General features: G+C 34.8%; 52 protein-coding genes and 1 pseudogene (1 of these 53 running past the window's edge). 22 read left to right on the forward strand and 31 right to left on the reverse strand.

All coding sequences use genetic code 11. The annotated features are described in order from the left end of the window. The first annotated feature begins 18 nt into the window (after nt 1-18). Complete coding sequence (locus EKL97_RS05720; protein ID WP_231507363.1) at nt 19-114, forward strand: DUF4372 domain-containing protein; 96 nt, start codon at nt 19-21, stop codon at nt 112-114. Nucleotides 115-168: 54 nt separating this feature from the next. On the opposite strand, the gene EKL97_RS05725 is transcribed toward EKL97_RS05720, so the two are convergent. After that, entirely contained in the window at nt 169-519 is a 351-nt protein-coding gene (locus EKL97_RS05725; RefSeq protein WP_126568435.1) for a hypothetical protein, read from the reverse strand. Between the two features lie 532 nt (nt 520-1,051). Here EKL97_RS05725 and EKL97_RS05730 point away from each other — a divergent pair. The 4 genes from EKL97_RS05730 to EKL97_RS05745 all read left to right on the forward strand — a co-directional run bounded on the left by EKL97_RS05730 (nt 1,052) and on the right by EKL97_RS05745 (nt 6,637). Continuing rightward, complete coding sequence (locus tag EKL97_RS05730) at nt 1,052-3,211, forward strand: TonB-dependent receptor (protein ID WP_126568436.1); 2,160 nt, start codon at nt 1,052-1,054, stop codon at nt 3,209-3,211. Nucleotides 3,212-3,825: 614 nt separating this feature from the next. Beyond that, the gene (rlmD, locus tag EKL97_RS05735) at nt 3,826-5,241 is read left to right on the forward strand and encodes a 23S rRNA (uracil(1939)-C(5))-methyltransferase RlmD (RefSeq protein ID WP_126463077.1); all 1,416 of its coding nucleotides are present in this window, start codon (nt 3,826-3,828) and stop codon (nt 5,239-5,241) included. 81 nt (nt 5,242-5,322) lie between these two features. Further along, the gene (locus EKL97_RS05740; RefSeq protein WP_126568438.1) at nt 5,323-5,844 is read left to right on the forward strand and encodes a DUF6452 family protein; all 522 of its coding nucleotides are present in this window, start codon (nt 5,323-5,325) and stop codon (nt 5,842-5,844) included. Further along, nucleotides 5,816-6,637 carry a DUF6048 family protein gene (locus EKL97_RS05745; protein ID WP_126568439.1) on the forward strand — a complete coding sequence of 274 codons (822 nt, stop codon included), beginning with the start codon at nt 5,816-5,818 and terminating at the stop codon, nt 6,635-6,637. The genes EKL97_RS05740 and EKL97_RS05745 overlap by 29 nt, the downstream gene beginning before the upstream one ends. A 98-nt stretch (nt 6,638-6,735) precedes the next feature. Here the strand turns inward: EKL97_RS05745 and EKL97_RS05750 are convergent, their stop codons facing one another. Together EKL97_RS05750 and EKL97_RS05755 are read right to left on the reverse strand one after the other, a co-directional pair. Further along, on the reverse strand, nt 6,736-6,972 hold the full coding sequence (locus EKL97_RS05750; RefSeq protein WP_126463073.1) for a hypothetical protein: 237 nt from the start codon (nt 6,970-6,972) through the stop codon (nt 6,736-6,738). A gap of 56 nt (nt 6,973-7,028) precedes the next feature. After that, nucleotides 7,029-8,204 (reverse strand): class I SAM-dependent RNA methyltransferase, encoded by a 1,176-nt coding sequence (locus EKL97_RS05755; RefSeq protein ID WP_126568441.1) that lies wholly within the window; start codon nt 8,202-8,204, stop codon nt 7,029-7,031. A 95-nt stretch (nt 8,205-8,299) separates the two neighbouring features. Here EKL97_RS05755 and EKL97_RS05760 point away from each other — a divergent pair, with 95 nt between their 5' ends. The 7 genes from EKL97_RS05760 (at nt 8,300) to EKL97_RS05790 (ending at nt 12,989) form a co-directional block, all read left to right on the forward strand. After that, on the forward strand, nt 8,300-9,064 hold the full coding sequence (locus tag EKL97_RS05760) for a class I SAM-dependent DNA methyltransferase (RefSeq protein WP_126463070.1): 765 nt from the start codon (nt 8,300-8,302) through the stop codon (nt 9,062-9,064). An 88-nt stretch (nt 9,065-9,152) separates the two neighbouring features. Further along, nucleotides 9,153-9,821 (forward strand): ZIP family metal transporter, encoded by a 669-nt coding sequence (locus EKL97_RS05765; RefSeq protein ID WP_126463068.1) that lies wholly within the window; start codon nt 9,153-9,155, stop codon nt 9,819-9,821. A gap of 155 nt (nt 9,822-9,976) precedes the next feature. After that, nucleotides 9,977-10,789, forward strand: a complete 813-nt coding sequence (murQ, locus tag EKL97_RS05770; protein ID WP_126463066.1) for an N-acetylmuramic acid 6-phosphate etherase — start codon at nt 9,977-9,979, stop codon at nt 10,787-10,789. A gap of 56 nt (nt 10,790-10,845) precedes the next feature. Then, nucleotides 10,846-11,067, forward strand: a complete 222-nt coding sequence (locus EKL97_RS05775; RefSeq protein ID WP_126452587.1) for a DUF6095 family protein — start codon at nt 10,846-10,848, stop codon at nt 11,065-11,067. After that, complete coding sequence (locus EKL97_RS05780; protein WP_126463062.1) at nt 11,067-11,639, forward strand: pentapeptide repeat-containing protein; 573 nt, start codon at nt 11,067-11,069, stop codon at nt 11,637-11,639. The genes EKL97_RS05775 and EKL97_RS05780 overlap by 1 nt, the downstream gene beginning before the upstream one ends. A gap of 171 nt (nt 11,640-11,810) precedes the next feature. Beyond that, entirely contained in the window at nt 11,811-12,185 is a 375-nt protein-coding gene (locus EKL97_RS05785) for a DNA topoisomerase IV (RefSeq protein WP_126553543.1), read from the forward strand. 33 nt (nt 12,186-12,218) lie between these two features. Beyond that, nucleotides 12,219-12,989: a TerC family protein gene (locus EKL97_RS05790; protein WP_126463058.1), complete on the forward strand. Its 771-nt coding sequence runs from the start codon at nt 12,219-12,221 to the stop codon at nt 12,987-12,989. A gap of 40 nt (nt 12,990-13,029) precedes the next feature. Here the strand turns inward: EKL97_RS05790 and EKL97_RS05795 are convergent, their stop codons facing one another. From EKL97_RS05795 to ychF, 7 genes are all read right to left on the reverse strand, one after another. After that, a complete protein-coding gene (locus tag EKL97_RS05795) occupies nt 13,030-15,720 on the reverse strand; it encodes a DNA gyrase/topoisomerase IV subunit A (protein WP_126463056.1) in 2,691 nt (896 codons plus the stop codon). Continuing rightward, nucleotides 15,720-15,893: a PDDEXK nuclease domain-containing protein gene (locus EKL97_RS15805; protein WP_233588556.1), complete on the reverse strand. Its 174-nt coding sequence runs from the start codon at nt 15,891-15,893 to the stop codon at nt 15,720-15,722. The genes EKL97_RS05795 and EKL97_RS15805 overlap by 1 nt, the downstream gene beginning before the upstream one ends. Before the next feature lie 77 nt (nt 15,894-15,970). After that, complete coding sequence (locus EKL97_RS15810; RefSeq protein ID WP_126568442.1) at nt 15,971-16,420, reverse strand: DUF1016 N-terminal domain-containing protein; 450 nt, start codon at nt 16,418-16,420, stop codon at nt 15,971-15,973. Nucleotides 16,421-16,470: 50 nt separating this feature from the next. Continuing rightward, nucleotides 16,471-16,656, reverse strand: coding sequence for a hypothetical protein (locus EKL97_RS05810; RefSeq protein WP_126553547.1), 186 nt, complete (start codon nt 16,654-16,656; stop codon nt 16,471-16,473). An 11-nt stretch (nt 16,657-16,667) separates the two neighbouring features. Further along, nucleotides 16,668-18,530 (reverse strand): DNA topoisomerase IV subunit B, encoded by a 1,863-nt coding sequence (locus EKL97_RS05815; RefSeq protein WP_126463051.1) that lies wholly within the window; start codon nt 18,528-18,530, stop codon nt 16,668-16,670. Between the two features lie 156 nt (nt 18,531-18,686). Then, nucleotides 18,687-19,208 (reverse strand): NADPH-dependent FMN reductase, encoded by a 522-nt coding sequence (locus tag EKL97_RS05820; RefSeq protein ID WP_126568443.1) that lies wholly within the window; start codon nt 19,206-19,208, stop codon nt 18,687-18,689. A 370-nt stretch (nt 19,209-19,578) separates the two neighbouring features. Continuing rightward, the gene (gene ychF, locus EKL97_RS05825) at nt 19,579-20,673 is read right to left on the reverse strand and encodes a redox-regulated ATPase YchF (protein WP_126463046.1); all 1,095 of its coding nucleotides are present in this window, start codon (nt 20,671-20,673) and stop codon (nt 19,579-19,581) included. 297 nt (nt 20,674-20,970) lie between these two features. On the opposite strand from ychF, the gene EKL97_RS05830 reads away from it, so the two are divergent. Continuing rightward, a complete protein-coding gene (locus tag EKL97_RS05830) occupies nt 20,971-23,622 on the forward strand; it encodes a TonB-dependent receptor (RefSeq protein ID WP_126568444.1) in 2,652 nt (883 codons plus the stop codon). Nucleotides 23,623-24,186: 564 nt separating this feature from the next. On the opposite strand, the gene trpA is transcribed toward EKL97_RS05830, so the two are convergent. The 15 genes from trpA to EKL97_RS05905 form a co-directional block, all read right to left on the reverse strand. Beyond that, nucleotides 24,187-24,948, reverse strand: coding sequence for a tryptophan synthase subunit alpha (gene trpA, locus EKL97_RS05835; RefSeq protein WP_126553553.1), 762 nt, complete (start codon nt 24,946-24,948; stop codon nt 24,187-24,189). 60 nt (nt 24,949-25,008) lie between these two features. Then, nucleotides 25,009-25,329: a gamma-glutamylcyclotransferase family protein gene (locus EKL97_RS05840; protein WP_126463040.1), complete on the reverse strand. Its 321-nt coding sequence runs from the start codon at nt 25,327-25,329 to the stop codon at nt 25,009-25,011. 258 nt (nt 25,330-25,587) lie between these two features. Then, nucleotides 25,588-26,769 carry a tryptophan synthase subunit beta gene (gene trpB, locus EKL97_RS05845; RefSeq protein ID WP_126568445.1) on the reverse strand — a complete coding sequence of 394 codons (1,182 nt, stop codon included), beginning with the start codon at nt 26,767-26,769 and terminating at the stop codon, nt 25,588-25,590. Nucleotides 26,770-26,773: 4 nt separating this feature from the next. Then, nucleotides 26,774-27,475, reverse strand: coding sequence for a phosphoribosylanthranilate isomerase (locus tag EKL97_RS05850; protein WP_410503678.1), 702 nt, complete (start codon nt 27,473-27,475; stop codon nt 26,774-26,776). A 57-nt stretch (nt 27,476-27,532) separates the two neighbouring features. Beyond that, a complete protein-coding gene (gene trpC, locus EKL97_RS05855) occupies nt 27,533-28,312 on the reverse strand; it encodes an indole-3-glycerol phosphate synthase TrpC (RefSeq protein ID WP_126568446.1) in 780 nt (259 codons plus the stop codon). An 87-nt stretch (nt 28,313-28,399) separates the two neighbouring features. Continuing rightward, nucleotides 28,400-29,392, reverse strand: coding sequence for an anthranilate phosphoribosyltransferase (trpD, locus tag EKL97_RS05860; RefSeq protein WP_126568447.1), 993 nt, complete (start codon nt 29,390-29,392; stop codon nt 28,400-28,402). A gap of 73 nt (nt 29,393-29,465) precedes the next feature. Beyond that, nucleotides 29,466-30,032 carry an anthranilate synthase component II gene (locus tag EKL97_RS05865; RefSeq protein WP_126553559.1) on the reverse strand — a complete coding sequence of 189 codons (567 nt, stop codon included), beginning with the start codon at nt 30,030-30,032 and terminating at the stop codon, nt 29,466-29,468. Between the two features lie 154 nt (nt 30,033-30,186). Then, nucleotides 30,187-31,587, reverse strand: coding sequence for an anthranilate synthase component I family protein (locus tag EKL97_RS05870; RefSeq protein ID WP_126463030.1), 1,401 nt, complete (start codon nt 31,585-31,587; stop codon nt 30,187-30,189). A gap of 360 nt (nt 31,588-31,947) precedes the next feature. Further along, nucleotides 31,948-32,517, reverse strand: coding sequence for a YceI family protein (locus tag EKL97_RS05875; protein WP_126568448.1), 570 nt, complete (start codon nt 32,515-32,517; stop codon nt 31,948-31,950). A 35-nt stretch (nt 32,518-32,552) separates the two neighbouring features. Next, nucleotides 32,553-33,185, reverse strand: coding sequence for an NAD(P)H-dependent oxidoreductase (locus tag EKL97_RS05880; RefSeq protein WP_126553562.1), 633 nt, complete (start codon nt 33,183-33,185; stop codon nt 32,553-32,555). A gap of 14 nt (nt 33,186-33,199) precedes the next feature. Beyond that, nucleotides 33,200-33,655: a MarR family winged helix-turn-helix transcriptional regulator gene (locus tag EKL97_RS05885; RefSeq protein ID WP_126463024.1), complete on the reverse strand. Its 456-nt coding sequence runs from the start codon at nt 33,653-33,655 to the stop codon at nt 33,200-33,202. A gap of 213 nt (nt 33,656-33,868) precedes the next feature. Further along, the gene (locus EKL97_RS05890) at nt 33,869-34,705 is read right to left on the reverse strand and encodes a methyltransferase domain-containing protein (protein ID WP_126568449.1); all 837 of its coding nucleotides are present in this window, start codon (nt 34,703-34,705) and stop codon (nt 33,869-33,871) included. Between the two features lie 59 nt (nt 34,706-34,764). Continuing rightward, on the reverse strand, nt 34,765-36,180 hold the full coding sequence (locus EKL97_RS05895; protein ID WP_126568450.1) for an MBL fold metallo-hydrolase: 1,416 nt from the start codon (nt 36,178-36,180) through the stop codon (nt 34,765-34,767). An 80-nt stretch (nt 36,181-36,260) separates the two neighbouring features. Beyond that, a complete protein-coding gene (locus EKL97_RS05900; protein WP_126463018.1) occupies nt 36,261-37,049 on the reverse strand; it encodes a sulfite exporter TauE/SafE family protein in 789 nt (262 codons plus the stop codon). A gap of 68 nt (nt 37,050-37,117) precedes the next feature. Then, nucleotides 37,118-37,744: a Crp/Fnr family transcriptional regulator gene (locus tag EKL97_RS05905; protein WP_126463016.1), complete on the reverse strand. Its 627-nt coding sequence runs from the start codon at nt 37,742-37,744 to the stop codon at nt 37,118-37,120. Nucleotides 37,745-38,015: 271 nt separating this feature from the next. On the opposite strand from EKL97_RS05905, the gene EKL97_RS05910 reads away from it, so the two are divergent. From EKL97_RS05910 to EKL97_RS05920, 3 genes are all read left to right on the forward strand, one after another. Next, on the forward strand, nt 38,016-38,327 hold the full coding sequence (locus EKL97_RS05910; RefSeq protein ID WP_126463014.1) for a rhodanese-like domain-containing protein: 312 nt from the start codon (nt 38,016-38,018) through the stop codon (nt 38,325-38,327). 233 nt (nt 38,328-38,560) lie between these two features. Further along, nucleotides 38,561-40,141, forward strand: coding sequence for an NADP-dependent glyceraldehyde-3-phosphate dehydrogenase (locus tag EKL97_RS05915; protein WP_126463012.1), 1,581 nt, complete (start codon nt 38,561-38,563; stop codon nt 40,139-40,141). A 245-nt stretch (nt 40,142-40,386) separates the two neighbouring features. Next, nucleotides 40,387-40,872, forward strand: a complete 486-nt coding sequence (locus EKL97_RS05920) for a hypothetical protein (protein ID WP_126564211.1) — start codon at nt 40,387-40,389, stop codon at nt 40,870-40,872. A gap of 117 nt (nt 40,873-40,989) precedes the next feature. On the opposite strand, the gene EKL97_RS05925 is transcribed toward EKL97_RS05920, so the two are convergent. The 4 genes from EKL97_RS05925 to EKL97_RS05940 form a co-directional block, all read right to left on the reverse strand. After that, a complete protein-coding gene (locus EKL97_RS05925; RefSeq protein ID WP_126568451.1) occupies nt 40,990-41,670 on the reverse strand; it encodes a haloacid dehalogenase type II in 681 nt (226 codons plus the stop codon). A 221-nt stretch (nt 41,671-41,891) separates the two neighbouring features. Next, a complete protein-coding gene (locus tag EKL97_RS05930) occupies nt 41,892-42,470 on the reverse strand; it encodes a cytochrome b/b6 domain-containing protein (RefSeq protein WP_126553575.1) in 579 nt (192 codons plus the stop codon). Between the two features lie 181 nt (nt 42,471-42,651). Next, nucleotides 42,652-43,089: an acyl-CoA thioesterase gene (locus EKL97_RS05935; protein ID WP_126463004.1), complete on the reverse strand. Its 438-nt coding sequence runs from the start codon at nt 43,087-43,089 to the stop codon at nt 42,652-42,654. A gap of 239 nt (nt 43,090-43,328) precedes the next feature. Continuing rightward, nucleotides 43,329-43,505 carry a histone H1 gene (locus tag EKL97_RS05940; protein ID WP_126452532.1) on the reverse strand — a complete coding sequence of 59 codons (177 nt, stop codon included), beginning with the start codon at nt 43,503-43,505 and terminating at the stop codon, nt 43,329-43,331. 381 nt (nt 43,506-43,886) lie between these two features. On the opposite strand from EKL97_RS05940, the gene dnaK reads away from it, so the two are divergent. Continuing rightward, a complete protein-coding gene (dnaK, locus tag EKL97_RS05945; RefSeq protein WP_126452530.1) occupies nt 43,887-45,773 on the forward strand; it encodes a molecular chaperone DnaK in 1,887 nt (628 codons plus the stop codon). A 44-nt stretch (nt 45,774-45,817) separates the two neighbouring features. Here dnaK and EKL97_RS16080 read toward each other — a convergent pair whose 3' ends face one another. Then, nucleotides 45,818-46,246 carry a Brp/Blh family beta-carotene 15,15'-dioxygenase gene (locus EKL97_RS16080; protein ID WP_126568452.1) on the reverse strand — a complete coding sequence of 143 codons (429 nt, stop codon included), beginning with the start codon at nt 46,244-46,246 and terminating at the stop codon, nt 45,818-45,820. A gap of 160 nt (nt 46,247-46,406) precedes the next feature. On the opposite strand from EKL97_RS16080, the pseudogene EKL97_RS05955 reads away from it, so the two are divergent. Then, nucleotides 46,407-46,609 (forward strand): annotated as a pseudogene (locus EKL97_RS05955) (rhodopsin); the annotation flags it as partial. 172 nt (nt 46,610-46,781) lie between these two features. Here the strand turns inward: EKL97_RS05955 and EKL97_RS05960 are convergent. Beyond that, on the reverse strand, nt 46,782-49,343 hold the full coding sequence (locus EKL97_RS05960; protein WP_126568453.1) for a zinc-dependent metalloprotease: 2,562 nt from the start codon (nt 49,341-49,343) through the stop codon (nt 46,782-46,784). 330 nt (nt 49,344-49,673) lie between these two features. Here EKL97_RS05960 and corA point away from each other — a divergent pair, with 330 nt between their 5' ends. From corA to EKL97_RS05980, 4 genes are all read left to right on the forward strand, one after another. After that, nucleotides 49,674-50,744: a magnesium/cobalt transporter CorA gene (corA, locus tag EKL97_RS05965; protein WP_126562956.1), complete on the forward strand. Its 1,071-nt coding sequence runs from the start codon at nt 49,674-49,676 to the stop codon at nt 50,742-50,744. A 383-nt stretch (nt 50,745-51,127) separates the two neighbouring features. Next, nucleotides 51,128-53,872 carry a histidine kinase gene (locus EKL97_RS05970; protein WP_126562458.1) on the forward strand — a complete coding sequence of 915 codons (2,745 nt, stop codon included), beginning with the start codon at nt 51,128-51,130 and terminating at the stop codon, nt 53,870-53,872. Nucleotides 53,873-54,111: 239 nt separating this feature from the next. Next, nucleotides 54,112-57,120: a SusC/RagA family TonB-linked outer membrane protein gene (locus EKL97_RS05975; RefSeq protein ID WP_126568454.1), complete on the forward strand. Its 3,009-nt coding sequence runs from the start codon at nt 54,112-54,114 to the stop codon at nt 57,118-57,120. A gap of 4 nt (nt 57,121-57,124) precedes the next feature. Then, nucleotides 57,125-57,671 carry the start of a RagB/SusD family nutrient uptake outer membrane protein gene (locus tag EKL97_RS05980; RefSeq protein ID WP_126462995.1) on the forward strand. It continues 908 nt past the right edge of the window, so the window shows 547 of its 1,455 coding nt (coding positions 1-547); the start codon lies at nt 57,125-57,127; the stop codon falls past the right edge of the window.

Consider the following 57,671-nt stretch of genomic DNA (forward strand, 5'->3'; position numbering starts at 1 on the left):
TCTTTAATAGATGATTCAATGATTCAGAAAGCTGTTAAAAAGCATGATTCCGATAGGTATGTCAAGCATTTCAAATGGAAGGATCATTTGTTTAGTATGGTTTTTGTTGTTTAGAAAAGTGTAATTCTTTGAGTGAAGTTGTCGGAGCAAAAGTTTAATTTAATATTGTTAAACAATTTTAGGAGGTTGCCAGAAGTCAGCTGCGAATTGAGAAGTAAAAACTGATTGGTAAGTAAAATTTTGGTTAGTTGAAATTTCAGGTTTAGATATTTCAGCAAGTTGATTTGTAGAACATTGCAACACACAAGAACTGCAAACTTGAAAAGGATTACAAGATTTTCCCGAACGGTCGTCTTTTTGTTTTTGTTGGCTGGATGATTTTTCGTTGTCAGCAATCGGTTTGGATTGTCTGTCACAACAAGTTTGTTCATTGTTATTTTGCAATGAAATCAGATCTATTGCTGGCTTAATAGGGAGGAATAAAATTATTGTTGCTAATATGAGTGTTGAAAATTTCATTGCTTTGCAAATATATGACGTTTATATATTAGTTGTGTGAAATGATTCGAAACCGTATAAAAAATAGATAAACCGACAAAAGAGTACATCAATCCCAAAAAAACAAAATTATTGTTTGTACATTTGCAACGATGAAAGGATACATTAAAATAGTACTTCTAATTCTGATATCGTGTTGCTATATCAACACCGTATTTGAATTTTCGGATACCGAGGAGAAGGCTAATTTTGAAAATGAAAGTCACGCCTATATTCAACAATTTAGTAACATAACCCTTGTAAACAGCGTAACGCAAAGTATTCCAAATTGCGACATTAATTATGATGCGCCAATTCAATGCTATTTAAGTGTAATTCTACCTGCATCAAAATGCAATTCATTCTACAAAAGCCCTTTCTTTTCAAAACCGGATAGGCTTTTTATCCTATATTCTTCTTACTTGATTTGATGATTTTTTGATTTGACTTTTTTTGGCAATTGCTACGCAGTTGCCAGTTTTACTATTTCAGAACAATTCTATTTAAATCAAAAATGAAAAAAATAATATTCATTCTTTTGCTATTTCCATTTTTAGCAACAGCCCAAAACACTTTTAAAGCCATTATCAAAGATGAAAAAACAAAAGAAGCCCTTGATAGCGTTTCTGTATTCTTAAATGGAACTCAAAACGGCTCAACTTCTGACGAAAAAGGATTTGTAGTTCTTGAAAACATCCCCAACGGTAAACAAACCATTGTGTTCAGTTCTTTTGGTTACCGAAAAATTGAAAGAAATATTTTATTTCCTCAAAATGAAACCATTGAAATATTTCTTGAACCAACATCGGAAGAATTAGAAGAAGTTAAAGTTACCTCAACAAGAAGTAGCCGAACAATAAAAAACACTCCGACTCGAATCGAAGCGATTGTAGCGGGCGAATTAGAAGAAAAATCTTCAATGCAACCCGGAAATATCAAAATGTTACTTACCGAAAGTACAGGAATTCAAACCCAACAAACTTCCCAAGTCTCGGGAAGTGCAAGTATTCGCATTCAAGGATTAGACGGAAAATATACGCAACTTTTACAAGACGGATTTCCTTTGTACTCGGGTTTTGCAAGTGGCTTGAGTATTTTACAGATTCCGCCACTCAATTTAAAGCGTGTAGAAGTTATCAAGGGTTCAACATCGACCCTTTACGGGGGTGGAGCAATTGCGGGATTAATAAACCTGATTACAAAAGAGCCTACTGATAAAAGAGAAATTTCATTTTTGGCGAACGTAAATCAAACACAAGCGTTAGATTTAAGCGGTTTTTATGCTGATAAACACAAAAAATCAGGACTTACAATGTATGTTTCGAGCAATTCTCAAAATGCTTATGATGTGAATCATGACGGATTTTCTGATATTCCAAAATTTGACAGATATACCATAAGTCCAAAATTTTTCTATTATCCAAACGAAAAAACAACATTTAGTTTAGGTGTAAATGCAGGATTTGAAAAACGAATTGGAGGAGATATGCAAGTGATTGATAACAAATCAGATGCTACGCATACGTTCTTTGAGCGAAATAACAGTAATCGATATTCGACACAAGCAAAATTTGAAAAAACATTTGACAATAAAAATATATTGACAATTAAAAATAGCGTTGGATATTTTAACCGAAAAATAGAAAAACAAACTTATAATTTTGAAGGGCAACAAGTAGCTACTTTTACAGAAGCCAATTATTTAATCCCTAACGAAAAATCAGAATGGAATTTGGGAGCGAATTTAGTTTCGGATAATTTTAAACAAATGAATTTAGTGGCTGACAAGTTAGACTATTACAATGCTGCCTTTGGTGTTTTTGCTCAAAACAATCTGAACATAACCGAAAAATTCATTTTGGAAAGCGGATTGCGTTTAGACATTACAAACAGAAGCAATGTTTTTGTTTTGCCTCGTCTGTCATTATTATATAAAATCAACGAAAAATTATCTTCACGATTTGGCGGTGGTTTAGGTTACAAATCACCTACCATTTTCTCGGAAGAAACCGAAGAAAAATCATTTCAAAATATAAATTCACTTGACTTTTCAAAAGTAAATCCTGAAAAATCGTATGGATTAAATGCTGATATTAATTACAAAACTACCATTTTTGATGAAGTAAGTTTTGCCATTAATCAAATGTTTTTTTACACCATTATCAAAAATCCGTTGGTTCTTAATCCAGTTCCCCTGACGGTAAATTATGCCTTTGAAAATGCCAACGGAAATATAGAAACCAAAGGTTTTGAAACAAACGTAAAGCTTCGTTTTGAGGATATTTCTTGTTACATTGGCTACACTTACATTGACGCTCAGAAAAATTTTGATAATAATTCAACCATAAATCCATTAACGGCAAAACATCGAATAAACGCAAACGTAATGTATGAATGGGAAGAAAAATTGCGAATTGCTTACGAGGTTTTTTATGTTGGAAATCAGTATTTGACAAACAACGAAAAAGTTAGGGATTATTGGGTTATGGGAGTTTCAGGAGAATACAAATTCAAGTATTTTAGTTTATTTTTGAACCTTGAGAACTTTTTGGACAGTCGACAATCGAGAAATGAAAACATGTATTCTGGGACAATTCAAAACCCACAATTTAGGGAAGTTTACACGCCAACAGACGGATTTATTTTAAACGGTGGAATAAAAATTAAGCTGTAAAAAACCAAATGAAAACAAAATTAATCACACGAACCGTCTGGATATTACCCCTGATGACTCTGATATGTCGGTAACGATAGCGGAGATTTGCAATCTGTGCCCGAAAACTGAATCAAGTAAAATAAAAAAGCCACTTCATTACGGAATGGCTTTTGGTTTTTATAGCGTTGATACATTTTTAGCAAAAAAGTCTTTGAATTTTTTATTGATGAACATCTTTTCAATGAGTTTAAAGATGGTTTGTTTGTCATCTTCTTCGAGTTGCTGGATTGAATATTTTAGCTTGATGGATTAATAATTAAAGATGCGTAAGTTGGTTTTTTAGGAAAGAGCATTAAAATCAACATCGTGTATTTTTTGAATAGTAACTTTTTGCAAAACTAACGGAGGGTTATTTTGAAAAAAATCTACAAAATCAATTTTTACTACCCACCTAAATAAGTACATTTATGTTGAAAAAGAGAACCCAAAATTTATCTTAATCAACAGTAATAAGTGCCAAAAAATTGAAGTTATTATCTAAAACAGAATGTTACGCCAATAAAAAACACTTCTTATTAAAAATAGTTGCTAATTTGAATTTATAAAACCAATCAAACGCTTATTTTTGCGCTATGGCAAAGAAAAATACAGACAAAGTTGTCTTTCATCAAATAAAAGTCCTTGATGCTGGTGCAAAAGGTGTTTCGGTAGCAAAGGCTCCCGATGGTAAAGTAGTTTTTATCCCGAATGTGGTTCCGGGTGACGTGGTTGATGTGCAAACTTTTAAGAAGCGCAAGGCGTATTACGAGGGAAAAGCAGTTCATTTTCATGAATATTCGGAGCATCGTGTTGCACCTATTTGCGAGCATTTTGGTGTTTGTGGCGGTTGTAAATGGCAGAATATGAAATACAGCCAACAATTGCATTACAAACAAAACGAAGTGAAAAATCATTTGCAACGCATTGGAAAAATAGAACTTCCTGAATTTGAGTCAATTCTTGGTTCGGAAAAGCAATTTTTTTACAGAAACAAAATGGAATTTTCATTTTCGAACAGCCGTTGGTTGACCGAAGCGGAAATTGGCAGCACCGAAGATCTAGGAAATAGAAACGCACTTGGTTTTCATATTCCGAAAATGTGGGATAAAATTCTGGACATCAACAAATGTCATTTGCAAGAAGATCCATCGAATGCCATTAGAAACGAAGTAAGAGACTTTGCCAATGCGCATGGACTGACTTTTTTTAATCCAAGAGCACATGAAGGTTTGCTTAGAACGCTGATGTTGCGAACCGCTTCTACAGGTGAAATCATGGTTTTGATCCAGTTTTTCGAAAACGATAAAACCAACAGAGAATTACTTCTGGATCATCTTCACAAGAAATTCCCACAAATCACTTCGCTGCAATACGTTATCAATAATAAAGCCAACGATACTTTATACGATACGGATATAAAATTATATAAAGGAAGAGATTACATCTTGGAAGAAATGGAAGGATTGAAATTCAGTATTAACGCCAAATCTTTTTATCAAACCAACTCTGACCAAGCCTATGAATTGTATAAAATAACGCGCGATTTTGCCGGACTTACCGGAAACGAAATCGTGTATGATTTATACACCGGAACTGGAACAATTGCACAGTTTGTATCTAAGAATGCCAAAAAAGTTATTGGAGTTGAAAGTGTTCCTGAAGCCATTAAAGATGCCAAATTAAATGCGGAACGCAATGAAATTACTAATTGTGAGTTCTTTGTAGGTGATATGAAAGTGGTTTTCAACGATAGTTTTATAGCACAAAATGGACACCCTGATGTGATTATTACTGATCCGCCAAGAGACGGAATGCATAAAGACGTAATTGAACAAATCATGAAGATTGCGCCTGATAAAGTAGTTTATGTCAGTTGTAATTCGGCAACACAAGCGCGTGATTTGGCGTTGATGGATGAGAAATACAAAGTGACCCGGGTACGTCCTGTGGATATGTTTCCACAAACACATCATGTAGAGAATGTTGTACTTTTAGAAAGAAGAAAATAGTGGTCAGTTTGCAGTTTTTAGTATTCAGAACTTAAATTACGGAACACTAAAAACGGCACACTGAACACTGAATAGTATTATATGAAAAAAACATTTTTATTGTTATTGTTTTTCGTTTTCGCTTTTTCCAGTTGTGAGAAAGATGATATTTGTGATGCAAATACCCAAACTACACCAAGATTAGTGATAGAGTTTTATGATTTTTCAAATCCTTCTGTTCTAAAAAATGTAACAAATCTAAAAGTAGTTGGTGAAGGAATGACGGATGGAATTGTTTTTAATGGTCTCCAAACTACCAGTGCAAATAAGATTTCGATTCCATTGAAAACAGCCAAAACTAGCACCAGTTATAGTTTTACGCTGAACTCTGGAAATCCTAATTCGGCATTGGTTGATAAAGATAATATACAATTTAAGTATACTACACAGGAACTTTTTGTCTCCAGAGCCTGTGGCTACAAAACAATATTCACATTGGATCCAACAAATCCATATACCCATACTGATGCAACAACGGCAAATCAAAAATGGATACAATTTATATCGGTTGAAAGAAGTAACATCGAAAATGAAAATGAAATACACATTAAGATCTTTTTTTAGTTTTGGTCTCCTGTTGTCGTTGACTTTGATGCAAGCGCAAGAGAAAACACCTGTGAAAGATAGCACGAAAACTACCCAAACAGATGAAATCATTCCCGAAACTCCATTGCAGCGGGTTGGAATCAATACGGAACCAAAAAATAACGATTCGATTCCCATAAAAACAGATCGCTATGGGATACGTGTAGGAGTTGATTTATTCAAACTGACGCGAGCTTTGTATGACCAAAATTATAAGGGAATTGAATTTGTAGCCGACTATAGGTTGACTAAAAAATATTTTTTAGCGGCCGAAATTGGTAATGAAAATAAAACTACAGATGATGATCGCGTCAATTTTACCACCAAAGGTTCCTACATAAAAGCCGGTTTTGATTATAATGCTTATGAAAACTGGCTGGATATGGAAAATGTGATTTCTATAGGAATGCGCTACGGTTTTAGCACATTTAATCAGGAATTAAACAGCTATCGCATCTACAATGCAAACCCTTATTTTGGTGAAGTCCCGGAAATTGTATCCGGCAAAAAGTTCAATGGACTATCCGCCAGCTGGATTGAAGTGGTGGCTGGAATAAAAGCTAAAGTATTTGACAACGTATTTATGGGATTCAGCCTTCGATTGAACCGATTAGTAACCAATAAAGAACCGGAAAATTTTTCCAACTTATATATTCCTGGATTCAACAGAACTTATGATGGCAGTTTTGGAGTAGGATTCAATTATACAGTGACGTATTTTGTCCCTATTTATAAGAAAAAAGTAGCACCTTTTGCAGTCCCAAAAAAGTAGATAAAATATAACCGCCAATTTGCTAATTTTTAGTTTTATAAGAATTAGAGATTTAGCGGTCACTATTTTAAAGTAGAATATATTAAGATTTCTAAGCGCTATCCTATTTCCTTAATTCCTTTCATCAAAATCCACTTCATGAATAATTTCTCTCCGTCTTTGGTTTTTATCGCATGGAATTTTGGTGATAAAAGTGTTCCTATGACAAATGCAGTTAACGGAATCCATAATCCGGTTAAATTCGTGTAATGTTCCACTACATATCTCGCAGAAATAAATAAAATCGCAAAACATCCCAATTGATATAAGAATGCTCGTATTTGTAATTTAGTCATTTTTTAAGTTTTAAAATTTTAAATTCAAAGGTCGAAAGTAAAAACAGAATACTAGTTTATTCAGCATTATCAGTTGTTACCTGAAACTTTGTTCTTTTACTGCCTTCATACATTTCGTATTTTACTAAACGGGCTTCTAAGCCGGCATTGAAAAGTTTAATTTTTCTGGAAGGTTTTAGACCTACATATTTCAAAGCTTCCAAGTTTGCTGTAATCATCCAAGCATTCGTGCCAGGGTAGTTTTTCTTTAAAGTATCGCCAATGTTTTTGTAGAATTCTTCCATGTGAATATCCAATCGCTCATCATACGGCGGATTGAAAACAATATGAAGTTTCCCTTCGGAAGACTTCTCGGTATCAAAAAAGTTTTGTTCCTCGATAGAAATATACTCCTCCAGATTGGTATTCTTGATATTGTCTTTGGCTTTTTGAACGGCACTTGGTGCTTTATCATAGCCTTTTATGCTGTAATGAAACTCCCTAACGCGTTTTAATAAACTGTCTGAAATACTATCAAACAAATCATTGTCCCAATCGTTCCATTTTTCGAAAGCAAATTCCTTACGGTTGATATTTGCCGGAATATTACAGGCAATCATTGCTGCTTCAGCCAGAAATGTTCCGGAACCACACATTGGATCTAAAAAATCCGTTTGACCGTCCCAACCAGAAAGCAGTAGAATTCCTGCAGCCAAAACCTCGTTTATAGGAGCAATATTGGTAGCAGTTCTATATCCACGTTGGTTCAACGGATTACCTGATGTATCCAGTGCTACTGAAACCTGGTCTTTATCAATATGAATATTGATTCTCAAATCAGGATGTACTTTATCAATGCTAGGTCGTTGCCCAGTTCTCTCTCTGAACTGATCCACAATTGCATCTTTACATTTTTGAGAAACAAATTCCGTGTGGTTAAAATATTCTGAATGCACGGTGGTATCAATCACAAAAGTCTGATTAGCACCAATCAATTTAGACCAATTGACTCCCGAAATTCCTTTGTATAAAGCCTGTTCATTATTAGCCTTGAAAAAATAAATTGGCTTTAGGATTTTCAAAGCCGTGCGCAAAGATAAATTCGCTTTGTACATGAACCCTTTATCGCCTTTAAAACTTACCATTCTCACACCTTGCTCTACGTTTTGTGCACCAAGGATTTGCAATTCTTTTGCTAATATTTCTTCAAAACCAAAAAAGGTTTTGGCAATCATTTTATAATTATTTTCCATTTGCGCCCTTTACCCCTCAAAGGGGAAATTGTTATCGTTATATTCGGCAAAAATACACTAAATTTGCATCAATCGAATTAATTGAAAAAGAATAAATGTCTGCAGCACAAAATCCGCCAACTGAAAACCAACTGAAATCAACTGAAAACTGGTATACTTCCTGGTTTGACACTCCGTATTATCACATTCTGTACAAAGACCGAAACTATAGAGAAGCACAGATTTTCATGGATAATTTGACGCATTATCTCAACTTGCCTGAAAAAGCTAATGTATTGGATTTAGCCTGTGGCAAAGGCAGACACTCTATTTATTTGAATCAATTAGGTTTTACGGTTTTGGGTGCGGATTTATCAGAAAACAGCATTGCCGAAGCTACTAAAAATGCAAATGAAACCCTTCATTTCAAAGTACATGATATGCGGGAACCTTTTGATGAAAAATACGATGCCATTTTTAATTTATTTACTAGTTTTGGTTATTTCGAAAATGACCAAGATAACCTGACTACGCTAATCGCAATCAAAGAAAGCCTATCGGAATATGGATTTGCTGTGATTGACTTTATGAACGTCACCCAAGTTATCGAAACACTGGTTCCCGAAGAAACTAAAACGGTCGAAGGAATCGATTTTCACATGAACCGTTATCTGAAAGAAGGATATCTGTATAAAGAAATTAAATTTGAAGACAAAGGACAAAAGTTTCACTTTACCGAAAAAGTTAAAGCATTAAACCTAAAAGATTTTGAGATGTTAATGGAAGAAGCCGGTATTTATTTGTTAGATATTTTTGGCGATTACAAATTAAAAAAATTCCATAAAACAGATAGTGAACGACTAATCATGATTTTCAAATAGTTGTTGGGTTAATTGGTTAATCGTTTATAAGGTTAATCAAAAAAATAAACCGGAAGAAGATCAACAAATAAACGATTCAACAAAGAATATGAATTACCTTTTACCTTTACTTTCCGTACTTATAGGATATAGTATCGCCTTGGTTTTAAAACCAAAAAATAAAACCAATCTAAAATTACTATTGGCCTTTAGTGGTTCGTTTCTGCTTTCCTTGACCGTAATGCATTTGTTGCCAGAAGTTTATGAAAGTGTAAATCCAACTATCGGACTCTTTATTATGCTTGGAATATTGTTCCAAATTATATTGGAATTTTTCTCAAAAGGTGCTGAGCACGGACACGTACACGGATATGAAACCATGACCCAAATCCCGTGGTTATTGTTTATCAGTCTTTGCATTCATGCCTTTCTGGAAGGATTCCCGGTAAGCCATCATCATGATTTAGCGGTAGGAATTGCCATTCATCATTTGCCTATAGCCATTATTTTGACTACTTTTTTCATCAATTCAAACCTGAATAAAAAGGCTATCTTTTTCTTCATGATCACTTTTGCAGTCATGACGCCGTTGGGAACTGTTCTGTCGGATTATTTGCCCATATTAAACGATTATTATACTGAAATCACAGCCATTGTAATTGGGATATTATTCCATATCTCTTCCACCATTATTTTTGAAAGTAGTGAAGGACACAAGTTTAACATCGCCAAAGTTTCCATGATCGTGATAGGAATTGCGCTGGCGTATTTTATATAATTTTACAATTTGGGCGTGACCGCAAGGGTCGGGCTATATGTTGCAATCTTTTTTATTCCGCTGTCGCTACATAAAAAAGGATTTCCACTTCTATCCCTCACGCAAGAAATAAATGTACGGGCACCTCGCGAGTTGTCCCTTCAAAAAAAATAAATATGGAATTCAAAAAAACCACCGAGCAATCCTCAAAATACGATCATTTAGAAAAAATGTCGGTTCAGGAATTGCTTTCTAATATCAATCAGGAAGACAAAACCGTTCCGCTTGCCGTAGAAAAAGCCTTGCCACAAATAGAAACTTTAGTGACTGAAATTGTTACCAAAATGAAACTCGGCGGACGATTATTCTACATTGGCGCAGGAACATCCGGTCGTATCGGGATTCTTGATGCATCGGAATGTCCACCAACTTTTGGAGTTCCTTTCAATTTAGTAATCGGGATTATTGCTGGTGGAGATACCGCAATCCGCAAAGCCGTAGAAAATGCCGAAGACAACACAACTCAGGCTTGGATAGACTTAAAAGCTTTCGAGGTAAATGAAGATGATGTAGTTATAGGAATAGCAGCTTCCGGAACAACACCTTATGTTATTGGAGGATTGCAAACTTGCAACGAAAATAATATTACTACAGGAAGTATTTCTTGCAATGCAGGAAGTCCGCTTTCGCAAACTGCAAAATTCCCTATAGAAGTAGTTGTTGGGCCCGAATTTGTAACTGGAAGTTCCCGTATGAAAGCAGGTACGGCACAGAAACTGGTACTCAACATGATCTCAACAGCCACTATGATTCAGCTGGGAAAAGTAAAAGGCAACAAAATGGTCGACATGCAACTGAGCAACAGCAAACTCATAGATCGTGGCATAAAAATGATACTGGGAGAAATTTCTGTTTCCTATAAAGAAGCTGCCGAATTATTAAAAAAACACGGAAGTGTGCGAAAAGCAGTTGATAATTACAAAAAGTAACACTTGTTTTTCAACATATCGATTACCTTTGAAGAGTAAACCTATAAACAAGAAAAATGGCAACCAACAAAGAACTTTTATCTAAAGGAATTAAATATTTGGCAGGTGCTTTGCCTTTGCTGTTTATTGGTCCAATTGTCATTACTAATGCTTTTATGAATCAACACAATGTTTGGCACTATTTAGTTTTAGCGATAGGTATCATTGCCTGCATCAGTGCAATGTTTTTGATGTATTTGGGACTAAAAACAATTATGAAAAGTTTATTTAACGACTAATGGAAAACCTAATTCACGTTCAAAAAACATTCGAAAAAATTATTTACGTCGATAAAAAAGTGAATAACAGAGAATTTGAGGATTGCGTTTTTAGAAACTGCGATTTATCCAATAGTGATTTTTCTTATAGTAGTTTCATGGATTGCGAGTTTATTGATTGCAATCTTGCGATGACTAAATTATCAGGAGCAAGCTTAAAAGGGATACAATTCAAAAACTGTAAATTACTTGGAATTCAATTTGAAGAATGTGATGATTTCTTGTTTAATGTCAGTTTTCAGGAATGTGTTTTGGATTATTCTTCGTTTGCCAATAAAAAAATGCCAAAGACAAAATTCATTTCCTGTTCGTTAAGAGAAGTAGGTTTTGTTGGGACCAATCTTACGAGTTCCGTTTTTGACAATAGCAATCTGGATGGTGCTGTTTTTAATAATACGCAATTAGCTGGAGCCGATTTTTCAAAAGCAACTGATTTTAAAATTGATCCCGAATTCAATCCGATGAAAAAAGCAAAATTTTCGACACAAGGGATTATTGGTCTTTTGGATAAATACGATATTAAAATACAATAATCTACTACCCCAGATGGAAGTGGAAACCCCGAAAGGCTTAAAGCTACTTTTTCATGGATAAAAAGAGCGACTAAAGGAAGCTCCTTTTTTGTCAATAGAAAAAAAGATTTTAGACTTAGGAGTTGCAACGCACAGCTGGATTAGGTACTAAAAAAATTAAATAATTTTAAAATGAAAAAAATAATATTCCTTCTTCCAATGCTATTGCTTTTGTCTTGTTATGATAAAGAGCGCAACTGCAAAGATTTTAAAACCGGAAAATTCAAATTTGAATATGACGTAGACGGTGTTACGAAAACGGCTTTTTTTGAGCGCAACGACAGTATTGAAATTGAGACTTTTGAAGGAAAAACGGATACAGCTTCCATTCGTTGGATCAGTGATTGCGAATATGTACTGCAAAAACTGCATCCTAAAAACATGGCTGAAGAAAAAGCTATTGGTATGAAAATTTTGACTACATCAAAAAAATCGTATACCTTTGAGTTTGGAATGGTTGGTTCTGATGCCAAACAAAGAGGAACAGTAACAAAGATTTCGGATTAAATATTTTAAATCAAACAATTATAACTACATAAAATGGAAGTATTTTTAAATCCTGATGCTTGGGTAGCACTGTTAACATTGACGTTTCTAGAAATCATACTGGGTATTGATAATATCATCTTTATCTCGATTGTTACAGGAAAATTACCCGTTGAAAAACGAAAAAAAGCGACGCAAATTGGTTTGTTTCTAGCCATGTTCATGCGAATTGCGCTGTTATTTGGGATTACACTTCTTATTGCAATGAAAGAACCGTGGTTTAGTGTGGATTGGGGTTGGTTCTCTGCTCATTTTAACGGGCAAGCGATGATATTATTGGCCGGTGGTATATTTCTGATTTACAAAAGTACCAAGGAAATTCACGAAAAAGTAGACCATAAAGGAGAAGAAGAAAAAAATTTAAAAACTTCGGCGGCAAAATCATTTGCTAACGTTATTGTCCAGATTTTGTTGATTGACCTTATTTTCTCCGTAGACAGTATTTTGACTGCTGTAGGCATGACTAACGGACTGGAAGGTGCATTGTATATTATGATTACGGCTGTTTTAATTTCTGTTGGGGTTATGATGCTGTTTGCGGTGCCGGTTGGAACGTTTGTAAACAACAATCCATCTATACAGATTTTAGGTTTGGCATTTTTAATTCTGATTGGTTTTATGCTGATCACGGAGAGTATGCACTTATCCGAAGCAGTATTGGTAGGCCAATCTGTAGGAGTGGTTCCTAAAGCTTATTTGTATTTTGCAATTGCCTTTTCATTGGCTGTCGAGTTTCTAAACATGAAAATGAGAAAGAAAAAATAATTATTTATAAAAAAAAATGCTCCAAATCGGAGCATTTTTTTTATTCTAAACTTAATATTATCTGACCGTCATCATCGCGCTGTATGCCTGAATCGTCAGCATTAGTTTCCCCTTTTACTTCCAATTCTTCCGCAATAATTTCCTCCGGTGCTTCATAAGGCAAAGAGTCCAGCAGGTTTACTTGTTTTAACTTATCAGCGGTTAATTGATTCCCTAGTGCTTTAAATCCTTTGAGTGCAATAAACGACTCTATATCTACAGTTATATTTTCTTTTTGAACGCCTTTCACTTTTGTGAAAACTAATTCAGCTACTGGACGATACTCTGTTGATACAATTTCAAGATGTGAATTAGCATGTTCTGTAATAAAACTTTCCTCTTTGTTTTCGGTTTCCACCAAAAAGCGTTTGATGTAGTAACGTTCTTTTTCACCATCATAATAAATGGCTGAAATTGGTTTTTTTGGAATCCATTTTTCTAAAACGATCATATCTTCATCGAAATGTGTAGATAATTCTGGTGTAATTACCTTTACTTTTCCGGATTGCGAAAGGATCAAAATTTTATCATTAGGTCTAAATTCGCCTAACAGTTCTCCTCTTCCATCCACATTAAGTCTTTGTACGGTTTCATCAAACCATACTTTTCGAGGCAATAATGTTGAAATTCCTTTTTCTTTTAATTCAATTTTCTTGATTGGATATTTAGTGACTAAATTTCCTTTCGAACCTCTTCCTTTTATAGCTAAACTCGCAAAATCAATGTCGAATTTTAGTTTTTTGACAGTTCCCACCTGACGCAACATAATGGTAATTACTTCTGCCTCTCCGTTTGGATTACAGGAGAAATACACCACTTGTGATCCTGTACTTTCATTCGTCAGATCATACGCTTTGTCTCTAGTCACACCTGAAACATTGAATCGTTTTATATAAGAAGGTCCTGATTTTCCGTCACGGTAAATCGTATTGTAAATGGTCCGTTTATCACTTTTGTCAAAAATGGCAATATGAATGATATCTTTTCCCACAAAGGTTTTCGCATCTACCTTGGTAATTATCATTTTTCCGTCACGCAGAAAAACAATTACATCGTCAATATCAGAACAGTCTGTAACATATTCGTCTTTTTTTAAACTCGTTCCTACAAAACCTTCTTCTCTGTTTACGTACAATTTAGTATTTCTAAGGACTACCTTCGTGGCTTCGATATCATCAAAAACACGAAGCTCAGTTTGGCGTTCTCTCCCTTTACCATATTTCTCTTTTAATCGTGTGAAATAGGCTATAGCAAAATCAATCAGATGTTCTAAATCGTGTTTCACTTGTTCAATATCTCCTTCCAGCGCTTGAATTTTATCTTGAGCCTTGTTGCTGTCAAATTTAGAAATTCGCATGATTCGGATGTCCAATAAACGCAGAATATCGTCTTCGGTAACGGCGCGCTTCAGGTGTTTAATGTAGGGTTTCAGTCCATCATCTACCGCTTTAATGACGCCTTCCTTAGTGGTCTGTTCTTCAATATCACGATAAATTTTATTTTCGATAAATATACGTTCCAAAGAAAGAAAATGCCATTGCTCCTCTAATTCACTCAACTGGATTTCGAGTTCGCTTTTCAGTAATTGGACCGTTCTGTTGGTCGAAATTTTCAACATCGCAGAGACTCCAATAAACAGCGGTTTGTTGTCTTCAATCACACAGCCTAATGGTGCCACCGAAGTTTCACAGGCCGTAAAGGCAAACAATGCATCAATGGTTTTATCAGGAGAAACACCCGGAAAAAGATGAATTAATATTTCGACCTCAGCAGCGGTGTTATCTTCAATTTTCTTGATTTTGATTTTCCCTTTTTCATTGGCTTTCAAAATACTGTCAATCAAAGTCGTCGTATTGGTCGAAAACGGAATCTGGGTAATTACCAAAGTATTTTTATCTAGCTGACTAATTCTGGCTCGCACACGGATACGTCCACCACGCAATCCATCGTTATAATTGGATACATCTGCAATTCCCTGTGTCAAGAAATCAGGATATAAAGTAAACGGTTTTCCCTTTAATATTTTTATCGATGAATCGATTAATTCATTAAAATTATGAGGCAATACTTTCGTAGAAAGACCTACTGCGATTCCCTCGGCTCCGGAAGCTAATAATAATGGGAATTTAACTGGCAGGTTATTGGGTTCTGCCCGTCTTCCGTCATAGGACACACCCCAATCGGTAATTTTTGGAGAGTACAACACTTCTAAAGCAAATTTAGACAAACGTGCTTCAATGTAACGCGAAGCCGCAGCACCATCTCCTGTTAGGATATTTCCCCAGTTACCTTGACAATCAATCAGTAATTCTTTTTGCCCTATTTGCACCATCGCATCACCGATACTCTGATCTCCGTGAGGATGATATTGCATGGTGTGCCCAACAACATTGGCCACTTTATTGTAACGACCATCATCCAGCTCCTTCAAAGAGTGCATGATACGGCGTTGCACCGGTTTAAAACCATCTTCAATAGCCGGTACGGCACGCTCTAATATTACATACGAGGCATAATCCAGAAACCAATCCTTATACATTCCCGTAACTTTGGTAATGGTATCGTTGCCGTCTTCTTGATTGTCGTAAAAATGCTGGCCTTTCGAGGTTTTTTCTTCAGATTGATTTTCATTAATCGAATTATCTTCTTCCTGACCTTCTGGTAATATGTTATCGTCTTCTTCGTCTTTCATTATCTTGATTCCGAAATTAATTGTATTAAATCTTCTCTGCTTAGCAGAATTGTTTTGTATTTGCTAGCAAAAATTTGCTCATTCTTTTCAGGTAAAGGATATTCTAAAACCAAATCACTTTTGTTTTGGCACAGTACAATTCCTATGGTTTTATTTTCATCTTCAAAACGCATTTCTCGGTCATCTTAATTGACATACATTTGCATTTGTCACAAATCTTGGTGTTTTAATTCTCCTATTTTTAAATCAATCAGTATAAAACATTTAAGAATCCTGAAATTTTTTGATAATTTAATTTATTTAAATCTACAGACACTGTCTGCGCTTTTTGAGATTTGAATTCCGCAGTCAGTGATTGCGAATTTCGAATTTCTAAAATCCGGGTCAATGAATCGGATTTTGAATAAGTTATGTAAAATTGTTTTATTTGTTCTAAATTCCGAATCGAAAACCCTTTTCCAAACTGAATAGTCAACTGTTCAGAAAGTCCTTTTAGTAGTTGCTTTCCGCATTCAGCTCGTTCTTTTCCGCTTTGCTCTTCTTCAACAATCATTCTTCCCATTTCAAAATAGGTGTAAACCATTGTTGAATTTACGGTACGTAAAACCTGTTGACGGGTATTTTGCAACAGCGCGACCACTTGAGAAAATAAAATTTTATTTTGAGAATTATTTGGAATTGTATTTTCTTCGTCTTTCATTAAATATATTCTATTGAATAGTAGTTAATTATATTTTTTGTCTTAAAATGCTAAAACGAATATTTTTCTTTACAAATATGCTCTTCTTTTGTGACACTATTTCCATTTTTATCCAACTCTTTTTTTACAACTGTTTCACATTCCTTGTGATCATTGCTCTTTATAATAAAAAAAGTAGCTGAAAAACTGATCACAAATAGTAGGGCAATAAGAATAAGTATTCTTTTTGTAGGCATTTTATAATTATTTAAATTTTCTCAATCACATCTAATTCCACCTTCAAATTCTTGATGATAAATTCCTGTCTGTCCGGCGTATTCTTGCCCATATAGAACGACAATAATTGCTCAATCGAAGTGTTTTTATCCATCATAATGGGTTCTAAACGAATGCTTTCGCCTATGAAATTTTTGAACTCATCCGGTGAAATTTCACCTAGTCCTTTGAATCGGGTAATTTCTGGTTTTGGTTTTAATTTTTCAATAGCATTTCTTCGTTCCTCATCAGAGTAACAATAAATGGTTTCTTTCTTGTTTCTAACCCTGAAAAGTGGCGTTTGCAAAATGTATAAATGCCCTTCTTTTATCAATTCAGGGAAAAACTGCAGGAAAAAAGTAATCAATAACAAGCGAATATGCATTCCATCAACATCCGCATCTGTAGCAATTACGATGTTGTTATACCGCAATTTTTCTAAGCCATCTTCAATATCCAGTGCCGCTTGCAGCAAATTGAACTCTTCATTTTCATATACAATTTTCTTGCTCATTCCATAGGAATTCAAAGGCTTACCACGCAAACTAAAAACGGCTTGCGTATTTACATTGCGCGATTTAGTAATGGATCCGGATGCAGAATCTCCCTCGGTAATAAAAAGCGTGCTTTCCAGATTTTTAGGGTTTTTAGTATCTGGGAGATGCGCCCTACAATCTCTTAATTTTTTATTGTGCAGATTTGCTTTTTTGGCACGATCTGTCGCTAATTTTCGTATTCCGGACAATTCTTTGCGCTCTCTTTCGGCTTGAATAATTTTTCGTAATAATGCTTCTGCGGTTGGTGGATTTTTATGCAAGTAATTGTCCAATTTGGTTTTCACAAAATCGTTTACAAAAGTACGCACGGAAGGCATTCCCGGTTCGGATCCCATGTCAGTTGAACCCAATTTAGTTTTGGTTTGCGACTCAAAAACCGGCTCCATTACTTTGATGCTGATCGCTGTAACGATTGATTTTCGAACATCAGAAGCTTCAAAACTCTTGTTGTAAAACTCCCTGATGGTTTTAACAATTGCTTCCCGGTAGGCTGCTAAATGTGTTCCGCCTTGAGTCGTGTTTTGTCCGTTTACAAACGAATGGTATTCTTCGCTGTATTGGGTTTTGCTGTGCGTCAAAGCAATTTCGATGTCCTCACCCTTCAAGTGAATGATAGGATATTCTAAATCCTCAGCATGAATAGTTTCTTCTAATAAATCTTTCAGACCATTTTCTGAAAAATATTTTTCACCGTTGAAAAGAATTGTCAAACCATTGTTTAAGTAACAATAATTTTTGAGCATTTTGATTACATATTCATATCGATATTTATAATTTTTGAAAATTGCTTCATCTGGAATAAAAGTAACTTTGGTTCCTTTTCGCTTGGTGGTTTCGATAATATCTTCTTCGAGAACAAGGTTTCCTGCTGAGAATTCTGCTGCTTTTTGTTTTTCATCCCTAACGGACTCTACTCTAAAATAATTGGACAACGCATTGACTGCTTTTGTCCCTACTCCGTTCAGACCAACTGATTTTTTAAACGCAAGTGAATCATATTTTCCGCCGGTATTCATTTTGGAAACTACATCAATCACTTTTCCCAAAGGAATTCCACGTCCATAATCCCTGACCGTAACGGTTTTATCTTTGATAGTGACCTCGATTGTTTTTCCAGCACCCATAACAAATTCATCGATACAGTTATCGAGTACTTCTTTCAGCAGAATATAAATTCCGTCATCTGAAGAGGAGCCGTCGCCTAATTTTCCGATGTACATTCCGGGACGCATGCGAATATGTTCTTTCCAGTCGAGTGACCGAATGTTGTCTTCGGTATATTGATTTTGATCGGACATTGTAGGTTTTGTGGATTTGGTGCTAATGTAGTGTAATTCGATAAAATTTAAAACAGGAAGTCATCAAAGTTATTAAGAATGATATTGACAACCGATTTAGAATTAACGATTTTAGATTGCAGATTTCAAATTGAAATTGATTTTTGATATTCGAATTTAAAAAATCTTGATAATCTCTTTCAACTGATTGTCTAATTCAGCATTAGAAATCTTATTATTTATCACATCAAAATTAGTCTCAAAACTAGGCAATGAAAAAGTCGCTTTTATGTTTCCGCCATAAAAGGGGAAAGCGTTATTTGCAATTCCCAAAACGCTTGCTCCGCCTCTGGCTCCGGGAGAAGTAGCCATCAATAACATGCGTTTTTCCTGAAAAACCTTCGCATTTATTCTGGTACACCAGTCAAAAACATTTTTGAAAGCGGCAGAATAATTTCCATTATTTTCCGCCATGGATACCACTAGAATATCAGCAGTAGTAATTTTAGCCAGAAATGATTTTGCTAATTCATGCTGACCAATTTCTTTTTCTATATCGACGGTAAATATCGGCATTTGGAAATCATTTAAATCCAGCACCTCAACTACTGCATTTTCAAAAAGATTCGCTGCGTAAGTCGCTAATTTTTTGTTGATCGAGTTTTTGCTGGGGCTTGCGCCAAAAGCGATTATTTTCATGATACTTTATTTTGACTAAAAGTACTAAAAATTGGTTCAGCTCCAAAATAATTAGCCACAGATTGACCCATTTTGAAAACAAAGATGAAACTATGAAATATGATATTTGCAAAATCAATTTTACCCCAGAGTGAAATGGAAAGCATTTTTCTGATCAATCTCATTTTTTTCTTGACAAAAAGAGTAACCAGCGGAAGCTCCTTTTTTTGTCTTAGAAAAAAGAGATTGTTGGGGAAATATTACTTCACTAAACTTTTATTTTAATTGGAGTTCAGTGAACTTCGTTTGAAGTGGAAAGCTGGATTGGGGACAAAAAAGTCGAAAGCTAATACTAACTTTCGACTTTATGACTTTGGATATTATGACTTATTTACACGTTGAATCTAAAATGCATCACATCACCATCTTTTACGATGTATTCTTTTCCTTCTACTTTGAATTTCCCGGCTTCTTTACATTTAGCTTCGGAACCGTAATGAACAAAATCTTCGTATGCAATCACTTCGGCGCGGATAAATCCTTTTTCGAAATCAGTGTGAATTACTCCTGCAGCTTGTGGCGCAGTTGCCCCAACATCTATAGTCCAAGCACGAACTTCTTTGACACCTGCTGTAAAGTAAGTTTGTTGCTTCAATAATTTATAAGCTGCACGTATCAAGACTGAGGCTCCGGGTTCGCTTAAACCCATATCTTCCAGAAAAACCTGACGCTCTTCGTAGCTTTCTAATTCGGTAATATCAGCTTCAGCACCAACCGAAAGAATAATTACTTCCGCATCTTCATCTTTGACCAATTCCCGAACCTGATCCACATATTTGTTTCCATTTACTGCTGAGTTTTCATCAACATTACATACGTATAAAACTGGTTTTGCTGTAATTAACTGAAACGCTTCCATCAAAACCTCTTCATCATTGTTTTGAGGAATTACTATTCTAGCTGATTTTGCCTGAAGCAATGTTTCTCTGATTCGGTCTAAAAGAGCTTTTTCGGTTTGTGCTTCTTTATTTCCCGTTTTAGCGGCACGATTTACTTTTTCTAAGCGTTTTTCAACATTCTCCAAATCCTTCAATTGCAGCTCGATGTCTATGGTTTCTTTGTCGCGGATAGGATTTACATTTCCGTCAACGTGAACAATGTTATCGTTATCAAAACAACGCAAAACATGGATGATCGCATTACATTCTCTAATGTTTCCAAGGAATTGATTTCCTAAACCTTCCCCTTTACTAGCTCCTTTTACTAATCCTGCAATATCAACGATATCGACAGTTGCCATTTGCACGCGTTCTGGTTTTACTAATTCTTCCAGTTTTTCCATTCTGGAATCCGGAACATTTACAACACCTATATTGGGTTCGATGGTGCAAAAAGGAAAGTTGGCACTTTGCGCTTTTGCATTGGATAAACAATTGAATAATGTTGATTTTCCAACATTTGGTAATCCTACAATTCCTGCTTTCATATGTAGATAATATTTATTTTTAATGGAGTATAGTATCGTCACTTTTGCTGTTTTTGAACAGATTTCATCACGATTTTGTAATGCTTTTTTTGAATGACACGCTAAACGTAAAATTTAGTAGCTACCGCTAAAAGTATGCAAAGATAAGATTTTAAAAATGTTTAAATAAGTAAAATTTCAGATTAAACGTATCTGAAATATTTTTTATAAAAAAACGAAAAATTTACTAATATTTTGTTAAAAAAAATTATATTGCGATCGATTTAAAACCAAACCAAAAATCAAACAAAACTTATTATGAGAAAATTTGCATTATTATTATTATTTCTATTAAACATCTCGTTTCTTTTTGCACAAAAAGAAGTCTCGGGTGTTGTAAAAGAGAACACCGGCAATGCTTTGCCTGGTGTAAACATTGTTGAAAAGGGAACTCAAAATGGGGTTTCTACTGATATGAATGGAGCATACAAGATAAAAGTTAAAGACGGGGCTACTTTAGTTTTTAGCTATGTAGGTTTTGCTAAATTAGAAAAAGCAGTTACAAGTGCTATGCTGAATGTTGTCTTATCAGAAGAAGGCGGACAAAATCTAAACGAAGTTGTAGTTACTGGAAGCAGAACTGCGCCAAGAAGTAATACCACATCAGCATTACCTATTGATGTTATTTCTGCAAAGGATTTAGCCTCAACAGGGCAAGCTTCTTTTGACAAAGCTTTACAATACAAGATTCCATCGTTCAACACCGTTCAGACTCCGGTAAATGATGCAACTTCATTATTAGATCCTTATGAGATTAGAAACATGGGACCGAGTAGAACGTTAATCCTTATCAACGGGAAACGTAAAAATTTAAGTTCTTTACTTTATGTACAAACCTCTCCGGGACGTGGTGAAACAGGTGCTGACATCTCTGCTATTCCTACTGATGCAATCGAAAGAGTGGAAATACTTCGTGATGGTGCATCGGCTCAATACGGTTCTGATGCAATTGCTGGGGTAATGAATATTATCTTAAAAAAAGGAACACGTGACGGATCAGTAACAGTAAGAAGTGGAATGACTTCTGCTGGTGACGGCGAAATGCTAGGTGTAAGTTTAAATAATGGAACAACGGTAGGAGAAAAAGGATTTATAAATTATACTATTGATTTTTCGAAAGTTAATTTATCTAACAGACCAGGGACTGTAGATGCCGCTGGTGAAGCAGCAGATTTTGGGGCTTCTCTATCAGACGTTCAGGCATTTTTAGCTAAAAAACCAGATGCAGGGAATATTAATGGTTCACCTGAAACTGCTGCTGCAAAATTCTTAGTAAATGGTGGAAGTGAATTAAGCGAAACATCTCAATTGTATTACAATGCCGCTTATGTTTACAAAAAAGTAAATTCATTTGCTAACTACAGAACTCCATATTGGAGAACATTAGCATCTGCACCTTATTTGAAAGACTTATTTGGTGACGGTACTGCAGCTTCTTACCAAGGATATGTTCCTACTTTTGAAGGGGATTTAAATGACTATAACGGAACATTAGGTTACAAATCAACTAAAAATGACTGGAATACTGACGCGAGTATTACTGTAGGTGGTAACACCCAATCATATTCTGTAAACAACTCACAGAATAGATCTAACATTGTAGATGGAAATGGTGCTCAAGTTTACAGAGAAAACAGCCCAATATCATTCAAACCAGGAGGGACTGCTTTCAATCATATTGTAGGAAACTTAGATGTCTCTAAAATATTATCTGACAAAGTTAGTATTGGTTTTGGATCTGAGATGAGAACAGAAACTTTCGAAGTAATTGAAGGGGATAAAGCATCTTGGGACGGAATTGGAGCTGACTCATTTGCAGGTAATCGACCTGAAAATTCAGGATCATGGAATCGTTATAATTTAGGAGCTTATTTTGACCTTGCTTATGATGTGACCAAAGATTTCTTAATCAATGGTACTGTTCGTTATGAAGATTATAGCGATTTCGGTGGTGCAACAGTTTGGAAATTAAGTTCTAGATATAAATTTTTAGATGACAAAATTACATTAAGAGGGTCTATTTCTACTGGATTTAGAGCACCTACATTACACCAAATTTACACGCAAAAATCACAATACTCATTCGTTGCGGGACAAGGAATTCAAGTTAGTGGAATTATAAATAACGTTTCACCACAAGCACGTAAATTAGGAATTGATCCGCTAGATGCTGAGAAATCAACAAATATCACTATCGGAATTGGAGCAAAACCAACGAAAAATTTTAATTTCACATTAGATTACTATAACATTAAAGTAGAAGATAGAATTGTTTTAGGAGACAGACAGGATACTGAATTTGGTAATGTAGCTTGGTTTGAGAATTCATTTGACTCTAGAACTTCAGGTTTAGATGTAGTTTCTAATTACAATAACATTATATTAGGATCTGGTAAACTTGGATTCAATTTATCTGGAAACGTAACTTTTCAAAATGAGCGAATTTCTCCAGTTGCTAGTAATAACTTTGGAGCAACGTTAGATGCATTAACGTTTACTTCAAGACCAAATACAAAATGGATCTTAGGAGCGAATTACGAAGTTGGAAAATTTGGTTTCTCCCTTAATAACACTTACTTTGGGAAATCTATTTTCAAACAAGATGGTATGGACGCTAACTTAAGAACTGAATTTACTCCAAAAATCGTTACTGATTTAGGTATTAATTTCACAGCGACTGATAAATTAACATTATCTTTAAACGTGAATAACTTATTAAACGTGCTTCCTGAATGGAATTTCAAAGCAGAAAACGCTGCAGGAAGAGCTATTTTAAACGATCCAGCTCAAGTAAAAAATCAGTCTAATTTGGTTACTTTCAACCAACGTTACTCTCAAATGACGTATGATGGGTATCACTTTAGCCAATTAGGAACAATGTTTAATTTATCATTAAACTATAAATTCTAATTTAAGTATTTAATTAATTATAAAGGGCTGTCAATCGACAGCCCTTTTTGGTACTAATAATTAATAGAACAAAGGATTATTTTTGTTTTATTAAATTGATTTTTAGGTATTTAATTCACGATTATGTAGTTGCACGATAGCTCAAAAAAATCAATTTTAGAGCCTCTCATCAAGTGCAAAATATTTTTTTGTCTGCTCCTTAAAAAGAGGTAGTTCCACAGGTTTCTCCTTTTTGAAATATAAACAAAAAAGGCTACTCATGTATCCGATTTAGAAAGATTAGAGAAACTATTTTCTTTGATAATCATTGCTTTTGTATGGTGTTATAAAATTTGTGACTATTTAGATGAAAACATCCAAATAATAATAAAAAAACATGGAAGAAGAGCAGTAAACGTTTTTAAATATGGATTTGATTACTTGTCAAAATTTATTTTAACAGGATTTAAGTTTTTAGAAAACAATCTGTTTTACTTTTTGTCATGTACTTAACTAAATGATCCTAAAAAAAACGGCGTTTAAAGGAACTGTAAACGCCGTTTGATTTTATATAAAAGAAATTAGTTATCGAATTGCGTTTATATATTCCTCGATTTTACCGGTACCATTTTCAGTTAAATGCTGAATGAAAGCGCTTCCTATAATTGCTCCTTTGGCAAATTGAGTGGCTTGATTAAAGGTTTCCTTGTTATTGATGCCAAAACCTATTACTTGAGGGTTTTTCAGATTCATCTTGGCAATGCGTTTGAAATAGTCTTCTTGAACGCTTCCAAAACCGGATTGTGATCCCGTAACGCTCGCGGAACTTACCATGTAAATAAATGCATCAGATACACTGTCAATAAAGTTGATGCGCTCGTCAGAAGTTTGTGGTGTAATTAAGAATATATTTTTCAATCCGTATTTCTCGAAAGTTAATTTATATTCATCTGCATATACGTCAACGGGAAGATCGGGAATGATTAACCCGTCAATGCCAATCTCCGCGCATTTCTGGCAGAAATTCTCGATTCCGTATTGTAACATTGGGTTGAAATACCCCATAATCACTAAAGGAATAGATACTGTTTTACGAATGTCTTTTAATTGGTCAAACAAAACTTGTGTCGTCATTCCGTTGTGCAATGCTTGTGTGGAACTGGCTTGAATCGTTGGTCCATCAGCCAATGGATCACTGAACGGCAATCCTATTTCAATCATATCCACCCCGCTTTTTTCTAAATCCTGGATGATTTGTACGGTATCGTTAAGGTTGGGATATCCTGCGGAGAAATAGATGGAAAGGATCTTCTTAGTGTCTTGTAGTTTTTGATTTATTCGGTTCATTGTCGTATTTTTTTATTCTATTTTAGGATCTTTTTTACCTTGGAGTTTTAATTGGAATGTTTAGATAGCGGCGCTGTACGCCCAAGCTTTTTGGTCGGATTGCAAATGCACTTCAACACGTTTGTAATGCAATCCTTCGTACAAATCCGTTTGGCGAAGTTCTTGTGAAGAAACGGAATACACCATTCCGTTGATGGTGTCTTCCGGTTTTTGGGTTTCTGTAATAATGGGGTAGTGCACTAATCCAAATTCTTCTTCAATTTGGATTTCTTTTATGATGTAACCAATTAGTGTTTGAGGAGTTCCCTCAAGAATACGCCCAAAAAGATCTTTTTGTATGTCCACATTTTGTAAGCTGCTGTAAGCGAATAATTTTTCCATAGTTTCTATTTTTAAAATATGAATTGAACGTCATTTTTATGTTGTTTGGTTTGCGTTAAGGATTACTTCACTAAACTCTTATTTTTTATTGGAGTTCAGTGAACTTCGTTTGCAGTGAAAATCCTTTTTCGTCTCGTTTTTTAACGAGATAAAAAAGAGTGCAACGAAAATCCTGACCTCGCAGTAACGTTAGTGGAAGCGAGGGAACGCCCCGAAATAATTTCGGGATAAACCCTAAAAAAATGAGGGTCAAATCAACTATAATTTAAAATAATCAATATAAGTATTCAAATCCTTATCGCCACGACCGGAAAGATTGATGACAACAATATCATCTGCTTTGAATTTCATTTGGTCGAGAACGGCAAAGGCATGCGCACTTTCGATAGCGGGGATCAGTCCTTCCATTTGGGATAATTTTAACCCCCATTGCATGGCTTGATTATCCGTTATGGAGATGAATTGTGCTCTGCCAGTAGCGAATAAATTAGCGTGCATAGGACCTACGCCTGGATAATCCAATCCTGCCGAGATGGAATATGGCTCGGTGATTTGACCATCAGGAGTTTGCATCAACAGGGTTTTACTACCGTGAATAACGCCTACTTTCCCTAATGCCGATGTAGCAGCACTTTCGCCTGAATCGACTCCTAATCCTGCTGCTTCGACCGCAATAATAGTCACGTCTTCATTATCCAGAAAATGATAATAGGCTCCGGCAGCATTGCTACCACCACCTACACAGGCAATCACATAGTCAGGGTTTTCACGACCTTCTTTTTCCAATAATTGTTCTTTAATTTCCTTAGAAATAACACTTTGGAAACGCGCCACCATATCCGGATAAGGGTGTGGTCCTACGACGGATCCAATGATATAATAGGTGTCTACAGGATTGTTAATCCAGTCGCGAATGGCTTCGTTTGTGGCATCTTTTAAGGTTTTTGATCCTGAAAGCGCCGGACGCACTTCGGCACCCAACATTTTCATACGAGCTACATTTGGCGCTTGACGTTTGATGTCAATTTCACCCATATACACGATGCATTCCAGTCCCATTAACGCACAAACAGTTGCTGTTGCTACGCCATGTTGCCCGGCACCGGTTTCGGCAATGATACGTTTTTTACCCAAACGTTTGGCTAATAAAATTTGTCCAATGGTGTTGTTCACTTTATGCGCGCCAGTATGACATAAATCTTCTCTTTTTAGGTAGATTTTAGTGTTGTATTGTTCTGATAACCGTTTTGCAAAATAAAGAGGCGTAGGGCGACCAACATACTCTTTAAGCAAGGCATCAAATTCAGCCTGAAATTCAGGCTCAGCTGTAATTTTTAAATAATTTTGACGTAATTCTTCCACATTTGGATATAACATTTCAGGAATGAAGGCGCCTCCAAATTCTCCGTAATAGCCTTTTTCGTTAACGTTGTATGACATAGTTTTATTTTTTTATTTTATTATCTGTAGAGACGTACTGCAGTGCGTCTTTACACAATTGTATGTTTTTTAAACCGGGTTCTATCTCAAATTTACTGTTTACATCAATGGCGTAAAGCGGTAAATTGGTTTTCGAAATTTCATTTATAGCGCCCATTTCATCAATTCCGATTCCACCACTCAAGAAAAACGGTTTGCTTGAGGGATACTTTTCTAATACTTTCCAATTGAATGTGGTTCCGTTGCCTCCGGGTAATTTTCCTTTGGTATCAAAAAGAAAATAATCACAAACGGTTTCAAACGGTTTTAGTTCCTCAAAATCAAAAGAATCATCAACAGAGAATACTTTTATAATATCAATTTTACGATCAATTTTATTTTTTAATTCCTGGCAAAAGGCAACGGATTCGTGACCGTGCAATTGAATGGCCTGCAAATCGTGTTTATTGGTTTTCGCCAAAATAACTTCGGTCCTTTCATTGACAAAAACGCCTACTTTTTTAATTGATTTTGGTAAATTTGGAATCACACCATCAAAATATCGAGCCGATTTCTCCCAGAATATAAATCCCATATAATCGGGTAGGAACGACCCTATTTCGATTATATTATCGGGATATTTCATGCCGCAAATTTTTATCCCCACCCCAGCCCACCTCGAAGGGGAGGGAGCCGAAGCGTCTTGATGGTCTGTTTGTTTTTTCATTTCCAGTTTTTTTTTTAATTCAATCCTTTTAGAGTTTTGAACCTTAACAGGGTTGTTTTATAGTTGGCTGATAAATTCGGTTGCAGCTTTACCTGCATTATCAGTTTTCATAAAGTTTTCTCCAATCAGGAATCCTTTATATCCGAATGGTTTTAATTCCTTAATCGCTTCAACTGATGAAATCCCACTTTCGGAAATTTTTACAAAATCATTTGGGATTTGTGCTGCTAATTGCTTGCTGAAATCCAAACTCACTTCGAATGTTTTTAGATTGCGATTGTTTACACCAATCATATCTAAGGTAGGCATAATCGATTTTTTCAGTTCCTCTTGATTGTGTACCTCCAGTAAAACTTCTAGTCCTAAACTTTTGGCAAATTCAGACAAGGATTTGATTTCTTCTCTGGTTAAAATTGCTGCGATAAGTAGAATTAAATCGGCTCCGTATGCTTTGGCTTCCAATATTTGATAGTCATCAACAATGAATTCTTTTCTCAATAATGGTATATTTACTGTGGCTCTTGCCAAAAGTAAATCGTCTAAAGAACCACCAAAATATTTTCCATCTGTCAATACTGAAATTCCGCAAGCCCCAGCATTTTCATAGCCTTTGGTTACTTCTTCAACAGTAAAACTATAATTTATTGCTGCTTTGGAAGGCGAACGGCGTTTGTGCTCCGCAATAATTCCGGATGTACTGTTTCGTAAATTATCACTCAAAGAAATAGTTTTTTTTTCAAAGAAAACGGAAGCTTCCAATTGTGAAACAGGTATGATAGATTTCTTGAGAATGACTTCTCTTTTTTTGTCAACTATGATTTTATCTAAAATATTCATTTATTTTTTTGTTTAAAGTTTTCTTTGTTCAAGGTTTAAAGTTGTTCGAAATGCAAACAACTTTAAACCTTGAACTTCAAACTATTTTTATTTACTTAAATCTTTCAATTTGTTCAAAGCTACAAGTCCTTTACCGGATAATAAACTTTCTTTCGCTATTTGAAATCCTTCTAAAGGAGAACATTTTGTAACAGTCGCAATTGCCATGGCCGCATTGGCACAAATCACATTATTTTGTGCTTCAGTTCCTTTTCCGGAAATGATGTCAGTAAACATTTGAGCAGATTGCTCTATAGTTTTCCCTCCTTCGATTTCGCTTTGCAGCAAAAGGCGAACACCAAAATCTTCCGGATTTATCATGCCTTCCATGGAGCTGGTAATCGTTTTTGTAGGTCCCGTCAAGGACACTTCATCATAGCCGTCAAGCGAATGCAGGATGGTAAAGTTCACATCAGTATTTTGATATAAATACGCATACATTCTGGCCATTTCTAAATTGAAAACACCAACCAATTGATTTTTTGGGAACGATGGATTTACCATTGGTCCTAACATATTGAAAAAAGTTTTTACCCCTAATTCTTTTCGAATAGGTCCCACATTTTTCATAGCGGGGTGAAATAAGGGCGCATGTAATATACAAATCCCTGCTTTATCGATGCATTTTTCCAGAAAATCAGCATCGTTGCTGAATTTGATTCCTAGTTTTTCCATAACATTACTCGAGCCAGAAATAGAGGATACTCCGTAATTACCATGTTTAGCTACTCTTATTCCGGCTCCGGCAACTACAAAAGAAGCCAGAGTTGAAATATTGAATGTGTCTTTCCCGTCACCACCAGTGCCACATAAATCAATGGTATTGTAGGCGGATAAATCCACACGAATGCACAGTTCTAATAATGCTTCACGAAAACCGGCTAACTCTTCAATGCTGATGCTTCGCATCATATACACGGTAAGGAAAGCAGCTATCTGACTGGTGTTGTAACTTCCGTAGGAGATATTAACTAATACGTTTTTTGCTTCTTCTTTCGAAAGCATTTCGTGGTTGATTAATCGGTTTAATATATTTTTCATTTTTATATATGTCTTAAAGTTGAAAGTCTTAAAGTCTTAAAGTCTTTCGACTTTGTGATATTTGACTTTATGACTAATTTTTAACCCAATTCTCCAATATCTTTTTCCCATTTGGAGTCAACACACTTTCGGGATGAAATTGTACACCACGGACATCGTATGTTTTGTGGCGCAATGACATTACCTGCCCGTTTTCATCAAAGGAAGTTGCCTCTAGAATATCCGGTAAATTGGCATTAACTACCCAGGAATGGTACCGCCCTACTTCAAATTCCTTTCCTAACCCTTCAAATAAAAGCTCATCATCAACAACAGTTTTTACATTAGTGGCCACACCGTGGTAGACTTTTTCTAAATTAGAAAGTGACCCACCGTAGACTTCACCTATTGCTTGTTGGCCTAAACATACCCCAAAAATACTTTTTGTAGGGCCATATTTTTGAATCACTGCTTTGAGTAACCCCGCTTCATCCGGAATTCCGGGTCCCGGCGAAAGAAGAATTTTATCGAAAACGGCAATTTCATCAATATCAAATTCATCGTTTCTATAAACGGTTACTTCGCAATCTAAATCTTCCAGATAATGCACTAAATTGTAAGTGAAACTATCGTAATTATCTATAACTAGTATTTTTTTCATTTTCCTCCCCCAACCCCTCCGAAGGAGGGGAGTACCTATTGGGGTAAATAGGTTTTTTAATTGTTATTTTTATTTACAACTTCATAAGTTGCTAATTTTTTTACATTTGGCTCCCTTTCCTTCCCTTCCCTTCGAGGAGGGTTGGGGAGGGGATTTATATTGTTTCTGCTAAATCCAAAGCGGCATTTAAGGCCCTCAATTTATTATATACTTCCTGCATTTCGCTTTCTTCATCTGAACTGGCTACAATTCCGGCGCCGGCTTGAGAATGCAATTGATGGTTTTTACTAAGGAAAGTCCGAATCATAATCGCATGATTAAAATTGCCTTCAAAATCCATAAAACCTATAGCACCACCATAAAAATTACGATTTGTTTTTTCATACTCCTCAATCAGTTGCATGGCTCTGTGTTTGGGAGCGCCACTCAATGTTCCAGCTGGAAAAGTATCGGCTACAACCTGCATTGTAGAAGCTTTTTCATGTAAATGTCCGGTTACTTTTGAAACTAAGTGAATGACATGTGAGAAAAACTGCACCTCCCTGTATTTCTCTACATTCACATTATGACCGTTGCGGCTCAAATCATTTCGGGCTAAATCCACCAACATCACATGTTCACTATTTTCTTTTTTATCAATGGATAGCTCTTTGGCAAGAATGGCATCTTTTTCATCATCTCCCGTTCTTTTAAAAGTTCCTGCAATAGGATGAATTTCAGCTTTACGGTCTTTAACAATAATTTGGGCTTCGGGCGAAGAACCAAATATTTTGAAATCACCGTAATCAAAAAAGAATAAATAAGGCGAAGGATTAATGCTTCTCAATGCTCTATATACATTGAATTCATCGCCCTTGAACCCTTGTGTAAATCGTCTGGACAAAACCAATTGGAACACATCACCTCTAAAGCAATGTTTTTTGGCTAAAGCCACATTATGTTTGAATTCTTCGTCGGTTAAATTTGAAAATCCTTCTCCTTGTTTCGAAAATTTATAAGAAGCAATATTTCGGGATTGTAATAATTGTTCAATTTCTGAAATGTTGTTTTTACCATCTAAACTATGACAAAAAATATAGGCCTCATTCTTGAAATGATTAATAGCAATTATGTTTTGGTACACGGCATAATACACATCAGGAATAGTATTGCTATTTTCTTTTTTGGCAATAGACACTTTTTCAAAGTAACGAACAGCATCGTACGAAATATATCCAAAAAGTCCATTATTGATGAATTTAAAATCGTTTTTCTCGGATTTGAATTGACCTGAAAATTCTTGAATTACTTGCGGGATATTGGTGTTGGCATCAATTTCAATTTTCTCAAAACTCCCATCAGGAAATGTTTTGTAGATGATTTCATTTTCTATTTTTATGGAAGCAATCGGATTACAACAAATATAGGAGAAACTGTTGTCATTACCATGATAGTCGCTGCTTTCCAGTAGTAAACTATTTGGGAATTTATCACGAATTTTGAGATATACGCTGACAGGAGTTATCGTATCTGCCAGGATTTGTTTGTATTTGGTATTTAATATCAAAGTTTTCATTATGTTTTTATTATTTGATAGCAACAGGATGTATCCTGTGCGTTCTAATTTATAATTTGAAACAAAAAAAGGCCTGTCGTGATGACAAGCCTTTTATATTTATAGTTTTAATAATACTATAGGAGCTTAGTTCACGACGACTGACGTAAATTGTTCCACCACCAAGTATTGTTTAAAATTGTTTTCATATTTTTTTTAATGATACAAAGATAGAAATGAAATTTGATTTTTCAAAAACATTAGGCGTTAAATAAGTTGAAAGGTAAAGTTTTTTTGTTAAATAAATATGCAGACTAGAATTATTAAAAATAAAACCCCAACAATTGCTTGTTGGGGTTTGAAAACAAAATGTACTGAAATTTAGAATTTCAAAGCAACAGCTAAAGTAAATTCGTCTGAGATTGCTTTGTCTCCAAGGTTGTCAAAGAAACTTCCGGAACCGTATTTGATATCATATTTTGTTCTATCAATTATTACAGTACTTGAAGCTGTATTTGCGGTTGTGGTTAAATCAAAAGTAACTGGTTTCGTAATTCCTTTAATTGTTAAATCCCCAGTTACTGTATACACATTAGGCGCTTTAGTTACTAGTTTTTTGAATACTAGAGTTGCTGTTGAAAATTTTTCAGTTCCAAAAAAATCTTCTGATTTCAAGTGGCCTTCTAATTTTTCTTTGCCTTGACCTGCTTTTAAATCTGTTGCCAAAAGTGAGGTCATGTCTACGTTGAAGGTACCGCCAACTAATTTTTTTCCTTTAAAAACTAATGCGCCATCTTTCAGGTTGATTGTTCCTTCATGTTGTCCCGTTACTTTTTTTCCTGTCCAGTTGATGGTGCTTTTTGCAACATCAACTTTTTTAGTTTGGGCTGTTACAGATACCGCAGATAAAACTACTACTAATGCTAATGCGATTGATTTGAATTTTTTCATGTGTTTGAGTGTTTAAATTTGAATTTGATTAATAATTATAATGTGATAAATAATTCTTCGTTTGATTTTCTAACTTTTTTGTTGTGTTGTGTTGCATCTTCCTCGTGTCTGTAGCCAATAGTTGCTATTAAAGTGGCATTTAATCCTAATTTGTCCAGACCTAATATTTCATTAACCTCGGCGGGAACAAAACCTTCCATAGGTGTAGCATCAATTTTAAGTTCAGCAGCGGCGTTCAATAAATTTCCTAAAGCTAAATACGTTTGTTTTGCCGTCCAGATATTTCGCATTTCTTCGGAAAGAGACGTAATGTTTTTGATTACCAGCTCTTGATATCCCTTCATACTTTCTAAAGGAATTTGTCTGGTTTCACTGGTGTTTTTAAAATAATTATCGATTCCAGTTGTGCCAAAGTTAATTTCATTAGCAAAGATAATTAAGTGTGATGCCTCTACAATTTGTGATTGTCCCCAGGCCGATGGTCTAATTTTAGCTCTTAATTCAGGATTTTCAACAATTATGACTTTGTAAGGTTGCAATCCGTAGGAAGAAGAACTTAAACGGATTGCTTCTTTTAGAATGTTTAAATCTTCATTGGATATTTTCTTGGTGGCGTCAAATTTTTTGGTGGCGTATCTCCAATTTTGGTGATCTAAAAAGGTGTTCATATTGTATATACTATTTATTGGTTTCTGTATTTTTCTAATAATTGATTTAATTGAATGATTTCCTCTGCACTCAAATTTTTTGAGAAAAACCGTTCGTGCGCTATAACTTTAGGATCTAATACTGCTAGAACATCTAATCCTTTTTGTGTAATCAGAACTTCTATTTTACGTCTGTTTTCAGGACACACTTTTCGAGTGACAAACTCTTTCAATAGTAGTTTGTCAACTAATCGGGTGGTGTTGCTGGTCTTGGCTAACATTCGCTCCTGAATAGCCCACATATTTGCAGGATTTCCTTTTTGCCCTCTTAATATTCGAAGTACATTGTATTGTTCTCCTGATATTTCGTGAGGTTTTAATAATTCATTAAAGTTTTCTGTAATTACATTTTGTGTGTACAACACATTAAGGATAATTTTTTTTGAATTATCCATTGGTATAGTTGTTTTTAAAATTTCTTCAATTTTCATATTTGTATATATGTAATTTGTTGGTACAAATGTAACACTTTTTATAGTTGTATATACAAATGTTGGTTTTTTTTGTTAATTATTTTTTAAGTGCTATACAGGATACTGGTTTGTGCAAATAAAAATAAGGCAAACACTAGCCGCACCCAGCGCATAATATGCCAATTTGTAAATAATGTTTTCATTTTTTGTCTCTAAAAAAGGAATCTGAATTTAGTTCTTTATTTTTTTGATAGCGTACTTTTCGTCATAAGCAGTCACTTCCTGTAATGTTTCGGTTGTAATTTCCTTTTTACTCACAAGTAGTACATCGGCAAAATTACTGCTGATGCTTACATTTAAAACACCATTAATTGCCAGTAGTTTTTCTATAAGTTTTTCCATACAGTCGCTATCTGTAATGCCTTCCAGCTCATATAAATTCACAACAACCTGACTGTTTTTTTTTAATTCGATAAACAACTCTAAATTTGCTCTTGGTGCAATTGAATCTTTAGACACATCTATTTTCAAAAAGTCAAAAGCACCTTTGAAAATCAGTTCATATTCTTCTTTGTTTCCGCCAAAAGGAGGTCCGGATTCAAACGTTCTATTGAATAATAATCCCGCCAGAATTCCTTCTTCAGCCAAGAGTTGATGCATTTTCCAAACGTATTTCTGGCGCATTGTAGGAGGCAAAGCGCAGAAAAAAGTTTGCTCAATAATCAAATCATAGTTTCCCTGATATGGAAAGAAATCGCCTAAAACAATCTTAATAGAAGGGTTGTTTTTAAATTTTTCTTTTAAAGCTCTAACAGGTGTTGGAGCAATATCAATAACGGTAACATTTGTAAATCCATGCTCCAGAAGATATTCCGCTTCGTAGCTGTTGCCACAACCGGGAATCAAAACACGACTGTTTTTAGTAGTTATAGTATTGATATACCTTTGTAAGGGCGGAGATACTTGGCCTAAATCCCAACCGGTTGTTTTGGTTTTGTATTGTGTTTCCCAATAGGCTTGGTCCAGCGGTTCGTTGTTAGAAATGACACAACATTTTAGATGCTCCATAATTTTATTTTTTTGAAATAGCCATTACTTTGAAACAGCCGTTGTCATTGAAATTATTTTTATTTCAAAATTTTGCTTTGGCAAACGAAATCTGTTTTAGGAGCAGTCGTTTTTGCAATAGCATTAAAACCGCCTTCAATTTCAGTAAAATTTCTAAAACCCCGCGCTTCCAGTATTGAAGCCGCAATCATACTGCGGTATCCACCGGCACAATGCAGGTAAAAATGGGCTTTAGGATTTATGTTTTTGATCCATTCATTAATAGCTGCTAATGGCTTGCTGTAGGACTCCTCAACATGCTCTGCGGAGTATTCACTTTCTTTCCGAATGTCGATTACTTTGCTTTGGCCAATTTTTACTTCCTTGGCAAATTGTTCTGCAGTAATTCTATGTACGGTATCCATTTCTTTTCCTGCTTTTGCCCAGGTATCAAAACCACCAGCCAGATGCCCCATTAAGTTGTCAAAACCCACACGGCTCAAACGCGTAACGGTTTCTTCCTCTTGTCCCGGTTCACAAACAATCAGGATGGGTTGTTGCACATTGGCAATTAAAGTGCCTACCCAAGGAGCAAAATCACCATCGATACCAATGTTTATGGATTGCGGAATAAATCCTTTGGCAAATTCCCCATTTTTCCGAGTGTCCAATAATAAAGCTCCGGTTTCTTCAGCGGCTACTTCAAATTCAGAAGGGGAAAGCGCACGCATTCCCAGATTCAAAACGTTTTCAAAACTTTCATATCCTTTTTTGTTCATTGCCACATTCATACCAAAATAAGCTGGCGGAGGCAATAAACCTTCGGTGACTTCATGAACAAATTCAGCTTCCGTCATATTCGCACGCAACGCATAATTGGTCGCTTTTTGGTCGCCAATGGTCGAAACGGTTTCCTTGCTCATGTTTTTTCCACAGGCACTTCCTGCACCGTGAGCAGGATATACGATGACGTCGTCTGCCAAGGTCATAATCTTTGTTCGTAAAGAATGAAATAAAGTTGTGGCCAGCTGTTCCTGGGTCATGTGTGCCGCTTTTTGGGCTAAATCCGGTCTTCCCACATCACCAATGAACAAGGTGTCACCGGAGAAAATGGCATGGTTTTTTCCGTTTTCGTTTATCAATAAAAAAGTGGTGCTTTCCATGGTATGTCCCGGCGTGTGTAGTACTTTTATTTTGATGTTTCCAATGCTGAATTCCTGTCCGTCATTTGCAGAAATGCATTCAAATTCACATGTTGCATTTGGGCCATAAACAATAGGAGCACCAGTTTGACGGCTTAAATCTATGTGACCGGAAACAAAATCAGCGTGAAAATGAGTTTCAAAAATGTATTTTAATTGCACACCATCTCGTTCTAATCGATCCAGATAGGGCTGGGTTTCCCGTAACGGGTCAATAATGGCTGCTTCTCCATTTGATGTGATATAATATGCGCCTTGTGCTAAACATCCGGTATATATTTGTTCGATTTGCATGATTGCGTTTTTTTAATTTATGGTATAAATGTACTTCTGTTTTTTAGGATAAACGGTAACAATTGCTACATTCTGTTTTTTTAATTCAGGAGAAATTCTTTGATAATAATATACATTCCCATAGCTAACACAAACCAACCAAAAGCCGGTTTTAGTTTTGCGCCATCGATTTTTTTAGATAAATAGGTGCCAATGAACAGTCCTAGGATGGCAATTGCCGAAATGGTAAAAAGTAGTCTGAAATTGATGCTGATACCGTTTAACACATCGCCGCCAAAACCAATTAACGAAGTAATAAAGATAATCAATAAAGAGGTGCCAATAGCTTGTTTCATAGGTAAATTTGCAAAGAAAAGCAATGCTGGAATGATCAAAAAACCACCACCGGCACCTAGAAAACCAGTGAGAAAACCTACTAATAGTCCAATGAGGGCTATCTTGCTGAAATTGTCTTTTTGAAGAGTTTTTTTTGGTATTGCCTTTTTGATCATCGATACGGATGTGGCTATCATAAGACACGCAAACACAATGAGAATCAAAAGATTTTTTGACACTTCAAAATGGTGTAGTGTAAAAATAACGGACGGAATTTTTGGTAACACAATTTCTCGTACAAAAAGTAAAGAGAGGAGAGAAGGAATCGCAAAGGCAAGTGCTGGTTTTATTTTTAAATTACCAAGTTTGTACTGGCTGTAGCTCCCAATCATAGCTGTTATTCCGACTATAAATAACGAATAACTGGTGGCTAGTTCCGGATTGATATTAAAGAGATATACCAGTATGGGAACGGCAAGTATGGATCCGCCACCGCCAATTAAACCCAAAGAAAGACCAATAATAATAGAAGCAAAATAGCCTAAATATTCCATCGTAACATTTTTTTGAAGCTCTGATTTTAAAAATAGTTGCACAAAAGCACCGCTTCAGGGCGTAAATTTTATTTTAACAGTTCAATGTTATTGCGGTGTAAGGCCACAATGCCGCGTTGCTCCATTTTTTTTAACAAACGCGAAATTACTTCTCTTGAGGTATTGAGCTCTGATGCGATTTCTTGATGGGAGAGTTTCAATTCTTTACAACCACACACATCGGCATGGCGTTTTAGATAAAATTCCAATCGCTCATCCATCGCCCGGAAAGCAATGCTGTCAATGACTTCGAGAATCTCCTCAAAACGACTTCTGTAGGTATCAATTACAAATTCATACCAGCTGCGGTGTTGCATCATCCACTTGTCCATCAAGAGTAAGGGCAAGAGGATTAGTTCGACATCTTCAACGACTTTAGCCATGATTTGGCTTTTTTCATTTTTGGTGGCACATATCATGGAAATGGCACAAGCCTGACCGGGTTGCAAATAATACATGAAAAACTCTCCTCCATTTTCATCTTCGCGATAGACCTTAATTTTTCCACGGATTACCAATACAGTATTTTTTATGTACTGTCCGGTGCGCATGATGACATCACCAGTTTTGAAGGATTGGATCGCAGCATTTGCATCCACATCTTTGACTAGTTCAGTAGAAAAGGAAGGAAATATTTTTTTTATGGAATCAAGCATTTTTATTTTTTTCTATATTCTGCCTTGTAAAAGTAGTGTAAATAACTCAAAAAACAGACCGTTTTTCAGACTATAACAGTGTACAAATCTTTGATTTATGGCTTGTTGTCTATGGATTTAATAGACTATTTTTAATAAGAATTCAAGCCTTGGTTTTAGTTTATTGATGTTTAATGTTTTGCGAAAACGATTTTTCAATAAAAATATCTAATTAACAATTGTTACGTTTATTGTTTGGTAAAAACGTTGTATTTTTACAAAAAACATCATTATGAATTTAACACAAGAAGATTGGATTTCTCAATTTGAAGCGGATGAAAATGCAGTAATTCTAGACGTGAGAACCGAAGATGAATTTAGCGAAGGCTATATTGCCAATGCCATCAATATTGACATTCACAGCGGCCAGGATTTTGTAACTGAAATAGAAGCTTTGGACAAAAACAAAAAGTATTATGTGTATTGTCGATCCGGAATGCGAAGTGCAAAAGCATGCGAAATAATGAATCAGCTTGGTTTTGAAAACGCCTACAACTTAATAGGCGGAATTATAGAATGGGATGGAGAAGTAGTAGCTCCATAAAACGCAAAGAGGGTAATACCTCTTTTTAGTATTTAAATTACAGGTTTTACTACTTTTTGTGTGGGTTTAATTAGAAATCACACTACTTAGGGAATCCCTTTTTTGCCATTAAGCTTAATTAACGTAATGTTTTAATGCTGGTATTATTAAGTCTTTATTTTGCAAATCAGTATAGAGTGCAATGCATACCGATTTCGTGGCAGAGCCAAATTATAAATATAATATCTATTTTTATGAATGTAATACCAGAAGAATTTCAAATTAGCACTTTATTAAATCAAGATACGTACTTAATTGATGGAGAATTAAAAAAATGGAACGGTCAGACAACTCCTGTTTTTTCAACAATTTCGTCTACGGATGAATATGGTCCAACTATTTTAGGCTCTATCCCGTCTATGGGGGAAACGGAAGCTCTAGAAGCGGTAAATGCAGCCAATGCAGCGTATAATAACGGTCAAGGATTATGGCCTACGATGAAAGTGGCGGATCGGATAAAGTGTATGGAAAACTTTGTTACTCAAATGAAAACGACCCGTAAAGAAGTAGTTAAACTATTGATGTGGGAAATAGGAAAATCATTGAGTGATTCTGAAAAAGAATTTGACAGAACTGTAGAATATATATATGATACTATTGACAGTTTAAAAGAATTGAACAGCCGTAGTGCTCATTTTTCTAAAGTTCAGGGAGTAAACGCTATGGTTCGTAGAGGACCGCTTGGAGTTGTTTTATGCCTTGGGCCTTATAATTATCCGTTGAATGAGACTTTTTCGTTACTCATTCCGGCATTGATCATGGGGAACCCGGTAATTTTTAAACCGGCAAAACATGGTGTGCTGTTGATCTCCCCTTTATTAGAAGCTTTTAGAAGCAGTTTCCCAAAAGGAGCCATCAATATTGTATACGGTCGCGGACGTGAAGTGGCTTCGCCAATAATGAAATCCGGTAAAGTAGCTATTTTGGCTTTGATAGGAAACAGTACCTCAGCGATTGCATTACAAGACCAGCATCCTAATAAAAACAGATTGCGTTTGATCCTAGGTTTAGAGGCGAAAAACCCTGCGATAGTTCTTCCGGATGCTGATTTAGACTTGGCCATCCAAGAGTGTATTGCCGGTTCTTTATCGTTCAATGGACAGCGTTGTACGGCTTTGAAAGTATTGTATGTGCATGAGTCTATTGTTGAGGAGTTCAATACGCGTTTTGCTGCCAAAGTGGATGCCTTAGTTTTTGGAAATCCGTGGGATGCCTCCGTGTTTCTGACGCCTTTACCAGAAAAAGAAAAACCAGCTTATATTCAGGAATTGATTGATGATGCTACTAGTAAAGGAGCTGCTATAATTAATGAAAAGGGAGGACAACATTATTCTAATTACATCTTTCCAGCGGTTTTATTTCCAGTAAATAAAGAAATGCGTGTGTATCACGAAGAGCAATTTGGTCCTGTGGTGCCTATTATTTCTTTCAAAGACATTCAGGAACCTTTGAATGATATGGCCGAATCGAATTATGGGCAACAAGTAAGTTTGTTTGGAAAAGACATTAAAACTATTGCACCACTTATTGATGCTTTGGTGAATTTAGTGTGCAGAGTAAACCTGAATAGTTCTTGCCAAAGAGGTCCGGATGTTCTCCCGTTTACAGGACGAAAAGATTCAGCAGTAGGAACATTGAGTATTCATGATGCGCTGCGCTCGTTCTCAATTAGAACCTTTGTAGCATCTAAAGACAATGCCTATAACAATGCTATTTTACAGGAATTATTGAGCAGTAAAGAATCTAATTTTATTAATACCGATTATATTTTATAATCTTTTATAATCAAAAAAAGCCGTTTTTTTTTGGACTTAACATTCCTCTTTGAAATATATTTTAGAATTTTAAACGACATATTTCAAAACATCGCGTGCTAATAGCGCCATAAAATAGTAGAGTCTATAGAATTAATACCCGATGGACAAATCCTTATTTAGGTGAAATTATCTAAAAAGTTTAAAAAGAAACTTTATCTTTATACTCTTGTTGAGGTGTAATTATTAACTAAATATTTACTTACATGAAAAATCTAATCCTTTTTTGTTTACTGTTAGCTTGCTTTGGGTTCGAAAGTTGTAAAAAAAATAAAAATCTGAACGCTACAGATGCTGCCCGAACCCAAGCTGAAAAGCCAATAAACGTTCAGTGTTATAAAGCTTTGTTTGAAAAAGATACCATTGATTTAGAAATCAGCACTTTGCAAAACGGAAAAATTACAGGAAACATGGTGATGAAGATTTTTAACATGCCCAAAAAAACTGGAAAAATCAACGGCGAATTCCGAGGCGATACATTATTTGCTGACTACTCGTTTATTCAAGGAACTTATGATAAAATAACGTATAAAAATCCATTGGCAATGTTAAAGAAAGGGAACGAACTCATTTTAGGTAATGGAAAAATCGAAACTTATTTAGGAGCTTCTTATTTTGTGAAAGGAGTACCTATAGATTTTGATAATGTGAAATATAAATTTATAAGTGTTGATTGTGTTGGTGAAAAATAATTAATTCAACAGCGTAAAAAGTATTTCTTGAAATATCAAAAGGGCAATTCCTGTAAACAAGATTTAAATAATATAAGTATCTCTTAATCAAAGTGGTAAAGAGATACTTATGTTATGTTATTTTTGTAAGGATATAAGTTTTTCGGCAATTTTTAGAAGATCTGTTTCGTTTATTTCAGGTAATGGTGCCAAAGGATACAATTGTTGTCCGGGACGTGCCGTAAAGGCTCCTCTCCAACCTGCCCAAATTGCACCTGCAATATCCCAACCATGAGCTGCAACCATCAAACATTCGTTGGGTTTAACTCCCATTTTTTGCGCTGCCCAATTATACACAGCAGTATCTGGTTTGTATTTGCCTACTTCTTCAACACTTAAAATTTGATCAAAAAATGCCGTTAAGCCCGAATTTTTAAATTGAGTTTCAACGCCTTTGGTTGATGAATTTGTTAAGGCAACTAATGTATAACCAGCATTTCTTAATGCTGCTAACGCTTCTTTTACTTCGGGATGAGGTGGTAAAGAGGTTATACTGCTTACGGCTACTTTAGCTTCCGCTTCTGTTAAAAGAATACCTTGATTCGCAGCTACCATTCTTAAAGCAGCAGCTCCAATAGTACCAAAATCTGTATACTGACCACCAACTGTTGTTACTAAAGAATAGTGCAACATGGTAGTAAACCAAAGGGCAGTTAAATCTTCTCGATTTCCTAAGGCTTGACCAATACTTTTTTTTATGGCTCCTAAATCCAATAAGGTTTCATTTACATCAAAGAATACTACTTTTGGTGCTGTCATAATTTTTAATTTAGTTTTATATGGGCTTTCATTTTGTTCGATAATAAAAGAAGCCAAATGGATCACTTTTTAATCGAAATTATATTTTTTTGTCGGGTTTTATCTGATCAATAGTAAGTAACAATCATTGTGTAATGGCATGTTTTAAAATTAGACAAAAGGAAGTAACAAATTGATTTTAAAATACTATTTTTAAGTATTTCTTTGAGAGATCTTTTGTTTTAGTTCTTCTTTTTTGAACCACTTATGATTCTAGAAATCAATCCTTGTTGGTTCGTGAATTCAGAAAAGAAAATACTCGCCAAGTGAATTACGATGAAGGTCAATAAATAATAAATGGATAGGACATGTATATCTTCCATTGATTCCTTTCTGTTTTCTGGACCCAAAACAATGATTAAACCGGTGATTAGTGAAATTGCCACGCAAGCATAAAAAACTAAATACGTCCAATAGTGAATTTTTTCTTTAAATGCTAATCCTTTGGAAAAGGGATTGGAGAATTTCATCTGTCCAAAAAAGGGAAGCGCCAATCGGATGCTGTACAGCCCTACTAACGCATAACCAATATATATGTGCCAATCCCACATGGGTTTTCTTATTTTTTTAGCAAGCAAAATAAGCTGATCCTGGGATAGGGATTGATCTGTGGTTGAAAGATAGTCTTGCATGATCAGTGCGACATTATTTTTGTTCATCCAGGTCATTCTAAGAAATATAGTAATAAGCATTAGCGTCATGCAAATGGCTATTGACCAGTGCATGATTCGGTAAATGGTGGAGTAATTTCTGGATTTCATGATTTATCAGAATTGGGTTGTTATGGTTTAGGAGTCAGTTTTAATTGCGATACAATTTCAGAAAGAATTTAGTTTAAATTAATTCAGAGTACACGGATATAATGAAAGGCGATGAAGAATGGTTTTAGAAAAACAGCAACGATACTATCCTATTTTTACCAGCCAATAAATCGTTCTTTCTTTAAAGTGCTGTAAAATGATCACTTTTAGGAAAAATACTCAAGGCTTCAATCGCAATTTCTGGAGTAGGAGAGGCTAGTTTGCGAAGTTTGAGATCCATCCAAGCGCCATCAACTGTTATAGTTGCACATAATTTGTTGTCCTCATTTATAAACTCATGCACAATGGACCAACGGGAAGCATCCGCATTTACTTTTGAAGTTTTGGTGCGCAAAAAAATTTTGTCAGAAAGCTTTATTTCTTTTCTAAAAACACATTCTTCCCTAAAAAGAATAGGGCCAAAGCCTTGCAACTGCATCACCTTAATGGTCAAACCAAGACTTTCCAGAATTTCGATACGATGTTGTGCGCCAAAGTCATAATAGGCACTGTGCCGAACATGAAAATTAGGGTCAAGATCTGACCAGCGAAAAGATAATTCTTTGCTAAATGAAGTCATTGTTTTTTTTTATAGATGTTTCCAAGATTTGATACCAAGGAAGTATTGTGTTTTTTTGAAACTCAAAAGTACGACAAAAAGCAAGTAGGAAGCTAATGAAATTATAAATTAGATCCATTTGTTGGAGTATATTTTTAGCACTACTAAAAATATTGAATAGCGAAGCCTAATTTATAAAGAATTCTATTAAATAAAAAAGCCCTTCAGAAAATCCAAAGGGCTGATGCTTGCTGCGTAATTTATTTTTTTGATTCTTCTACAGAAACTTTTCTAAACTCTTTTAATAGTTTTTCTAGTTCCAAAGTTGATTTACGAGCTCTTGGTCCGGCAGCTTTGACACCTTTCTCAGTTAGTGACTCAGATTCTGTTTTGAATGTTTCGAATTCAGCGTTGATTTTTGCAACTAAATCTTTCATAATAGTACTGTATTAAATTAAGGCGCTAAAATAGAATTTTGATTTTTAGATTGGGATGTTTTGAGTTTTAAATTAACATTAGAAAACCATTATTTTATTGTATGTGTCAGAAATATCTTTTTTTATAAATACTGAATAAAATTACGTCCGCTTTTTTTAATTATTCAATAAATAAGAAGTGAAATCTCAGTATTCCTGAGATCAAGAATGACAACTTCGGTTATAATGACAACTTCTCTGTGATGTCATATTGTCAGATTTTTTTACGCCAATTTTAACATAAACTGACAATTCATTAGTCCCTTTTGTATTGGCACAAAGATTGACTTATCGACTTCGAGTCATTAAAACTAGTATACAATAAAATTAAATATATTTAAAATGGGTAAAATAATCGGAATTGATTTAGGTACGACCAACTCTTGTGTTTCTGTAATGGAAGGTAATGAAGCTGTTGTTATTCCTAATGCAGAAGGAAAAAGAACAACACCATCTATCATCGCTTTTGTTGAAGGTGGAGAGATTAAAGTAGGAGATCCTGCTAAAAGACAAGCGGTAACTAATCCAACTAAGACTATTGCTTCTATCAAACGTTTCATGGGACATTCTTTCGGCGAAATTACAGCTGAAGCAAAAAGAGTTTCGTACAAAGTAGTAAAAGGAGACAACAATACACCACGAGTGGATATTGATGGCCGTTTATACTCTGCACAAGAATTGTCAGCAATGACACTTCAAAAAATGAAAAAAACAGCAGAAGACTATTTAGGTCAAACTGTTACTGAAGCAGTTATTACTGTTCCTGCTTACTTTAATGATGCACAACGTCAAGCTACGAAAGAAGCGGGTGAAATTGCAGGTCTTAAAGTAATGCGTATCATTAACGAACCTACAGCTGCAGCTCTTGCTTACGGTTTGGATAAAAAAGGTAAAGATCAAAAAATTGCTGTTTACGATTTAGGTGGTGGTACTTTTGATATTTCGGTTCTTGAATTAGGAGACGGAGTTTTTGAAGTATTGTCTACAAATGGAGATACTCACTTAGGTGGAGACGATTTTGACCACGAAATTATTGACTGGTTAGCTGCTGATTTCTTAACGGAAGAAGGGATTGACTTACGTCTTGACCCAATGTCATTACAACGTTTGAAAGAAGCTGCGGAGAAAGCAAAAATTGAATTGTCTTCTTCTGCTGAAACTGAAATCAACTTGCCTTACGTAACCGCTACAGCTTCAGGACCAAAACACTTAGTGAAAAAATTGACAAGAGCTAAATTTGAGCAATTGACTGATTCATTAGTAAAACGTTCTATGGCACCAGTGGCTAAAGCGCTAAAAGATGCAGGTTTATCTGTTTCTGATATTGACGAAGTGATTCTTGTAGGAGGTTCTACTCGTATGCCAAGAATTGCTGAAGAGGTTGAAAAATTCTTTGGTAAAAAAGCGTCTAAAGGAGTTAACCCTGATGAAGTTGTTGCCATTGGAGCAGCTATTCAAGGTGGAGTTCTTTCTGGAGATGTAAAAGATGTATTGTTACTTGACGTTACACCTTTGTCTTTAGGTATCGAAACTATGGGTGGTGTTATGACAACTCTTATTGAGTCTAATACAACTATCCCAACTAAAAAATCTCAAGTTTTCTCTACAGCAGCAGATTCTCAACCAACAGTTGAACTACACGTTCTTCAAGGAGCAAGAGCTATGGCTGCTGATAACAAAACAATTGGTCGTTTTAACTTAGACGGTATTCCACCAGCACCGAGAGGGGTTCCACAAATTGAAGTGACTTTTGATATTGATGCTAATGGTATCATCAAAGTTTCTGCAACGGACAAAGGAACAGGAAAATCTCACGATATTCGTATCGAAGCTTCTTCTGGATTAACATCTGAAGAAATCGAAAGAATGAAACAAGATGCTGAAGCTAACGCAGAATCTGACAAAATCGCTAGATCAAGAGCTGAAAAATTGAACGAAGCAGATGGAATGATTTTTCAAACTGAAACGCAATTGAAAGAACTTGGTGCTAAATTATCTGATGATAATAAAGTAGCTGTAGAATACGCATTGACTGAATTGAGAATGGCGCACCAATCTCAAGATATTCCTGCAATTCAAACGGCTCTTGACAATATCAATGCGGCATGGAAAAAAGCAACTGAAGCAATGTATGCTGAAGGAGAACAAGGTCAAGCAGCATCTAAACCAGAAGGTGAAGCAGCTCAAGGTGACAATGTTGAAGACGTTGAATTTGAAGAAGTAAAATAATTATTTCTCGTAGAGACGCGATTTATTGCGTCTCTATTATTGATTTAGAAAACCGTTCGCCTTTGGTGAACGGTTTTTTTATGGACATTGATTTTGATTTTAATTTTATTCTCCTTTTTACCACGAAACATTCTTGTGATAACTAAAGTATGAGGAAATGTTATGGCAGCCAAAAAAGAAAAAAATAAAGTATTGAATAGTTGTTCTTCTTTAAATGTAAAATACAAAAGTGCCATTTCTACTAGTGAAACCAACCAATAAACGCCTGCTACAGGGCAATATGCAATAAAATTGCTTACGAAACAAGAACCATTTGAAAACTTTATTTGGTTAATTATAGAAGGAATACTGTGCCACAAGACAAAATAAATGGCAAAACCCCAGATCAGACTCGAGAATTTAAAAAGGATAGCAAATAGTACTAAATAAAAGAGTTCTAGGCGTTTTTTTTGATTTCCAATACAAATAAACACTGATAGCTATAAATAAGGCACCTGAAATCTGTAAGGATAGCCAAATGTATAGAATAGGAATACTGATTTTTGTGATGTTTAATATAATGTTTTGTACCTCCTCAGAGTGAAAAGTAAACAGCAACACTAAAATAAAGAATCCATAAGAGAATTGGAATAGTACTTTGGCGAGGTTGTATTTACCGATTGTGTAGCGCTATGGGACTTCATTTTCGGACTTGCTTATTTTGAATTGTGTATGAAATCAGGTTAGGAGAAGCTTCAAAATTAGCTGTTGCTACAGGTGGAGAAATTCAAAAAGCACACAGAATATTGTGCTGGTTTGTACTTGTAGGCTGGTCAATATATCCATTAGGATACATGAAACAAAAAAACCGACCTATTTTTTAAATAAGTCGGGTATTTAATTCTATCATTATTGTTATTTATCACGTATAGACGTACTGCCGTGCGTTTCTACAAGATACATTACATTAAAGTCACATTTAACAAAAAAAGGGAAAATGTTGTTTGAACATTTTCCCTTTTTAATTTATTATTTAGGTTCTAAAGCTTCTCCTATTCTGGAAATTAAATCGAGAACATGGTATTTGCTCATTCGATCTGACATTCTAGAAGTAGATAATTTCAATTCATTTTTTAAACTATTCAGTTGACCTCTAGCAATAGAAGGTAAATCCGTTTGCGCCAGATTGACTTTTCTGGTGGTGAAACCATAAGTAACTCCTACCGGAACAGATCTAACGCTTGCCGTACCTGGTTTTAGTAATTCAATCATCTTGTCTACATACAATTTTTGGATGTTTCTGCGGTAGATGTCAATAGAATTTTTATTTTTCAGTTCAGAGAAAATTCCTTTGTTCAAATCGTTCATTAATTCATCTACAGAATAGTTGTCTTTACTCACCGAGGAGGTTTCTAAAAGGCGTACCATTCGGTCTCCGGCTAATAAGCTGTTTAAGGTGGCATCCTGCATTCCTTTGATTGCTTCGACACCATTTTCCGGGTTAATTTTTGAAAGAATATCTTGATTCAACAACCATTTTGGCGTGGTGAATAACTGGGTATTCAAGAATGCTACAGCATCTTTCTGGATGCTTTTTGGTACTACTTCAAATTGATTGCCAGTCATGTCATACGTTTTTGGACTATCATATATTCCACCTACATTTTTAGTTACATGACCCATATACCTTCTAAACTGACCGGTAAGTGCGCCATAAAGTTCGTCCAGTTCAGTATAACTTTCACCATCTTCTTTAGACCATTCTAGTAAATTGGGTAAAATTCTTTTTAGATTTTTAATACCATATTCAGAGGCTCTCATAGCATTGTCACCAATATCTTCCGTTTGATATCTTGGATCATAAGGACTGGTTTCAGACCCAAACCATAAACGACGGTTCTTGTAGGCTTCCTTAGTCATTTCATTCAAAAAAGCTTTCTCTTCTGCTTCCGTTTTCGTGTCTTCAAAGTAAGAGTATCCCCACTTAATAGCCCATTTGTCATAGTCTCCAATTCTAGGAAATAAACTAGTCACACCATCTTCTGGTTGTGCAACATAATTAAAACGCGCATAATCCATTATAGATGAAGTATGTCCGTTTTGCTCTTGGTAGTCTTTATCTCTTAGTTTTTCAACAGGAGTGGCAGAGCTGGCTCCCATATTGTGGCGCAAGCCTAATGTATGTCCTACTTCATGCGAAGACACGAAACGAATGAGTTCTCCCATTAATTTATCGTCAAATTTCTTAGCTCTAGCCGCCGGATCTACAGCCGCAGTTTGAATCAAATACCAATTTCTCAAAAGACTCATGATATTGTGGTACCAACCAATGTGGCTCTCCAGAATCTCACCACTTCTTGGATCATGAACATTTGGTCCATACGCGTTTTGAATTTCAGCAGCGAAATATCTCAATACAGAAAAACGAGCATCTTCTAAACTCATAGTTGGATCGTTCTCTGGCCAATATTCTCCACGAATGGCATTTTTCCAACCTGCATTTTCAAAGGCAATTTGCCAATCATCAATTCCTTGTTTGATGAATTTTTTCCATTTTTCTGGTGTAGCCGGGTCAATGTAATATACAATAGGTTTCAAAGGCTCTATCAATTCTCCATTTTTTTGTTTTTGAGCATCTTCGGCAGATTTAGGTTCTAAACGCCATCTGACAGCAAATACTTTGGTGTCGGACTTTTGGGATTCTTCCTCAAAAACACCGTATTGATTGGCAAAATATCCTACACGTGCATCAAATTCTCTTTTGCGCATGGGAGTTTTTGGCAATAAAATCATGGATGTATTTATTTCCACAGTGAGTACACCAGCATCTAGAGCCGAAGGTAAATCAACTCCAATTTTTGGCGTTGGTGTTGTATTGATTTTTGGTGGTGTAGTGGTAAATGTTTTTACACTTCTTATTTCAGTATTGATAGGAAAACTACTTATTTTTGAAATAAATGATTTGTCTTTTTGAAATGTTTGAATGTTTAATAATTGTTTCTTAATTGGATCTAATGAAAAAGTTTGAACATCAGCATCGAATGTTGTAGATAAATCGACAACATAGCCCGTTATTTTTCCGGAATCATCTTTTTTGTATGCAAGTACATCATAATTACCAATAATTGGATCCGAAGTGGAGTTTTTAACTGCTTTAGCCATTGGTTTATCTTCATCTGGAGACATAATGACATAAGTGATTGATCTCAACAATATATTGTTGTTCAGTCCTTTTTCCCAACGAACGACTTGTCTGTTGATTTCTTCTCCGCCAAAAATTCCTCCTCCGGCAGGAGTCTTAGAATATCGGGTTATGGTCATCATTTCACTCCCTAATAGAGAATCAGGAATTTCAAAAAGATACTTATTGTCTATTTTATGAACATCAATTAATCCTTTTTGAGTAACGGCACTAGTATCAATTACTTTTTTATAGGGTTTAGGTTCTTTTTTGGCATCAGCTACTTTGGTGTCAACTGCTGTTACGGCATTTTTATCTGTTTTTTTCTTTTTCTTACTTTGGGCAAATGTTCCCTGGACGGAAAAAAACAGCAGACATACAATAATTAGGGTTAGTTTTTTTTTTAGCATTTAGTTAAATGTTTTATAAAGGTTAAGGATTAGCTTTTGTAAATAAGTAGTTTTTTTTTCTTTTTTACAATCGAAATCCAAATCTATTGATATATTTTTAAAAACAGACCAATAATGTACAAAAATCGAATAATTAACATTTATTAAATAATAAGATTTTTTAATATCACAATATGTTTTTTCTCATGAATGGATGTGTTTTTTCGCCTTATCTTTGTTTTATAATGAATAAATCAAAAATATTTTTTTCCTTTTCAGCAGCTGTAAAAGTAGTGAGGAGTGATTTTTTTTTAAAATATTTTCGTAATATTACGATACAAATGACGCTGTATGAGAAAAATTAAATATAAGAAAAGTAGAAAACTACAACCCAACAATTTAGAATATACCGGGATTCATAAGGACTATAAATCGGAAATACAATTGTTTGTTTATGATGATTTAATGCTGTCAGAGTATGATGATTTCAAAGTTTCGGATTTTGATAAATATATTGATCTGCAAAAAAATAATTGGCTTAATCTACACGGTCTAAGTAATATTGAATACATAAAATCTATTGGGAATTATTTCAAAATAGATACCTTCATTTTAGCTGATATTTTAAATACTACACGAAGAACTAAAGTTGAAGAATTGTCAGATGTTTTGTTTTTTAATATAAAATCATTACTTCCGACAGGAAATTCTGATAATATAAGTGTAGAGCAGATTAGTTTTTTGATCAAAGATGGGATCTTAATTTCCTTTCAGGAAAAGCGTAGTGACTTTTTTACGCATATTCGCGAACGTCTTCGGACGCATTCCGGCATTGTAAGAAGCAAAAGAACGGATTACTTGTTGTACATTCTTTTAGATGCCATTATGGAAAATTTTTACATCACCATAGAAAACGAAGAAGATAAAGTAGAGGAACTCATCAACCTTTCAAAACAAAGTACCAACCCAATTATCTTAGAAAAAATTGAAAAACACAGGGATAATTTCAATTTTTTGAAGCGCTCTATAGTTCCGCTTCGAGATTCTTTGTACAATATAAAGAGCATCAAAGATGATAATGTATTTAATGCGATAGAAAAAGAGAATTTTAGCTTTTTTGCACGATTGCATCAAAAGAGCCTGGAACTTTTAGAACAAATAGAATCGGATATGGGGTCATTAGAAAGTGCTTCTAATTTTTTTTTCTCGGCACAAACACATAAGATGAATGAGATTATGAAAACACTGACTATTGTTTCAGCAATCTTTATTCCGCTTACATTTATTGTAGGTGTGTATGGAATGAATTTTGAAAATTTACCGGAACTTAAATACCAATATGGCTATCATACCGTTATGGGAGCTATGTTTTTGATCGTAATAGGGATGATTATATATTTTAAAAAACGCCAGTGGTTTTAATATAAAAAGGGTATTACAAAAAAATATTAAATAACAATATGACCTCCAATTTGTTTTGGAATGAATACAAATATCAAAAAATGAGTAAAGCCATTTATATTGCAACAACGGAACAAAATAGCGGGAAGTAAATTATAACTTTGGGCTTGATGAGCATATTGATTGGTAAAACTGCAAAAGGGGGTTGTTTCAGGCCATTGTTGAGGATTTCGAAGAAGGTGGATTGACAATCACATAGAAACAGTCATTGGCCAATCAGGTATTTGAATTATTGAAGAATTAAGAAAATTCGCCGTTCACAAAAAAGTGTCTGTATTCAGACGCTTTTTTTATGCCTTTTATTTAAGAAATCTATCTATATTTGGAGATAAAAATGCCGCGTTTTGAAAGTAAAAATTACAATAATAATCCTTTTATCTTTAATTTCATCCCAACTTTTTGCTCAGGAGCTACTTCCTTTTGTGGAAAATTATAACAAATCAGATTATAAAGGCGACAACCAGATTTGGAATGTAGCCCAAGGAAATGATGACGCAATGTACTTTGCTAATAATTATTATTTGTTGCGATATGATGGTGTGAAATGGGAGAAATACACACTGCCCAACAAAACGATTATCCGTTCGATACTGGTAGATGGTGACAGGATTTATTCGGGTTCTTATAAAGAATTTGGGTATTGGTACAGAAAAAAAGGGAAGATGTTGTATGTCTCACTTTCTGATAAAACGAAGGTTTTCGAAGATAGTGATAATGAAGAAATTTGGAAGATATTTAAGTTCAAAGGAAAAATTTATTTTCAATCATTTAATGGGATTTTTCTGTATGATGGAAAAGCAATCAAGAAGGAAAAGTTCTCTTTTTTGATTTCTTATTGTTTCGTAGTAGACGATCAGTTGCTCGTTGCTTCAGTAGAAAACGGAATCTATAAAATGAATAATTCCACTTTTGAAAAAATTCAAAGATGGTCTATATTAGAAAATAATGTGATTCATGCTATAGGAAAGTTCCAAAACAAAACCTATATTTTTACTAAAAAAAATGGGGTTTACATTGATGATAAAGGCGTTTTGAGTACTTGGAAAAACCCTTTAAACACTATTTTGAAAACGGCTAATATCAATGCAGCTGCGTTTATAAAAAACAATAAATTAGTTATTGGAACTGCCAGTAAAGGGGTTTATCTGTTTGATTTAAAAACCAATTCTTATAAAAACATTAATAGAAATAATGTCCTGATGAACAACTCGATTTTGAGTATGGGGTTGGACAAAGAAAATGATTTATGGCTTGGCTTGGATAATGGAATTGCCCATGTTGAGGTCAATTCGCCAATATCTATTTTCTATGATAACTCGGGCGTTTTAGGCTCTGTATATTCTGTCGCTACTATTGACAAAGGTTATCTGATGGCGTCCAATCATGGTATTTTTAAATTAGAAGGCAATCAATTTTCTATAGTTCCCAATACTGAAGGGCAGGCATGGAATATCAGTAAAATTAATAACAAATACCTGATAGGTCACAACGAAGGCACTTTTGTTTACGAGAAAGGATTGTTCTATAAATTAAGTGCTGTACACGGGGGGTGGAATGTAGCAAAAAGCAGTATCAATAATTCGTATTTGCAAGCAACATATAGCGGCGTAATTATTTATAATGATATTGATGATTTGAATCAAAAGAAAAGTATAAAAGGATTAGTAAAACCAATTAAATATGTAGCTCAAAATAGGAAAAATGAAATATGGGCAGCCGATAACAACAGAGGTTTGTACCGCATTCTGTATAATGATGCCTATGAAACTACTGCGATTGAAAATGTTACCCAACGCAGCAAAATTAGTAATGATTTTGGCGTGAAAATATTTGAATTCCGAAACGAAATTCTTTTTCTGATAAATAAGTCTTGGTATACCTATAATTCAATCACGAATCAACTCGAGAAAGATAAATTATTCAATTCTAATTTCAAAAATATTTCTAATATTGCCACTATTGACGAAAATCATTTTATAGTACTTCAGAGTGGTCTTTTGTATCATATTTATGCCAATGCAAATAAATTTGTCTGGAATGTTATTCAGGAAAAATATTACTCAGGAAAGATTATCAATGACAATTTGAAAATTTTTAAAAATAAAGAAAGTTATTTATTAAATCTTGACGATGGTTTTATTTCACTTCAGTTAAAACAAGAAAAAAAACAAAATACGAATATAAAAATAGAAGCTTTTAGTGAAGATAGTTTGATTCACAATAAATCGCGGATAAATTATAATTCAGAGTTGAAGATACATGTAATATCTGGAAAATTTGGAGCGGCAAAGCCAAATTTATTTTATAAAACCACTAACACGTCTCGTTTTATACCTATCAAGGAGGGATTGATTGTTTTGAATAACCTTAGTAGTGGCGACCATAGTGTTACTATTTACGGGAATGATGGACTGAATTATACTACAATTTCTAATTTTCAATTCATTGTGGCTAAGCCTTGGTATTTTTCTTTTTGGATGATCTCGTTGTATCTTATTGTGATAAGCACAATATTATACCTATATTATAAGTGGAATAAAATACGATATGTTCAAAAATTAGAGTTTCGTGATGAGGAGTTAAAACATCAAAATAAAATTCTGGAAATGGAATTAAAAGCCCAAAACAAGTTGAATATTCAAGAATATGAAAAGCACATTTTGGAACTTGAATTGCAAACAAAGTCATCTGAGGTTGCCGGTAAGTCACTTTCTATAGCAAAGCAAAGTGAAATGATAGAACGTATTCAAGGTATTTTAGACTCTGAATCGGACTTTAATAAACTAAAAAGTGACATCAAAAAAGCCATAAAAATAAATGCCGTGAATAAACATGAATGGGAGACTTTTGAGAACAACCTAAATCAGATTCACAATGAATTTATTGTCAAGCTAGCAAAGAAATATCCCAACCTTACCTCTAAGGATATTAAACTTTGTATTTACTTAAAAATGAATCTTTCTTCTAAAGAAATTGCTCCAATGATGAACATTTCATTTAGAGGAGTTGAGTTGCAACGGTATCGCCTAAGAAAAAAATTAAATCTTAATCAGGAAGAAAACCTTTCTAAATTTTTGTTAAACATATAAATACCTTCTATTTTTATAGATACTATATTTAATGTATTGTTTTTTTAGAAACCACAATACATCATTACTACATCATATACATCTATTGCAATACCCGTTTTCCTTATTAACAGCTTTCAATCATTGATTTGTTTCGCTACTTTTATTTTTTGATGTATTTATGTAGTAACTCTGTTGTACTAACTATAACGTTGTAATTATCTAATTTGGCTCAACTAACTTTAACAAATTATTAATATATGAGAAATATTATTTTTAGCTTTTTAGCACTTATTTTACTACCGGCATACATGTCTGGACAAGTAATTAAGGGAAAAGTAGCAGATAAAAATGGCATCGGAATTCCAGGTGGTATTATAGTTGCAGTTGATTCTAAAACGAATGCAATTACTGATTTTGATGGGAATTTTGAAATTAGAGCTGTAATAGGTGAAATTTTACAAATTTCTATGTTAGGTTTTGAACCAACTTCTACTGTAGCTACATCAAACCTGATGCGTATTGTACTTCAAGAAGATCAGGATACACAATTAGATGAAGTCGTTGTTATAGGGTACGGAACTCGAAAAATTATTGATAATACTTCCTCAATAATTTCGCTGAAAGCAGAAGAAATTTCTAAAACTAAAGTACTCAATGCTTCACAAGCAATTCAAGGTAAAGCTGCGGGTGTTCAGGTAATTTCTTCTGATTTACCGGGAAGCACCCCTTCCGTAATTATTAGGGGTTTGGGTACTGCATTAGGCGGACGTACTCCTTTATATCTTGTAGATGGTATGCCTACGGAGAATATCAATAACATTAATACGAATGACATTACCTCATACGAAATTTTAAAAGATGCTTCTGCATTAGCAATTTATGGAACTAGAGCTGCAAACGGTGTAATCATTATTACAACCAAAAAAGGCAAAGGAGACAAAGTTACAGTAGAATTTGAAAGCTTCACAGGTTTTAGAGAGCCTTTGAAAAAAGTAAAAATGGCAGGAAGTAATAAGTACTCTCATTATTCGAATTCTGCTTTGCAAACCACTACTTTTTCACAAGATCAACCCGTTAACACCGATTGGTTTGATGCGATTACCAGAACAGGTTCATATACTCAAAATAACGTTTCGGTTTCTGGTGCAACGGAGAATATTAAATACTTCTTCAGTTTAGGAAATTATCAGGAAAAAGCAATTCTTAACGGATTGGATTACAGTCGGACCACTTTTAGAAACAATAATGAAATTAAAATTTCTAAAAAAGTAACTTTAAATCAAAATTTTAGTTTTGGTTCAGCAAATTCTACTCCAAAACCATTAAGCGCTTTTACTAACGCTTACAAACAATCACCAATCGTTCCAGTTCGTTTTTCAAATGGTCAATATGGAGTTTCTTATGTTGGTACTAACGGCTTTGCCGGGACTGCCGGTTCTTCTTTTAATAACGTAGGAAATCCTGTAGCACAATTAAACTATTTTGATGAAGAGCAAAGAAGCATAACCTTACAAGGGGGTTTGAAATTAGATTATGATATTTTGAAATCATTAAAATTTACTTCTCAATTTAACGGGGAATATTATTCTTGGAAAAATTACAATTTCGAAGACACTAAAACAATTTGGCAATCCAATAATAATCCGGGACAATTAAGCAGTATTACTTATCCAGCGGATAAAAATATTAATTTATTGACTAAAGGTAGAAATCAATATTTCAATTGGAATCTGTCTAACTACCTGACTTACAATAAAGTTTTTGCAGAAATTCATGATATTGAACTAACAGCTGGTATCGAGACCTCGGTTAGGGGTGCTAGAGAGCAATTGACTGTTGCCAGAAAAAATGTAAATGCAAATTCAAATTACTGGTCACTAGCGGGTGTTGATTATGTAGGAACAGTTGTTAATTACAGAGATGAGGTTTTTAATGAAAATAAAATAGCTTCTTATTTTGGTCGTTTTCAATACAAATTAATGGATAAATACCTATTTTCAGGTACAATCAGACGGGATGGTTCATCAAATTTTGGTAAAGATTACCGTTGGGGAACCTTTCCAGCCTTTGGTTTAGGATGGGTTATTACCAAAGAGGAATTTATGGCCAATGCAACAGGAATAGACTTATTGAAATTAAGAGGTGGTTGGGGTAAATTAGGAAACCAAAATGTTCCTCTTAACAACCAAGCATATAGTTCTGGTCTTACTTATTATTTAGGAGGTTCCCTATTGAATGAAGGAACTACTATCAATTCACAAGTAGATCCAAGTTTATCATGGGAAATCACCGAAGAAACTTCTGCAGGATTAGATTTTGAATTATTGACTAACAGATTGAAAGGATCATTTGATGTGTACGATAAAACGACTACAAATGTAATTTTAAACACAAGACCTTATATTACTTCTGGAATCAGCAATTCTTCACCGGCACATGTGGGAGAAGTTTCTAATAAAGGATATGAGATTGCTTTGCGTTGGGATGATAAACTAACGGATAATTTGAGTTACTGGGTTGGAGGAAATTTTTCTAACAACAAAAATGAATTGACAGGTTTAAAAGATGCTACACTTGCCCCAATTACAGGTGGAGATTTAGGAAATGGACAATGGACAAAACTATTAGACAATACTTCTGTAGGAAAACCATTGGGTAGTTTTTATATTTATGAATATGCGGGTTTTGATGCTACAAATGGTAAAATGTTATACTACACTGCAGCAGGAGCCAAAGTGACTCAAGATGCTTTAAATGCTAATGCAGATAAAAAGTACGTTGGTTCTATTTTACCTAATTCAACATACGGAGTTACTTTAGGGATGAACTATAAAAACTTTGATTTCTCAGTGGACGGATACGGTACCTCTGGAGCAAAAGTGTATAACGGTAAAAAAGCACAACGTTTTACAGGAGAAAATATCGAAGATTCACTGGCAACAGATTTTTGGACAGTAAACAATACTACTGCCTCAAATCCTGGACCGTTTAATCAAGTTCCGGTAGCGTCAACTTATTATTTAGAATCGGGGGATTTCTTTAGAATCAATAATATTACTCTAGGATACAAAATTCCTTTGAAAGGAGAATTTTTAACTTCTTGTAGAGTATATGTAAATGCAATAAATCCACTTATTACTCAAAAATTCTCAGGTTTCTCCCCTGAATTAAATGGTAATGGAGATCCTTATGGAACGCAAGGTATTGAGTTGGATGCATATCCAACATTAAGATCAGTAGTTATTGGTGCTAATTTAAAATTTTAATACAATGAAAAAGATATATATATCAATTTTTGCGCTATCCGCATACTTTTTCTCGGGATGTTCAAACGACTATTTAGAGGTAGATCAAACAGAATCTATTTCTACAAAAGACATAGAATTATTCAATAATGATGCAGGAGCTGCCACTTTTGTAACTGCCATCTACAGTAAGTTTTTAGATTGGAACATGACTTCCTTTTCTTGGATTGGGTTGTCAAGTATTGCCTCTGATGATGCTGACAAAGGATCGTCTCCAGGAGATACTGGTTCCGATAAAGATTTAATGGATGCCTTAACCTATAATGCCTCAACGCCATCAACAAGTGAGGTTTTTGCAGCTAATTATGAAGGAATTAACAGATGCAATCAAGCATTAAGTATTATTCCTCAATTAGACAAAGCTAATCCTGCTTTACGTACCAGATTAATGGGAGAAGCAAAGTTTTTGAGAGCCTTTATGTATTTCACTTTAGTGAAAACCTATGGAGGTGTTCCAATTATTGATCATTTGCCAAACCCTTCTTCTGATGAAGATAGAATTATGCAATTAA

Source organism: Flavobacterium sp. LS1P28, from assembly GCF_003970335.1.
Taxonomy (GTDB): Bacteria; Bacteroidota; Bacteroidia; order Flavobacteriales; family Flavobacteriaceae; genus Flavobacterium.

Coding starts and splice junctions, on each gene's coding strand:
- EKL97_RS05780 (WP_126463062.1), top strand. CDS start 11,067: ATGGAAAACCTAATTCACGTTCAAAAAACATTCGAAAAAATTATTTAC.
- EKL97_RS05830 (WP_126568444.1), top strand. CDS start 20,971: ATGAGAAAATTTGCATTATTATTATTATTTCTATTAAACATCTCGTTT.
- EKL97_RS05730 (WP_126568436.1), top strand. CDS start 1,052: ATGAAAAAAATAATATTCATTCTTTTGCTATTTCCATTTTTAGCAACA.
- trpD (WP_126568447.1), bottom strand. CDS start 29,392: ATGAAAAATATATTAAACCGATTAATCAACCACGAAATGCTTTCGAAA.
- trpA (WP_126553553.1), bottom strand. CDS start 24,948: ATGAACCGAATAAATCAAAAACTACAAGACACTAAGAAGATCCTTTCC.
- EKL97_RS05925 (WP_126568451.1), bottom strand. CDS start 41,670: ATGACAGCACCAAAAGTAGTATTCTTTGATGTAAATGAAACCTTATTG.
- EKL97_RS05900 (WP_126463018.1), bottom strand. CDS start 37,049: ATGGAATATTTAGGCTATTTTGCTTCTATTATTATTGGTCTTTCTTTG.
- EKL97_RS05790 (WP_126463058.1), top strand. CDS start 12,219: ATGGAAGTATTTTTAAATCCTGATGCTTGGGTAGCACTGTTAACATTG.
- EKL97_RS05895 (WP_126568450.1), bottom strand. CDS start 36,180: ATGCAAATCGAACAAATATATACCGGATGTTTAGCACAAGGCGCATAT.
- EKL97_RS05755 (WP_126568441.1), bottom strand. CDS start 8,204: ATGGAAAATAATTATAAAATGATTGCCAAAACCTTTTTTGGTTTTGAA.
- EKL97_RS05785 (WP_126553543.1), top strand. CDS start 11,811: ATGAAAAAAATAATATTCCTTCTTCCAATGCTATTGCTTTTGTCTTGT.
- EKL97_RS05810 (WP_126553547.1), bottom strand. CDS start 16,656: ATGCCTACAAAAAGAATACTTATTCTTATTGCCCTACTATTTGTGATC.
- EKL97_RS05820 (WP_126568443.1), bottom strand. CDS start 19,208: ATGAAAATAATCGCTTTTGGCGCAAGCCCCAGCAAAAACTCGATCAAC.
- EKL97_RS05750 (WP_126463073.1), bottom strand. CDS start 6,972: ATGACTAAATTACAAATACGAGCATTCTTATATCAATTGGGATGTTTT.
- EKL97_RS05745 (WP_126568439.1), top strand. CDS start 5,816: ATGAAATACACATTAAGATCTTTTTTTAGTTTTGGTCTCCTGTTGTCG.
- trpB (WP_126568445.1), bottom strand. CDS start 26,769: ATGTCATACAACGTTAACGAAAAAGGCTATTACGGAGAATTTGGAGGC.
- EKL97_RS05930 (WP_126553575.1), bottom strand. CDS start 42,470: ATGAAATCCAGAAATTACTCCACCATTTACCGAATCATGCACTGGTCA.
- EKL97_RS05720 (WP_231507363.1), top strand. CDS start 19: ATGATTCAGAAAGCTGTTAAAAAGCATGATTCCGATAGGTATGTCAAG.
- EKL97_RS05865 (WP_126553559.1), bottom strand. CDS start 30,032: ATGAAAAAAATACTAGTTATAGATAATTACGATAGTTTCACTTACAAT.
- corA (WP_126562956.1), top strand. CDS start 49,674: ATGAGAAAAATTAAATATAAGAAAAGTAGAAAACTACAACCCAACAAT.
- EKL97_RS05875 (WP_126568448.1), bottom strand. CDS start 32,517: ATGAAAAAATTCAAATCAATCGCATTAGCATTAGTAGTAGTTTTATCT.
- EKL97_RS05880 (WP_126553562.1), bottom strand. CDS start 33,185: ATGAACACCTTTTTAGATCACCAAAATTGGAGATACGCCACCAAAAAA.
- EKL97_RS05885 (WP_126463024.1), bottom strand. CDS start 33,655: ATGAAAATTGAAGAAATTTTAAAAACAACTATACCAATGGATAATTCA.
- murQ (WP_126463066.1), top strand. CDS start 9,977: ATGGAATTCAAAAAAACCACCGAGCAATCCTCAAAATACGATCATTTA.
- EKL97_RS05920 (WP_126564211.1), top strand. CDS start 40,387: ATGAAAAATCTAATCCTTTTTTGTTTACTGTTAGCTTGCTTTGGGTTC.
- ychF (WP_126463046.1), bottom strand. CDS start 20,673: ATGAAAGCAGGAATTGTAGGATTACCAAATGTTGGAAAATCAACATTA.
- EKL97_RS15810 (WP_126568442.1), bottom strand. CDS start 16,420: ATGAAAGACGAAGAAAATACAATTCCAAATAATTCTCAAAATAAAATT.
- EKL97_RS05765 (WP_126463068.1), top strand. CDS start 9,153: ATGAATTACCTTTTACCTTTACTTTCCGTACTTATAGGATATAGTATC.
- EKL97_RS05960 (WP_126568453.1), bottom strand. CDS start 49,343: ATGCTAAAAAAAAAACTAACCCTAATTATTGTATGTCTGCTGTTTTTT.
- EKL97_RS05775 (WP_126452587.1), top strand. CDS start 10,846: ATGGCAACCAACAAAGAACTTTTATCTAAAGGAATTAAATATTTGGCA.
- EKL97_RS05740 (WP_126568438.1), top strand. CDS start 5,323: ATGAAAAAAACATTTTTATTGTTATTGTTTTTCGTTTTCGCTTTTTCC.
- dnaK (WP_126452530.1), top strand. CDS start 43,887: ATGGGTAAAATAATCGGAATTGATTTAGGTACGACCAACTCTTGTGTT.
- EKL97_RS05850 (WP_410503678.1), bottom strand. CDS start 27,475: ATGAAAAAACAAACAGACCATCAAGACGCTTCGGCTCCCTCCCCTTCG.
- EKL97_RS05940 (WP_126452532.1), bottom strand. CDS start 43,505: ATGAAAGATTTAGTTGCAAAAATCAACGCTGAATTCGAAACATTCAAA.
- EKL97_RS05760 (WP_126463070.1), top strand. CDS start 8,300: ATGTCTGCAGCACAAAATCCGCCAACTGAAAACCAACTGAAATCAACT.
- EKL97_RS05890 (WP_126568449.1), bottom strand. CDS start 34,705: ATGGAGCATCTAAAATGTTGTGTCATTTCTAACAACGAACCGCTGGAC.
- EKL97_RS05870 (WP_126463030.1), bottom strand. CDS start 31,587: ATGAAAACTTTGATATTAAATACCAAATACAAACAAATCCTGGCAGAT.
- rlmD (WP_126463077.1), top strand. CDS start 3,826: ATGGCAAAGAAAAATACAGACAAAGTTGTCTTTCATCAAATAAAAGTC.
- EKL97_RS05975 (WP_126568454.1), top strand. CDS start 54,112: ATGAGAAATATTATTTTTAGCTTTTTAGCACTTATTTTACTACCGGCA.
- EKL97_RS05910 (WP_126463014.1), top strand. CDS start 38,016: ATGAATTTAACACAAGAAGATTGGATTTCTCAATTTGAAGCGGATGAA.
- EKL97_RS05935 (WP_126463004.1), bottom strand. CDS start 43,089: ATGACTTCATTTAGCAAAGAATTATCTTTTCGCTGGTCAGATCTTGAC.
- EKL97_RS05915 (WP_126463012.1), top strand. CDS start 38,561: ATGAATGTAATACCAGAAGAATTTCAAATTAGCACTTTATTAAATCAA.
- EKL97_RS15805 (WP_233588556.1), bottom strand. CDS start 15,893: ATGCGTTTTGAAGATGAAAATAAAACCATAGGAATTGTACTGTGCCAA.
- EKL97_RS05725 (WP_126568435.1), bottom strand. CDS start 519: ATGAAATTTTCAACACTCATATTAGCAACAATAATTTTATTCCTCCCT.
- EKL97_RS05815 (WP_126463051.1), bottom strand. CDS start 18,530: ATGTCCGATCAAAATCAATATACCGAAGACAACATTCGGTCACTCGAC.
- EKL97_RS05905 (WP_126463016.1), bottom strand. CDS start 37,744: ATGCTTGATTCCATAAAAAAAATATTTCCTTCCTTTTCTACTGAACTA.
- EKL97_RS05795 (WP_126463056.1), bottom strand. CDS start 15,720: ATGAAAGACGAAGAAGACGATAACATATTACCAGAAGGTCAGGAAGAA.
- EKL97_RS05840 (WP_126463040.1), bottom strand. CDS start 25,329: ATGGAAAAATTATTCGCTTACAGCAGCTTACAAAATGTGGACATACAA.
- trpC (WP_126568446.1), bottom strand. CDS start 28,312: ATGAATATTTTAGATAAAATCATAGTTGACAAAAAAAGAGAAGTCATT.